The sequence below is a fragment of the Marinobacter algicola DG893 genome (assembly GCF_000170835.1).
GTDB classification, from domain to species: Bacteria; Pseudomonadota; Gammaproteobacteria; order Pseudomonadales; family Oleiphilaceae; genus Marinobacter; species Marinobacter algicola.
Genome location: NZ_ABCP01000008.1, coordinates 57672 through 115342 on the forward strand (window position 1 = coordinate 57672; position 57671 = coordinate 115342).

The 57671-nt window shown below is 58.4% G+C and carries 52 protein-coding genes and 1 pseudogene (2 of these 53 cut by a window edge); 15 read left to right on the top strand and 38 right to left on the bottom strand.

From position 1 onward, the window contains the following. From MDG893_RS08050 to MDG893_RS08090, 9 genes are all read right to left on the bottom strand, one after another. A protein-coding gene (locus MDG893_RS08050; RefSeq protein ID WP_007153256.1) for an ureidoglycolate lyase crosses the window boundary here: on the bottom strand, nucleotides 1-473 show its 5' portion. Its footprint begins 25 nt before the window's first position; the window shows 473 of its 498 coding nt (coding positions 1-473); it begins with the start codon at nucleotides 471-473; the stop codon falls past the left edge of the window. Between the two features lie 20 nt (nucleotides 474-493). Further along, entirely contained in the window at nucleotides 494-1330 is an 837-nt protein-coding gene (locus MDG893_RS08055) for a bifunctional allantoicase/(S)-ureidoglycine aminohydrolase (RefSeq protein ID WP_244264403.1), read from the bottom strand. Between the two features lie 11 nt (nucleotides 1331-1341). Beyond that, a complete protein-coding gene (gene puuE, locus MDG893_RS08060; RefSeq protein ID WP_007153258.1) occupies nucleotides 1342-2292 on the bottom strand; it encodes an allantoinase PuuE in 951 nt (316 codons plus the stop codon). A gap of 110 nt (nucleotides 2293-2402) precedes the next feature. Beyond that, nucleotides 2403-3641: a urate hydroxylase PuuD gene (locus MDG893_RS08065; protein ID WP_007153259.1), complete on the bottom strand. Its 1239-nt coding sequence runs from the start codon at nucleotides 3639-3641 to the stop codon at nucleotides 2403-2405. Nucleotides 3642-3691: 50 nt separating this feature from the next. After that, a complete protein-coding gene (gene uraH, locus MDG893_RS08070; RefSeq protein WP_007153260.1) occupies nucleotides 3692-4045 on the bottom strand; it encodes a hydroxyisourate hydrolase in 354 nt (117 codons plus the stop codon). 74 nt (nucleotides 4046-4119) lie between these two features. Then, nucleotides 4120-4878 (bottom strand): outer membrane protein OmpK, encoded by a 759-nt coding sequence (locus MDG893_RS08075; RefSeq protein ID WP_007153261.1) that lies wholly within the window; start codon nucleotides 4876-4878, stop codon nucleotides 4120-4122. A gap of 70 nt (nucleotides 4879-4948) precedes the next feature. Then, nucleotides 4949-6325, bottom strand: a complete 1377-nt coding sequence (locus tag MDG893_RS08080; RefSeq protein ID WP_007153262.1) for an NCS2 family permease — start codon at nucleotides 6323-6325, stop codon at nucleotides 4949-4951. A 233-nt stretch (nucleotides 6326-6558) separates the two neighbouring features. Beyond that, complete coding sequence (guaD, locus tag MDG893_RS08085; RefSeq protein WP_007153263.1) at nucleotides 6559-7860, bottom strand: guanine deaminase; 1302 nt, start codon at nucleotides 7858-7860, stop codon at nucleotides 6559-6561. A gap of 189 nt (nucleotides 7861-8049) precedes the next feature. Next, a complete protein-coding gene (locus MDG893_RS08090; protein ID WP_007153264.1) occupies nucleotides 8050-8736 on the bottom strand; it encodes a TetR/AcrR family transcriptional regulator in 687 nt (228 codons plus the stop codon). 279 nt (nucleotides 8737-9015) lie between these two features. Here MDG893_RS08090 and MDG893_RS08095 point away from each other — a divergent pair, with 279 nt between their 5' ends. The 9 genes from MDG893_RS08095 (at nucleotide 9016) to MDG893_RS08135 (ending at nucleotide 20124) form a co-directional block, all read left to right on the top strand. Further along, a complete protein-coding gene (locus MDG893_RS08095; protein WP_007153265.1) occupies nucleotides 9016-9615 on the top strand; it encodes a 2Fe-2S iron-sulfur cluster-binding protein in 600 nt (199 codons plus the stop codon). Then, the gene (locus tag MDG893_RS08100) at nucleotides 9554-10573 is read left to right on the top strand and encodes an FAD binding domain-containing protein (RefSeq protein WP_083797678.1); all 1020 of its coding nucleotides are present in this window, start codon (nucleotides 9554-9556) and stop codon (nucleotides 10571-10573) included. Before MDG893_RS08095 ends, MDG893_RS08100 begins: the two co-directional genes overlap by 62 nt. Next, nucleotides 10566-12932 carry a xanthine dehydrogenase molybdopterin binding subunit gene (xdhB, locus tag MDG893_RS08105; protein ID WP_007153267.1) on the top strand — a complete coding sequence of 789 codons (2367 nt, stop codon included), beginning with the start codon at nucleotides 10566-10568 and terminating at the stop codon, nucleotides 12930-12932. Before MDG893_RS08100 ends, xdhB begins: the two co-directional genes overlap by 8 nt. After that, nucleotides 12917-13795: a xanthine dehydrogenase accessory protein XdhC gene (gene xdhC / locus MDG893_RS08110; protein ID WP_007153268.1), complete on the top strand. Its 879-nt coding sequence runs from the start codon at nucleotides 12917-12919 to the stop codon at nucleotides 13793-13795. The genes xdhB and xdhC overlap by 16 nt, the downstream gene beginning before the upstream one ends. Nucleotides 13796-13966: 171 nt before the next feature. Continuing rightward, on the top strand, nucleotides 13967-15322 hold the full coding sequence (locus tag MDG893_RS08115; protein WP_040474424.1) for an 8-oxoguanine deaminase: 1356 nt from the start codon (nucleotides 13967-13969) through the stop codon (nucleotides 15320-15322). Nucleotides 15323-15392: 70 nt separating this feature from the next. Beyond that, nucleotides 15393-16799 carry a uracil-xanthine permease family protein gene (locus tag MDG893_RS08120; RefSeq protein ID WP_007153270.1) on the top strand — a complete coding sequence of 469 codons (1407 nt, stop codon included), beginning with the start codon at nucleotides 15393-15395 and terminating at the stop codon, nucleotides 16797-16799. A 61-nt stretch (nucleotides 16800-16860) separates the two neighbouring features. Continuing rightward, nucleotides 16861-17280, top strand: a complete 420-nt coding sequence (locus MDG893_RS08125) for a GlcG/HbpS family heme-binding protein (RefSeq protein ID WP_007153271.1) — start codon at nucleotides 16861-16863, stop codon at nucleotides 17278-17280. A gap of 48 nt (nucleotides 17281-17328) precedes the next feature. After that, a complete protein-coding gene (locus MDG893_RS08130) occupies nucleotides 17329-19251 on the top strand; it encodes a methyl-accepting chemotaxis protein (RefSeq protein WP_040474425.1) in 1923 nt (640 codons plus the stop codon). 60 nt (nucleotides 19252-19311) lie between these two features. After that, nucleotides 19312-20124 (top strand): substrate-binding periplasmic protein, encoded by an 813-nt coding sequence (locus tag MDG893_RS08135; RefSeq protein WP_007153273.1) that lies wholly within the window; start codon nucleotides 19312-19314, stop codon nucleotides 20122-20124. 41 nt (nucleotides 20125-20165) lie between these two features. Here the strand turns inward: MDG893_RS08135 and MDG893_RS08140 are convergent, their stop codons facing one another. The 9 genes and pseudogenes from MDG893_RS08140 to MDG893_RS08175 form a co-directional block, all read right to left on the bottom strand. Then, a complete protein-coding gene (locus MDG893_RS08140; RefSeq protein WP_007153274.1) occupies nucleotides 20166-20768 on the bottom strand; it encodes a hypothetical protein in 603 nt (200 codons plus the stop codon). A gap of 117 nt (nucleotides 20769-20885) precedes the next feature. Further along, a complete protein-coding gene (locus tag MDG893_RS08145) occupies nucleotides 20886-21704 on the bottom strand; it encodes an alpha/beta fold hydrolase (protein ID WP_007153275.1) in 819 nt (272 codons plus the stop codon). A gap of 36 nt (nucleotides 21705-21740) precedes the next feature. Then, the gene (locus MDG893_RS08150; protein WP_007153276.1) at nucleotides 21741-22817 is read right to left on the bottom strand and encodes an alpha/beta hydrolase family protein; all 1077 of its coding nucleotides are present in this window, start codon (nucleotides 22815-22817) and stop codon (nucleotides 21741-21743) included. Nucleotides 22818-22842: 25 nt separating this feature from the next. Continuing rightward, nucleotides 22843-23841 (bottom strand): oligopeptide/dipeptide ABC transporter ATP-binding protein, encoded by a 999-nt coding sequence (locus tag MDG893_RS21390; protein WP_425268453.1) that lies wholly within the window; start codon nucleotides 23839-23841, stop codon nucleotides 22843-22845. A gap of 51 nt (nucleotides 23842-23892) precedes the next feature. Beyond that, nucleotides 23893-24909: pseudogene (locus MDG893_RS21395) on the bottom strand (ABC transporter ATP-binding protein); the annotation flags it as partial. Beyond that, nucleotides 24869-25810: an ABC transporter permease gene (locus MDG893_RS08160; protein ID WP_007153278.1), complete on the bottom strand. Its 942-nt coding sequence runs from the start codon at nucleotides 25808-25810 to the stop codon at nucleotides 24869-24871. The pseudogene MDG893_RS21395 and the gene MDG893_RS08160, both read right to left, overlap by 41 nt. Next, nucleotides 25811-26728, bottom strand: a complete 918-nt coding sequence (locus tag MDG893_RS08165) for an ABC transporter permease (protein ID WP_007153279.1) — start codon at nucleotides 26726-26728, stop codon at nucleotides 25811-25813. A 2-nt stretch (nucleotides 26729-26730) separates the two neighbouring features. Next, the gene (locus MDG893_RS08170) at nucleotides 26731-28272 is read right to left on the bottom strand and encodes an ABC transporter substrate-binding protein (RefSeq protein ID WP_007153280.1); all 1542 of its coding nucleotides are present in this window, start codon (nucleotides 28270-28272) and stop codon (nucleotides 26731-26733) included. 152 nt (nucleotides 28273-28424) lie between these two features. Beyond that, nucleotides 28425-29345 carry a LysR family transcriptional regulator gene (locus MDG893_RS08175; RefSeq protein WP_007153281.1) on the bottom strand — a complete coding sequence of 307 codons (921 nt, stop codon included), beginning with the start codon at nucleotides 29343-29345 and terminating at the stop codon, nucleotides 28425-28427. A 201-nt stretch (nucleotides 29346-29546) separates the two neighbouring features. Here MDG893_RS08175 and MDG893_RS08180 point away from each other — a divergent pair, with 201 nt between their 5' ends. Next, a complete protein-coding gene (locus MDG893_RS08180) occupies nucleotides 29547-30800 on the top strand; it encodes a porin (RefSeq protein WP_007153282.1) in 1254 nt (417 codons plus the stop codon). 89 nt (nucleotides 30801-30889) lie between these two features. Here MDG893_RS08180 and MDG893_RS21305 read toward each other — a convergent pair whose 3' ends face one another. Together MDG893_RS21305 and MDG893_RS08190 are read right to left on the bottom strand one after the other, a co-directional pair. Beyond that, the gene (locus tag MDG893_RS21305; RefSeq protein WP_007153283.1) at nucleotides 30890-32197 is read right to left on the bottom strand and encodes a methyl-accepting chemotaxis protein; all 1308 of its coding nucleotides are present in this window, start codon (nucleotides 32195-32197) and stop codon (nucleotides 30890-30892) included. A 165-nt stretch (nucleotides 32198-32362) separates the two neighbouring features. Then, nucleotides 32363-33253, bottom strand: coding sequence for a LysR family transcriptional regulator (locus tag MDG893_RS08190; RefSeq protein ID WP_007153284.1), 891 nt, complete (start codon nucleotides 33251-33253; stop codon nucleotides 32363-32365). Between the two features lie 140 nt (nucleotides 33254-33393). Between MDG893_RS08190 and MDG893_RS08195 the strand changes: the two genes are divergently transcribed. After that, nucleotides 33394-33714, top strand: a complete 321-nt coding sequence (locus MDG893_RS08195) for a hypothetical protein (protein ID WP_083797679.1) — start codon at nucleotides 33394-33396, stop codon at nucleotides 33712-33714. Here the strand turns inward: MDG893_RS08195 and MDG893_RS08200 are convergent. From MDG893_RS08200 to MDG893_RS08225, 6 genes are read right to left on the bottom strand one after another with little or no spacing between them, the layout of a single operon-like run. After that, complete coding sequence (locus MDG893_RS08200; protein WP_007153286.1) at nucleotides 33705-35507, bottom strand: AMP-dependent synthetase/ligase; 1803 nt, start codon at nucleotides 35505-35507, stop codon at nucleotides 33705-33707. The two genes, MDG893_RS08195 and MDG893_RS08200, sit on opposite strands and share 10 nt — an antisense overlap. After that, nucleotides 35504-36313, bottom strand: coding sequence for an ABC transporter ATP-binding protein (locus MDG893_RS08205; RefSeq protein ID WP_007153287.1), 810 nt, complete (start codon nucleotides 36311-36313; stop codon nucleotides 35504-35506). The genes MDG893_RS08200 and MDG893_RS08205 overlap by 4 nt, the downstream gene beginning before the upstream one ends. Nucleotides 36314-36321: 8 nt before the next feature. Beyond that, a complete protein-coding gene (locus tag MDG893_RS08210; protein ID WP_007153288.1) occupies nucleotides 36322-37530 on the bottom strand; it encodes an ABC transporter substrate-binding protein in 1209 nt (402 codons plus the stop codon). 59 nt (nucleotides 37531-37589) lie between these two features. Beyond that, nucleotides 37590-38633, bottom strand: a complete 1044-nt coding sequence (locus MDG893_RS08215) for a branched-chain amino acid ABC transporter permease (RefSeq protein WP_007153289.1) — start codon at nucleotides 38631-38633, stop codon at nucleotides 37590-37592. A gap of 1 nt (nucleotide 38634) precedes the next feature. Continuing rightward, a complete protein-coding gene (locus tag MDG893_RS08220; protein ID WP_007153290.1) occupies nucleotides 38635-39513 on the bottom strand; it encodes a branched-chain amino acid ABC transporter permease in 879 nt (292 codons plus the stop codon). Continuing rightward, entirely contained in the window at nucleotides 39513-40328 is an 816-nt protein-coding gene (locus MDG893_RS08225) for an ABC transporter ATP-binding protein (protein ID WP_007153291.1), read from the bottom strand. The genes MDG893_RS08220 and MDG893_RS08225 overlap by 1 nt, the downstream gene beginning before the upstream one ends. A gap of 250 nt (nucleotides 40329-40578) precedes the next feature. On the opposite strand from MDG893_RS08225, the gene MDG893_RS08230 reads away from it, so the two are divergent. After that, nucleotides 40579-41373, top strand: coding sequence for an enoyl-CoA hydratase-related protein (locus tag MDG893_RS08230; RefSeq protein WP_007153292.1), 795 nt, complete (start codon nucleotides 40579-40581; stop codon nucleotides 41371-41373). Nucleotides 41374-41376: 3 nt separating this feature from the next. On the opposite strand, the gene MDG893_RS08235 is transcribed toward MDG893_RS08230, so the two are convergent. Beyond that, nucleotides 41377-42063 carry an NAD-dependent epimerase/dehydratase family protein gene (locus tag MDG893_RS08235; protein WP_007153293.1) on the bottom strand — a complete coding sequence of 229 codons (687 nt, stop codon included), beginning with the start codon at nucleotides 42061-42063 and terminating at the stop codon, nucleotides 41377-41379. Beyond that, nucleotides 42060-42902 carry an Nmad3 family putative nucleotide modification protein gene (locus tag MDG893_RS08240; protein WP_040474436.1) on the bottom strand — a complete coding sequence of 281 codons (843 nt, stop codon included), beginning with the start codon at nucleotides 42900-42902 and terminating at the stop codon, nucleotides 42060-42062. The genes MDG893_RS08235 and MDG893_RS08240 overlap by 4 nt, the downstream gene beginning before the upstream one ends. 112 nt (nucleotides 42903-43014) lie before the next feature. On the opposite strand from MDG893_RS08240, the gene MDG893_RS08245 reads away from it, so the two are divergent. Next, on the top strand, nucleotides 43015-44088 hold the full coding sequence (locus MDG893_RS08245; RefSeq protein ID WP_007153295.1) for a mechanosensitive ion channel family protein: 1074 nt from the start codon (nucleotides 43015-43017) through the stop codon (nucleotides 44086-44088). 3 nt (nucleotides 44089-44091) lie between these two features. Here MDG893_RS08245 and MDG893_RS08250 read toward each other — a convergent pair whose 3' ends face one another. Further along, nucleotides 44092-44979 carry a chemotaxis protein gene (locus MDG893_RS08250; RefSeq protein ID WP_007153296.1) on the bottom strand — a complete coding sequence of 296 codons (888 nt, stop codon included), beginning with the start codon at nucleotides 44977-44979 and terminating at the stop codon, nucleotides 44092-44094. A gap of 175 nt (nucleotides 44980-45154) precedes the next feature. On the opposite strand from MDG893_RS08250, the gene MDG893_RS08255 reads away from it, so the two are divergent. Both MDG893_RS08255 and MDG893_RS08260 read left to right on the top strand, forming a co-directional pair. Next, on the top strand, nucleotides 45155-45574 hold the full coding sequence (locus MDG893_RS08255; protein ID WP_007153297.1) for a DUF4864 domain-containing protein: 420 nt from the start codon (nucleotides 45155-45157) through the stop codon (nucleotides 45572-45574). 103 nt (nucleotides 45575-45677) lie between these two features. After that, nucleotides 45678-46682, top strand: a complete 1005-nt coding sequence (locus MDG893_RS08260) for an AraC family transcriptional regulator (protein WP_007153298.1) — start codon at nucleotides 45678-45680, stop codon at nucleotides 46680-46682. A gap of 13 nt (nucleotides 46683-46695) precedes the next feature. Here the strand turns inward: MDG893_RS08260 and MDG893_RS08265 are convergent, their stop codons facing one another. From MDG893_RS08265 to MDG893_RS08305, 9 genes are all read right to left on the bottom strand, one after another. Further along, a complete protein-coding gene (locus tag MDG893_RS08265) occupies nucleotides 46696-47877 on the bottom strand; it encodes a thiolase family protein (RefSeq protein WP_007153299.1) in 1182 nt (393 codons plus the stop codon). Nucleotides 47878-47893: 16 nt separating this feature from the next. Beyond that, on the bottom strand, nucleotides 47894-49045 hold the full coding sequence (locus MDG893_RS08270; protein WP_007153300.1) for an acyl-CoA dehydrogenase family protein: 1152 nt from the start codon (nucleotides 49043-49045) through the stop codon (nucleotides 47894-47896). 162 nt (nucleotides 49046-49207) lie between these two features. Continuing rightward, entirely contained in the window at nucleotides 49208-50836 is a 1629-nt protein-coding gene (locus MDG893_RS08275) for an acyl-CoA synthetase (protein WP_007153301.1), read from the bottom strand. A 54-nt stretch (nucleotides 50837-50890) separates the two neighbouring features. Beyond that, nucleotides 50891-52276: a phosphohexomutase domain-containing protein gene (locus tag MDG893_RS08280; RefSeq protein ID WP_007153302.1), complete on the bottom strand. Its 1386-nt coding sequence runs from the start codon at nucleotides 52274-52276 to the stop codon at nucleotides 50891-50893. A gap of 85 nt (nucleotides 52277-52361) precedes the next feature. Next, complete coding sequence (locus MDG893_RS08285) at nucleotides 52362-53825, bottom strand: mannose-1-phosphate guanylyltransferase/mannose-6-phosphate isomerase (protein WP_007153303.1); 1464 nt, start codon at nucleotides 53823-53825, stop codon at nucleotides 52362-52364. A gap of 81 nt (nucleotides 53826-53906) precedes the next feature. Beyond that, nucleotides 53907-55091: an alginate lyase family protein gene (locus MDG893_RS08290; RefSeq protein WP_007153304.1), complete on the bottom strand. Its 1185-nt coding sequence runs from the start codon at nucleotides 55089-55091 to the stop codon at nucleotides 53907-53909. A gap of 33 nt (nucleotides 55092-55124) precedes the next feature. Continuing rightward, nucleotides 55125-56549, bottom strand: a complete 1425-nt coding sequence (locus MDG893_RS08295; RefSeq protein ID WP_007153305.1) for an alginate O-acetyltransferase AlgX-related protein — start codon at nucleotides 56547-56549, stop codon at nucleotides 55125-55127. Next, entirely contained in the window at nucleotides 56546-57199 is a 654-nt protein-coding gene (locus MDG893_RS08300; protein ID WP_007153306.1) for an alginate O-acetyltransferase AlgF, read from the bottom strand. Before MDG893_RS08300 ends, MDG893_RS08295 begins: the two co-directional genes overlap by 4 nt. A gap of 11 nt (nucleotides 57200-57210) precedes the next feature. Next, nucleotides 57211-57671, bottom strand: the 3' portion of a protein-coding gene (locus tag MDG893_RS08305; RefSeq protein ID WP_007153307.1) for an alginate O-acetyltransferase. It continues 691 nt past the right edge of the window; the window shows 461 of its 1152 coding nt (coding positions 692-1152); its start codon lies off the right edge, out of view; its stop codon occupies nucleotides 57211-57213.

Consider the following 57671-nt stretch of genomic DNA (forward strand, 5'->3'; position numbering starts at 1 on the left):
CGCACCTCCATTCCGTACTCGTCGCAGTTGTGCCCCGGACCGCCGCGATCGATAACCAGGAATTCGCCTTCCCGATCCAACACCGACTGCACGGCGTGCCAGGTACCCGCGCGGTAATTCACTCCCTGGAAACCATCGGTGACAAAGGCGCGAACTTCATCAGGGCTGATCGTGTCGCCTGGGGGTGCGACAACAACCAGGAATCGCTCCTCGTGCAGGGGCATGAAGGCCTGGCTGCCTTGCGGGTGGCGCTCCAGGAACGACAGCTCCAGCGGTAACGTCACCGGCTGGCTTACAAAAATACTCACCAGAACCCGTGCCTCATAACCGAGCAGCTCCACTTTCGCCAGATCATGGTGGCGCTGGGTGCGCCCCGCGTTGATGGGAAAGGAGTCAGCCGTGCGCCGGTCAATAACATCCCCGAATTCGGCGAATGCCTCCGGGCTCAACGGTTGTGCTTTGAGTTCCAGCATAAAAATGTCCTCGTCTCAGCTCAGCGCGAACCGAATCCGCTGAGTTTCATGTGCCGGTTCACGTCCTTGTAAAGCAGGTAACGGAAAGGTCCCGGTCCACCGGCATAGCAGGCTTGCGGGCAGAAGGCGCGAAGCCACATGTAGTCACCCGCCTCCACTTCAACCCAATCCTGGTTGAGGTGATAAACCGCCTTCCCTTCCAGCACGTAAAGGCCATGTTCCATCACGTGGGTCTCGGCAAATGGAATGACTCCGCCGGGCTGGAAATTGACAATGTTGACGTGCATGTCATGGCGAATGTCCTGCGGATCAACAAAGCGCGTTGTCGTCCAGCGACCCTCAGTTCCCGGCATCTCAGTGGGCGTTATATCCATCTCATTGGTGACAAAGGCCTCAGGCACATCAATGCCGTCGACATGCTCGTAGGCTTTTCGCACCCAGTGAAAACGCAGCGTCGAGTTGCTCTCGTTGAACACCTGCCAGGACGCACCCGGCGGGATAAAGGCATATCCGCCCTCCTGCATCCGGTGTTGTTGGCCGGCGATGGTCAGGGCCATCTCGCCTTCAACCACAAACAGGACCCCTTCCGCGCATGAGTCCAGCTCTGGTCGCGAGCTTCCGCCCCCCGGGGACACCTCCATGATGTACTGGGAGAAGGTTTCGGCGAACCCGGACAGCGGCCGTGAAAGCACCCAAAGCCGGGTCTTTTCCCAATGCGGCAAGGCACTGGCGACGATATCCCGCATCACGCCTCTGGGAATGATGGCGTAGGCTTCGGTAAAAACCGCACGGTCAGACAACAACTGGGTCTGAGGTGGATGCCCGCCAGCGGGAGCGTAGTACGTAGGTTTGTTCACAGATCGATTGCTCATTGCTGCTCCTTGGATGAGAGCGGGTGGTGGTGCTCGGCCCAATGGCGTGCAATATCCACACGTCTCGTAACCCAGACACGATCATGCGCTTCTATGTGATCGAGGAATCGCTGCAGGGCCCGAAAGCGTCCCGGCCGGCCTACCAGCCGACAGTGGAGACCAACGGACAGCATCTTTGGCGCATCCTCACCCTCGGCATAAAGCACGTCGAAGGCGTCTCGCAAATACTGGTAAAAGTCCTCTCCGGTGCCGAAGCCTTGTGCCGAAGCGAAGCGCATGTCATTGGTGTCCAGGGCATAAGGCACCACCAGGTGGTTGTGCATTTCGCCCTGGCTATCGTACTGACGGGTCCAGAACGGCAGATCATCCCCGTAGTAATCGCTGTCGTAGAGAAAGCTGCCTTCGTCCAGTACCAGACGGCGCGTGTTCTCGCTGTCGCGCCCGGTATACCACCCAGCCGGTTTCTCACCGTATAAAGTCTCGAAGATCTCGATGGCCCGACGCATGTGCGCGCGCTCTATACTTTCCGGAATATTCTGGTAATGAATCCAGCGCCAACCGTGACAGGCGACCTCATGACCCAGCTCTTTAAAGGCATGGGCAAGCTCGGGGTGCCGCTCAAGCGCCATCGCTACACCAAACACTGTCAGTGGCATGCCGCGGCGCTGAAACTCGTTCAGTACCCGCCATACCCCTGCCCGGGAGCCATACTCATAGATGGATTCCATGCTCATGTGCCGGCTTGGATACGCCTCGGCCCCGGCGATTTCAGACAGGAACTGCTCCGAATGCGTATCGCCATGCAGAACGCAGTTTTCTGCACCTTCCTCGTAATTGAGAACGAACTGCACGGCAATGCGTGCCCGGCCAGGCCAATTTGCATGGGGAGGCTCAGAACCGTAACCAATCAGGTCTCGGGGGTAATGGTCTGGATTAGCCGGACTCATCAAACAACTTCCTTCTTCCAATCCGTTTGGCAGGCCGCTGTTACCAGCGCGCCCTCAATTAACATTGTATACTTAAATATACTATATTGTATCCAAATAGAACGCAACCGTCATTCACCCCAGTTCTTGATGATTTCGCGCTCTTCTTCGGTCATGTTCGTGGTGTTGCCCAAAGGCATGTAACCGTTCGCCACAACCTCCTGGATCTTGGCCTGATGGCTAAGTATCTGATCAACCGCATCAAACGCAAAGCCCGCTGGCGGAGCCGAAAACGCCGGGTTCTCAGGTTGCTTCGAATGGCATCCCGCACAGTGCTGTTCAATGGTCGCGCCCACTTTGGCAGCAAGGGGGGACTCACTTGTCTCATGCGTCGTTGTATTGGGCTCGGCGTTCGCCTGAGCCGTTGCCACTTGGGACTCTCCCGTAGGCGCGGCCACCCAGAACGTCAGCAGGATCAGCACACCACCGGCCAGAAGGTAGGAAGGTTGGGTTTTGCCCGCATGCATCAGTACGAAAAACTGGCGGATAACGGCGCCGGCAAATATGAGCAGCGACATGACCAACCATGCCTGAGCCTCTGTATAGGCGAAGGCATAGTGATTACTGATCATCAGCAGAACAACGGGAAGCGTGAAGTAGGTATTGTGGACAGAGCGTTGTTTACCGCGCTTGCCATCAATAGGATTGGGCTCCTCGCCCGCCTTCATGGCATCGACCATGCGGCGCTGGCCCGGAATGATCCAGAAAAAAACGTTTGCGGACATGGCTGTCGCCATGACAGCACCGGTCAGAAGGAACGCAGCACGGCCAGCAAACAATTGCGTGCTTACATAGGCAACAACGACAAGCAGCACCCCTACCGCAATACTCAGAATGCCGTCGCGCTCCATGTTGGGGCTTATGCGCTTGCACAACTCATTGTATACAACCCACCCGAATGCCAGGAAAAGCACCGCCGCAACGTTGGCCTGCCATCCACTTAACTCAGCAGCCCACTGCCAACTGCTATTGGTGTTCACCAGGTAGAAGCCCGGGTTGACCATATAGAGAATAACGAACAGCGCGAAACCCGACAGCCAGGTGGTATACGACTTCCAGAACGACCAATGCAGGTCGGCAGGCAAGGTACCCGGGCTGGTGGCGTACTTTTGGTTGTGGTAGAAACCGCCCCCATGCACGGCCCACATCTCACCAAAAACCCCCTTCTTTTTGCAGTTTTCGGCCTGTGGCGGCTTAAGGCTGTTATCCAGCATCACGAAGTAAATTGACTCGCCAATCCACGCAATGGCTGCAATCACATGAAGCCACCGCAACATGAAATTCACAAAATCCAGAATGTAAGCTTCCATTAACCTGTTCTCTTGTTCGCACTGTTGTATTGATGACTGACCATCTCGACTCAGCTACCGCGATAGGTGGAGTAGCTATAGGGAGAAAGCAGGAGGGGCACATGAAAGTGCTGGGAGGCGTCAGCCACGCCGAAACGCAATGGGATAACATCGAGAAAGCGCGGTTCGTTAGCCTCTACGCCCTGGCGCCTGAGGTAGTCACCAGCGTGAAAGACCAGTTCGAACTGGCCTTCGGTAAAGGCCTCTCCCTCAAGAATTGGAGCATCGCAGCGACCATCATCATTGGTGGTGACTTCTTTCAGCAAGGTGCGCGATTCACCCTCCAGCCGGTATACCTCGATACGAATACCCTGTCCGGGGCAACCCAGCGAAGTATCCAGTACGTGTGTGGTAAGGCGTCCCATAAAGTTCTCCTGTCATGTGATGGCAGCTGGACCGCTGAAACCAGCGGCCCAATGGATCCGATGATGAGCGCTGGTCAGAAGTGGAACTTGACCAGGGCGCTAACGGCATTCTCCGTATCGATGTTCGGGCTACCGAATTTATTACGCCAGTACGAGTACTCTATACCGGCATACAACACGCCAGCCTCTCCCGTGAAATGACCAAGGTCGAGTTTGAACTGGGGGTTGATGTGCAAGTCCGCACTCTGACCACCGCTTACCCCTGATGAATAGTCGACAAACCCGTCAAAGAGAAACGCCGCACTGCCCAGTTCGAACGGCACACCCCAGGTTACGGTCAACTGCCAGTCGTCTGGCGTGTCGAACGCGGTATTGTTTTCAACATAGTAGGCATTGGTATTGAAGTACTGAAATCCAGGGATGTCCCAGCCCAATCCAAGCCCATACATGTAGTTGTTCGCCTCTACCCCACCATCGAACTCATACTGGGTTGCCAGGTAGACGTCTTTAACCGGCCCGAAGCCCAGATCCTGGCCGCTCAGCCAACTCAGGCTCAGGCGGGGCGCGAACTCCCCATAGGTGGAGTCAGCATTACCTGAATCCCCCTGGACCTGATAGCGGTCAATGAAGAAGAACGTATCCCCCCAGTTATGGGCGGTCGCGTTTTCAAAGGTAAACACAGTCGCAGACTCTTTTTGAGAGCCAAAGATTTCATAGTCATCGCTATAAAGCAGCGACACACTGGAACTGCCGAAGAATTTTTCAGCGTGAGCAACCGGAGCAAACGTGGTGAAAACGCACGCCGCCAGCAGGATTTTTTGCAACAGTTTCATTATTACTACCTCTCGTGTTGTTGTTTTGGGGTAAAACCTCGGGTTTTGGTCAACCATGCGCCTTCTTCCGTCACAGGAAGGCGAACTTGGCGATAAAGATGACACAGAGAACATACAGGCTGACGGATACCTTTTTCCTCTGCCCGGTAAGCAGCTTCAACGTGGCATAGGTAACGAAGCCCAGTGCAATGCCATTGGCGATGGAGAAGGTCAGCGGCATCATCACCACCGTAATGATGGCCGGAATGGTGTCGGTGATGTCCTTCCAGTCGATGTGGGCCATCCCACTCATCATCAACATAGCGACGTATATCAGCGCACCTGCGGTCGCATAGGCCGGGATCATTCCCGCAAGCGGTGCAAAGAAGGTTGCCAGCAGGAACAGCACGCCGACAGTGACGGCCGTCAGACCAGTGCGACCACCGGCGGCCACGCCTGAAGCGCTTTCAACATAGCTCGTTACCGGCGGGCAACCCACAAAAGAGCCCAAGACACTGGATGTACTGTCCGCTTTAAGGGATTTGGAAAGGTTTTCTATCTTGCCGTTCTCGTCAACCAGGTTTGCACGATGAGCCACCCCCATCAGTGTTCCCGCGGTGTCGAACATGTTCACGAAGAGAAACGCGAGTACAACGCTGATCATGCCCACGTTCAACGCGCCCGCAATATCCATCGCCAGCCAGGTTGGCCCCAGGCTGGGCGGGAGCGACACAACCCCGCCATATTCCACAAGCCCCATGCTCCAGCCGATCCCCGTTACGACGAGCATGCTCAGCAGGATGGCGCCGAAAACGTTGCGGTGGCTGAGTACCGCGATCAGCAAAAAGCAGATGGCAGCCAGCAGTGTCGAAGGCTCACCAAAAGACCCCATCGTCACCAGCGTCGCAGGGCTGTCGACGACAATGCCCGCCGTCTTCAAGCCAATAAGCCCGAGAAACAGACCAACCCCCGCCCCCATGGCAAAACGCAGGCTCATCGGAATGCTGTTAAGCAGCCATTCGCGGATTCGCGAGAGGCTCATAATCATAAACAGGATGCCGGAGAGAAAGACCGCGCCGAGGGCAACCTGCCAGGTATAGCCCATTTCGCCGACGACGGTGTAGGTAAAAAATGCGTTGAGCCCCATGCCCGGTGCCAGTCCCACCGGCCAGTTGGCGTAAAACCCCATAAGCAGGCAGCCAAGTGCCGCCCCCAGACAGGTGGCGACGAACGCAGCACCATGATCTAGGCCGGCCGCAGCCATAACATTGGGGTTAACGAAGATAATGTAGGCCATGGTTACGAAGGTGGTCAGGCCCGCCATCAGCTCAACTTTCACTGAGCTTCCATGCTGACGGAGCTTGAAAATGCGCTCGAGCCAGTCCGTTCTCGCTAACGCTCCGAGCGAGCGCTTCTGCTGATCGATGTTTTCCACAAGGTATTCCTCATCATTGTTGTTTTCTATCACCCAGAGCAGAGCCCTTGAGGCAGGTGATGGCTGGTTTGCCTATATCGGTATTTCCTGACTTATCGGTCAGGAACCACAACTCCGATTATGCTTTTGTATACAACAATTGCAACAAAATTCTTATAACGATTGTGCACAAGAAGAAAGAAGGACCCGAAGAGGTAGGGTAGAAAGGCTCCAAACCAGGGGTGGGCGTGCCCATCATCGGCAACGGGCAGCCCGCCAGTGGCATGCTATCGACGGTGAACGGACGCGCCCGCGCTGAAGGTTTCCTTCACCACGCGGTCATCCCCAAGAATCATGAGGGCAAACAGTGTTTCCTCCAGACTCTTGGAATGCTTCAGGCGGTAGCTGACCAGAGGCGTGGCCTCATAATCCAGCACCACAAAGTCCGCCTCTTTCCCGGCCTGCAGGCTGCCAATCCTGTCATCAAGGTAGAGAGACCGGGCTCCGCCCAGTGTCGCCAGGTAAAAGGCTTTGAAAGGATCCAGCTTCTGCCCCTGCAGTTGCAGCACCTTATACGCCTCATTAAGGCTTTGAAGCTGTGAAAAACTGGTACCCGCCCCTACATCCGTACCCAGGCCAACGCGCACCCCATGCGACTCCAGGTGCGCCAGGTCGAGCAACCCACTGCCAAGGAAAAGGTTCGACGTCGGGCAAAAGGCAACCGCCGAGCCAGTGTCACCCAAACGCCTGCATTCGTCGTCATGCAAGTGAACACCGTGCGCAAACACTGACCGTTCGCCAATCAGGCCATGGTGGTCGTATACATCGAGGTAACCATCCCGTTCCGGAAACAGCTCTTTGACCCACTCAATCTCCTGTCGGTTCTCGGAAATGTGGGTGTGCATGTACAAGCCCTGGAATTCCTTGAAGAGCTTGCCTGCGAGCTCGAGCTGCTCGTTGGAACTCGTCGGTGCAAATCGGGGCGTCACCGCATAGGACAAACGGCCCTTTCCATGCCAACGCTCAATAAGCTCCTTGCTGTCCGCGTAGCCGGATTCCGCTGTATCCACCAGGTAGTCCGGAGCACAACGGTCCATCAGCACCTTGCCCGCAATCATCCGCAGGTTGAGTTTGGACGCGCGCTCGAAAAAGGCATCCACTGACTGCTTATGGACGGTTCCGAAAACCAGAGCCGTCGTCGTTCCGTTTCTCAGCAGTTCGCGGAGAAAGATGTCGGCCTGGGCGTGAGCGTGCCGGGAATCATCAAACTGCCCCTCACAGGGAAAGGTGTAGGTTTCCAGCCAGTCCAGCAACTGAGCGCCATAGGAGCCGATGATTCCTACCTGCGGGTAATGGATATGGGTATCGACGAAGCCCGGTGTTATCAGGGCATTCTCGTAGTGAACGACCTCAACCTCAGGAGACAGCGATGGTAACACGCTTTCCGCCCTGCCCACCTCGACGACCATGCCGTCCTCGACCACCAACAGGCCGTCTTCAAAATACTCATAGGAACGTTCCGCACCCACCACGCCCGGGTCGGCGATGCAGTGGAAAACAGAGGCACGGTAGGCTTTGCACTGGGACATGGTCACTCTCGTCAGTTTTGTTGTCGCATTGGTTTTGTTCGCGACGATTGGATTGCGTGTCTCAGAGAAATTTAAACAGGATTGGTAGCTCGGTCAATAAAAAACTGACCAATAAGTCAGGAAATTTTCATGGCCGAGAGCCGTCGATGGCATACGACGGCGGTATGCCAGGCACTTTGGAGTCAGGAGCTAGGGCGCGAGGCCGCAACCGCGCAGAATGACAGACGTCAGGAAATCCGCGGCGTGCTGAAAGTCACTTTCGGTGTATTCGCTCTTGTCCTCAATCGCGAGAATCTGCACCTGGAAGTCAGCGTAGTGTTGCGTGGATGACCAAATCAGGAGGATGAGTTGCACCGGATCGACGGGCGCCATTCGCCCCGCGTCTATCCACTGCTGAATCACACCCGCTCGCGCCTGCACCCACTCCCGCATGGTCGTGGACAGATGATCCTTGAGGACCGGCGCGCCCTGAATGATCTCCAATGCGAACAGGCGCGATGCCAGGGGGTGAGTCCTGGACAGCTCTACCTTGGCGTGAATAAAACTGGCCAGGGTCGTGGCGGGGTCGTCTTCTGGCTGTATCTTCGAGAACATCTCGTTCCACCGCCCCATGATGTCATCCATCAACGCGTAGTAGATGCGCTTTTTATTGCTGAAATAGTAAAGCACGTTGGATTTCGGCAGGCCCGCCCTATCCGCAATTTTCTGAACGGTGGTTGCTCCGAAGCCGTTCTGGGAAAACTCCTTTTCCGCGGCCATCAGAATACGCTCACGATTGCGCTCACGGATTCGGCCCGGGCGCACTTTCTTGCGCTTGTCGCCTGATGACGTTGTTCGCTTCGTTTCGGGGGAGTCTGGTTCGATTTGACGGGTCATGGTGTCGGATAGCTTCAGGTTGGAACGTCGAGGCTCCGACGATAGCCGATCTCTGTGCGGCAATCAAAGGAATAGTCTCCACATAAAAAACTGGACTATTTGGTCAGGAAATTGTAAAAAGAATAACGGGCCCATGTGACTTTTGGCATCCGTGATGCGGCATCGCCTGTGCAACTACTGAAATCAATCAAGGGCTTACGCCAATGACTCTGATGCTCAGTCTTAACAAAGAGAAAAGCAGAAAGAGCCCGGCGCAAGTGCAGAAGAGCGGGAAAATTTGTGATCAGATTCTACTTGAACGGCCAACTACAAAAACTCAACCAAGTCGACCCGAATCTAAGCATCCTCGACTGGCTGCGCACCAGGAAGCGACTGACGGGCACCAAGGAAGGCTGCGCATCGGGCGACTGCGGGGCTTGCACCGTGGTGATCGGCTCGCCCGACCCTGAGCAATCCGGACAGCTCCGCTACGACAGCGTGAACAGCTGCATCGCGCTCGTCGGAAGCCTGCATGGCAAACACCTGGTGACCGTCGACGCGCTGACCCAGGAGCCAGCTCACCCGGTACAGAAAGAGATGGTGGAGTGTCACGGAGCCCAGTGCGGCTTCTGCACGCCGGGCATCATCATGTCACTGTTTGCCCTACATACAGAAAGCGCGGCGAATGGTTCCATACCCGACGACGAGGCCTTATTGGAGGCGCTGTCGGGCAACCTTTGCCGCTGCACGGGCTACCGCCCAATCATCGAAGCCGGGCGTCGGGCGTGTGTGCAAACCTGGGAGCCCGGCACCGGTAACGCCGTTCTGAGCCGAAGCAGTGCGCTCAGCGGCCCGAACGGCGCGACCCCGAACAACCCCGCACCGGGCCTGGCGGCATAGCCTGGCTGCAGGACCCCGAAATGATCGCCGACTGTTAAGCGCGCAGAATACGGCTGGCGAACTCACCGACGATCACGGCTACCGATACGACGCACCAGTCTCTCTTGAGGCGCTGCGTGGGCTGTGCCATCAGTTTCCCAAGGCAAGGTTGATTGCCGGCGGCACCGACCTGGCTCTTGAAATCACCCAACAGCTCAAAGACCTTGATCACCTGATTGGTCTGGGTGGCGTCGAGGAGTTGCAGGTGATCAACGAGGATGAAGACGGGATCTATATCGGAGCCGGCGTCACCTACCGTGCCATGTTCCATAAGCTCGAGGAGCGTTGGCCGCACTTCGGGCCGATGCTGGAGCGCCTGGGTTCACGCCAGATCCGCAACCGCGGGACGGTCGGGGGCAATATCGGGAACGCGTCACCCATCGGAGACATGCCTCCGGCACTGATCGCACTGGGGGCAGAGCTCGATCTGGACAGCGTTGATGGTACCCGGCGCCTGCCCCTGGAGGATTTCTTCCACGGCTATAAGCAGACCGACCTTCAGCCTCACGAGTTCATTCGGGGCACCTGGATCCCCAACCCGGCACCTGACGAAAACCTGTTCATCTACAAAGTCTCCAAGCGAATTGATGACGACATTTCCGCGGTGCTGGGTGCCTTTTGGTTCAAGCGCGACGGCGAAACCATTAAGGACTGCCGCCTGGCCTTTGGCGGGATGGCAGCCACGCCAAAGCGGGCCAGTGGTGCCGAAGCGGCACTTCGAGGACAGCCCTGGAATGCAGACACGGTTGCAGCCGCTATTGCCGCACTGGAACTCGAATTTGAACCCATGACAGACGTGCGGGGGTCCGCAGCCTATCGCCTGCAGGTAGCCGGCAACCTGCTGCGCCGCGCGTTTTTGGAGAGCACTCAAGACACCACAACAACAAACCAGCCCCTCATGGTGACTGACTATGCGTAAACTACCTCCCAATATTCCGCGGCCCACCACAACGGCGAAAGGGCTGACAGGCACCCAGGCGTTTCACGACAGCGCCTGGAAGCACGTTCGTGGACAGGCACGCTATATAGATGACCTCCCCGAGCCCGCAGAACTCCTGCACGCGGCCGTTGGCCAGAGCGAGCACGCCCACGCTCGCATCACCGCCATGGATCTCAGCGAGGTCTGGGCCTATCCCGGCGTTGTCTCGGTCATGACCGTCGAGGACGTGCCCGGCCATACCGATATCGGGCCGGTCTTTCCTGGCGATCCGGTTCTGGCCGGGGATGTGGTCGAACATGTGGGCCAACCGTTGTTTGCCGTTGCGGCAACGAGTCATCGCGCGGCCCGCCAGGCGGCCCGACTTGCGAAGGTCAGCTATGAGCCCCTTCCTACGGCGTTGACCGCGGAGGCCGCGCTTGATCAGCAGTTGTTCGTGCGTCCCAGCCATACCCAGCTGAGGGGCGACCCGGATAAAGCACTGGCCGAAGCGCCAAATCGCCTGCAGGCCCAGATGCACGTTGGCGGACAGGAGCATTTCTACCTGGAGGGACAAGCGTGCCTGGTAGAGCCTACCGAAGACGCAGGCGTGTTTGTTCATACCTCCAGCCAGCATCCGTCCGAGGTGCAAAAGCTGGTGGCCGAAGTTCTTGACCTCCCCATTCATGAAGTCCAGGTGGAAGTACGGCGCATGGGTGGCGGGTTCGGCGGCAAGGAAACCCAGGCCGCACCGCTAGCCTGTATCTCGGCCCTGCTTGCCCGACGCACCGGGCGGCCCGTTAAATACCGGATGGCGCGCTACGATGACATGGTACAAACGGGCAAGCGACACGATTTTTTCAACACCTACGACATTGGCTTCGATAACGAGGGTGTTCTGCGGGGTGCCGACATCATGGTGGCTGGCCGCTGTGGCTTTTCGCCGGACCTTTCCGATGCCATCGTCGACCGCGCGATGTTTCATTCCGACAATGCCTATAGCCTGGGGCAGGCACGGGTCGTTGGCCACCGCTGCAAAACCCATACGGTTTCCAATACCGCCTTCCGCGGCTTCGGTGGCCCCCAGGGCATGATGATCATTGAGCGGGCGATGGACGATATCGCCCGCCATCTCGGCATGGATCCGCTGGATGTCCGCAAGCGCAACCTGTACGGGCCTGGCCGTGATGTGACCCACTATGGTCAAACCATCGAGCAACACGTATTGCCAGACCTGATCGACACGCTCGAGGCCAGCTCAGACTACCGTCAGCGTCGTACCGAGATTTCCAGGTTCAACAAAGAGAACTCGGTACTGAAACGGGGCTTGGCCCTGACGCCGGTGAAGTTCGGCATTTCGTTCACGGCGAAGCACCTCAATCAGGCTGGCGCACTGGTGCACGTTTACACCGACGGCAGCATTCATCTTAATCACGGCGGCACCGAAATGGGCCAGGGGCTTTACATCAAGGTAGCCCAGGTCGTGGCCGCGGCCTTCCAGGTCGACCTGGACCGGGTAAAAGTCTCCGCGACCCGGACCGACAAGGTACCCAACACCTCACCAACCGCCGCCTCCTCGGGTACCGACCTGAATGGCATGGCTGCCCTGGATGCCTGCGAAAAAATCAAACAGCGTCTGGTTGAGTTTGCTGCCGAAACCTATGGCGTGAGCGCGGACTCGGTCCGGTTCGAAAACAATCAGGTCCTTGTCGGCGAGCAGCAGTTCGGCTGGGCGGAGTTCGTGCAACAGGCCTACATGGCGCGGGTTTCGTTGTCTTCCAACGGGTTCTACAGCACTCCCAAGATTCACTATGACCGTGGAACCGGCCAGGGCCGGCCCTTCCTGTATTACGCCAACGGGGCTGCCTGCGCAGAGGTGGTGGTTGATACCCTCACCGGAGAGTACAAGACCATGCGGGTGGACATCCTCCACGACGTGGGACAGTCGCTGAATCCGGCCGTGGACATTGGCCAGATTGAAGGCGGCTTTGTTCAGGGCATGGGCTGGCTCACCACCGAAGAGTTGGTATACAGCGACGAAGGCCGGCTGTTGTCCAACGGCCCGGCGACCTACAAAATCCCGGCGGTCTCCGACGCGCCACCGGATTTCCGGGTGGCCCTGTTGCCTCATAGCCCCAACCGGGAAGCCACCGTATTCCGTTCAAAGGCCGTGGGCGAGCCGCCCCTCATGCTGGGCATGGCCGTATGGTCTGCCCTGCGTGACGCCGTTTCGAGCGTGGCGGACTATCGCTACAGCCCGCCCCTGGATACGCCTGCGACACCAGAGCGGGTGCTCCAGGCTGTCACAGCAACCGAGCGCTGGGTAGCAGCGCAGGGGGAACCGTCATGCAAGAACGCCTGACCTGGATCCAAGCCGTTGCTGACTGCGAACGTCGCGGTCAGCCCTATGTGTTGGTCACGGTACTGGGCGTAACAGGCTCGGTACCACGGGAGCCGGCCAGTAAGATGGTCGTCACCCGGGAGCACAGCTACGACACCATCGGCGGCGGCCACCTGGAATACCGGGTGATCGCCCGCGCCCGCGAGCGCCTGGCAAACCACGAATACAGCTACGAGCTGGCGCATTTCCCCCTGGGTGCCAGCCTTGGACAATGCTGTGGTGGTAGCGTGGCGGTCCTGCTGGAAGCCCAGCCTGGCGGCGATGCTCGCCTTGTGGTCTTTGGTGCGGGTCACGTCAGCCACGCCCTGATGCGCATCGTGAGTGATTTGCCCTGGCAGATCACCTGGGTCGACTCCCGGCAGGAATGTTTTCCGGACAGGACGCCCGACAACACCACGGTTCATTGCACCGACGACCCGGTTGGAGACGTTCCCGAACTGTGCAGCAACGCCCACGTGCTAATTCTGACCCACAATCACGCACTGGATTATGACCTTTGCCAGGCGCTGCTAAAACGCGACGATGTGCGCTCTATCGGCCTGATCGGTTCACAGACCAAAGCGGAACGCTTTCGCCAACGCCTTGGTCACCGCGGATATGCCGAAACCGATATCGACCGCATTCGGTGCCCCGTCGGACGCAGTGACATTCCGGGCAAGCGGCCCATGGAAGTCGCAGTGTCCATTTCTGCCGAGCTTCTTAACCTGGTCGCTTCCGACACGGCCGACAAACCCGCAAAGCGAGGGCTGTCCTGGGGGGCACTCAAAGCGCTGACGAAGGAAGTCAAACCTGGAGAGGTTGAAGTCGCGGGCCAAAAAACGTGACTCAGCAGGGAACCTGACATCGTAGCCAACCCCAGGCCAGCACCCGCTTGAGCGCTGGCCTGGTATAAAGCCTGTCATCAAAAGTTCAATTTGCTCACAATTTTTCTTGACAACTAATACATAATTGTACGAAGTTATCGGTCATGATGTATACAACAAAGAGCTGTAGAAATGACCGAAACAGACCACAGATTATGGATTCGCAATCCGCTTGCCTGCTCTGACCCAAGCGCCGCCGGCGGTATTGTCGTCGCAGGAACAAGAGTTGTGGAAAAGGTGGCCGGGGGGCAGCAACCTCACCAGCCCGTCAACGAGACCTTTGATGCTTCAGAGCATGTCCTGTTACCCGGCTTGGTGAATACCCACCACCACTTCTACCAAACCCTGACCCGTGCCTATTCCCCAGCGCTCAATAAAGAGCTATTTCCCTGGCTGACCACGCTTTACGATGTCTGGGCCAATCTCAACGACAGCCAGATGGCCCTGGCCAGCGAGTTGGCGATGGTCGAGTTGCTGATGTCGGGATGCACCACCGTAGCGGACCATCATTACGTCTTTTCCGGTGCCTTGGTAAACGCGATTGACTGCCAGGTCGAAACCGCCCAGCGCCTCGGCGTTCGTGCGGCACTGACTCGCGGGTCCATGAGCGTCGGGCGCGACGATGGCGGCCTGCCGCCACAGACCGTGGTGCAGGACGAGCAAACCATTGTCGATGACAGCCAGCGTCTTATCGACCGTTACCACCAGCGTGCGGAAGGGGCCATGACCACCATCGCCCTGGCGCCTTGTTCACCGTTTTCAGTCAGCCGGGAATTGATGCGCGAGAGCGCGCGGCTTGCAGAGAAGAATGACGTTCGCCTCCACACCCATCTTGCCGAAACCGAAGATGAGACCGCTTACTGCCAGAAGCTGTTTGGCATGCGCCCGCTGGATTATCTCGAGGACAGTGGCTGGCTCACCGATCGCACGTGGCTGGCCCATGGCATTCATTTCAATGACGACGAGATTCAGCGCCTTGGCCGTGCAGGCACGGGCATCGCTCACTGTCCCTCTTCAAACATGGTTCTGGGCTCAGGGCTGTGCCGGACCCTGGAACTCGAAGCGGCGGGCTCACCGGTCGGATTGGCGGTCGATGGATCAGCATCGAGCGACCACTCGAACCTTGCCTCAGAAATGCGTCAGGCACTGCTTCTGGGCCGCCTGCGTTACTCGCCGAGCCAGGTCACACACGAAGCCGTCATCCGCTGGGCAACGCAAGGCTCGGCCCGTTGCCTGGGACGAACCGATATCGGTGGACTGGAGCCAGGCCAGCAGGCTGACCTGGCGCTGTTCAAACTTGATGAACCGCGTTTCTCAGGCGCGGAAAATCCACTGGCGGCGTTGCTGCTGTGTGGTGCACAACGCGCTGACCGGGTCATGGTCGCCGGGCGCTGGAGAGTGACCGGCGGTCAGCCCTGCGACGTCGATCTTGACGCGTTGATGGCACGCCATGATGAGGCAGCCCGCCAACTGAGGAGAGCCATTTAGAAGATCTTTGTAGAATCATTAGTAGTCAACAGTCAGGCATTCCTACAAAAACAACCACTAGGAGAGACTCATGACAACAAGTACATCCGAACGGCCAGATACCGGTCCAGGTGACCGCTATAACACCCGCGACGTCAATGCCATGCCACCCCTGAGCCGCGCGATACCTCTGGGTATTCAACATGTTCTGGCGATGTTCGTTAGCAACGTGACCGTGCCGATCATCATCGCAGGGGCGGCGGACCTGCCTCCCGACCAGACCGCTTTTATGGTTCAGGCAGCCATGTTTGTCGCTGGCATCGCCACCCTCCTGCAATCCCTGGGCCTCGGACCCATCGGCGCTCGCCTTCCTATTGTCATGGGTACCAGCTTCGGGTTCGTACCGGTCCTGATTCCCATTGCCATCGGCATGGGGTTGCCAGCTGCCCTTGGGGCGGCGTTGTGTGGAGGCGTCGCAATGGCGCTGATGGGGTTGTTTCTTCCCTGGTTTCGGTTTTTGTTCCCGCCGGTGGTGACTGGAACCTTTGTCGTGATGCTGGGCATTCTGTTGATGCCCGTTGGTCTTGCCTACGCCGGTGGTGGTTTCGGCGTGTCGGATTTCGGCGCCCCCCATCACATCGGACTGGCCTCGCTTGTTCTCGTCGTCACCGTGGGGCTTCACCAGTTCGGCCGAGGTATCTGGAGTGAAGTTGCCCCACTGGCCGGTTTGCTGGTTGGCTTCGTTGCTGCCGCGGCTTTTGGCTATGTCGATTTCTCCAAGGTGGGCGATGCCGACTGGGTGACGTTCCCCACCCCGCTGGGCATTGGTATCGAGTTCCATATGGCCGCCATCATCCCCGTGGTAGTGCTGTCTCTGGTCACCGTGGCCGAATCCATCGGCGATATAGTGGGCACCACCGCAGGCGGGCTGAACCGTGAACCCACCAGGAAGGAACTCTCCGGCGGCGTCATGGCCGATGGCATCGCGAGCGTGTTTGCCGCTGTTTTCAATGCGTTCCCCCAGATCAGTTTCAGCCAGAACGTAGGCATGGTTGCATTGACGGGCGTCGTTAGCCGCTATGTGGTGGCGATTGGCGGCGGATTCCTGGTGTTGGCCGGCCTGTTGCCAAAGCTCGGCGGTCTCGTTTCCAGTATTCCTAACGCGGTGCTCGGCGGTGCGGTACTGCTGATGTTCGGTATGATCGCCAGTGCCGGCATTAAGATGCTCAGCCAGGTGCCGTTCGACAAGCGCAACATGCTGATCATTGGTACCTCTCTGACCATCGCCGTGGGTTTGCCGGCGCAAGAGGGGCTCTATGCCAATCTGTCGGAAAACCTGCAAGCGATGATCGAATCCGGCTTGATCCCCGGGGCCCTGACCGCCATCGCGTTGAACCTTATTCTTCCCAAAATCCCAAACCCGGTGCCCGATCGCGCTGAATGCCCAGAAAGCTCTGAAAGCTCGAAGAGCACAGCATTGAGACCGGACTCACTTTGAACACCTGGGTAATTGACGGCCAAACGGCCCTGTTTCCCAGCGATAACCCAAGGAAAACTCGATGAAAACAAAACCAGTGCTAGGCTTAACAGACGTCAATCTGATTCTCGACGCGGCTCAGAAAGAGGCCGACGCCAACGGCTGGCCGGTGACCATCGCGGTGGCCGACGATGGCGGGCATGTTCTGGGGCTGCGTCGGCTGGACGCAACGGCTCCATTCACCGCTCATGTTGCAATGGAAAAGGCCCGTAGCGCCGCCATCGGCCGAAAAGAAACACAGATTTTCGAAGACATGATCAACAATGGGCGAAATGCTTTTCTTTCCGCACCGCTCCAAGGGCTCCTGGCCGGCGGCGTGCCGGTGATCCTGGACGATCAGGTGGCCGGGAGCGTAGGCGTCTCCGGCGTCAAACCCGAACAGGATGTGCGGATAGCCAAGGCTGGCATTGAGGCGATCACTTCACCCGTGAATCGCCTCTGAAAAATGGATCGCCCTGTCGACCACTGAAGCCATCGCACTGGAGTATCCATGAGTATTCGCCTAAAGCTAATCCTGGGAATGGGGGCAGCACTGCTTGCCAGCACGTTGCTGCTGGTTTCACTCAATATCTTCCAGATGCGCGGGCTTCTTGATCGATACCTGCTCAACTCCGCCCTGCCATCCAGCCTGGAGGCCATAGCAAACTCCGTTGAGCGTGATCTTCAGGCCCCTATTACAGCGTCGCGGCTGATCGCAGGGAACAGTTACCTCAAAGAGTGGATCCGTGACAACGAGCCGCAGCAGGGGCTCGACCCCGCCACCCAATATCTGGAGGGAGTCAGGCGCAGCCAGGACGCCGCTTCCGCCCACTTCGTGTCGGCGAGCACGGGCAACTACTACACGCATCAGGGCATCGACAGGGTAGTGACTCCCCAGGCGGACCGCTGGTTCTATAATTTCCTGGAAAGCGGCGAGACCATGGAGCTGTCGCTGGACGTGGACAAAGCGACGGGTAAACCTACCCTCTTCATCAATGCCCGCATGGAGGATCGTGGCGAAGCGATCGCAGTAACCGGCGTCGGAATCGGGCTTGATCAGATGGCTGAGCGAATCAGGGAGTTCCGCTTTGGTGAAACCGGCATCGTGTACCTGGTGTCTGAAACCGGTCAGGTCAACATTCATCCTGACCTACAGCAAACAGACCAGCCCCTATCGAAGGTTATCTCTCCGACGGCCGCCGCCGAACTGTTCCAGGACTCAACGTACCATCTGACCGAGTTTGAGCGTGATGGCCGTCGCTACGTCGCCGCCAGCCTGCCTCTGTCGATCACGGACTGGCGTGTCGTCGTAGAGGTTCCGTCTGCCGAGATCTACGGCGAAGCCAGCCGGGCCAACCAGACCTCTTTGCTCGTCGGCGTCCTCGTAGCTCTTGTTTTCCTGGGCATCATAGCCCTGGTCGCCACTCGCATGACGAAACCGCTGACGAAAATCACTCGGGCGTTGACCGAAATTGCCAAGGGAGGCGGAGACCTCACCCAGGAATTGACCGTTGAACGCAAAGACGAGCTGGGCCAATTAGCAACCGGGTTTAACCAGTTTGTCGGGGCACAGCGAGAGATGGTTCGGGGGCTTCTGGAGACGGCAATCCGGCTCAAGGGCTTTGTCGAGCAAACCTCCACCGTCATGACGGCCAACACCGACCGGGCCAAGGAGCAAAGCAGCCTGACAGACTCCGTGGCCACGGCGGTATGCGAGATGGAAGCCACGGTTCAGGAAATTGCCAAAAGCGCCACGGAAACGGCAAACCAGCTGGAGCAGGTCGGCAACAGCGCCAGTGACATCCGTGACGGCATGTCGCGCTCCATCGCCCAGGTTGAGGGCATGGCCGAGAATATCCGTGAATCGGCCTCGGCGATCCAACAGTTGGCTACCGAAGCGCGGGATATTGGCCAGGTGATCGAAGTGATCAATGCTATATCCGATCAGACTAATCTACTGGCTTTGAACGCGGCCATCGAAGCGGCCCGGGCTGGCGAGCATGGCCGCGGGTTCTCGGTAGTCGCTGACGAAGTTCGCAGCCTCGCACAGAAGACGCAAACATCAACCCAGCAAATCCGGACCATTATCGAGCGCTTGCAGGAGGGCTCCGAGCGTGCGGTCAAGACCATGGCCGCAAGCGAGGAAGCCACCGAAGAAACCGTCAACACCTCCGCAAGCATGGGCAAAGCCCTGGACGGAATCGGCGAGAACGTGGACCGGATCGTAGAGATGAGCCACCAGGTGGCGGCGGCAACCGAAGAACAAAGTTCCGTCACCGAGGAGATCAGCTCCAACGTTCAGGACATCTCTCATCTCAGCGCGCGTTCGAGCGAGGACATGACGGCAGCCAGCCGTGAGATTGAAGAGCTACGTGCGATGGCTGAAAAGCTCGAAACCCAAATGAAGGCGTTCCGGCTCGACCGTGAAGACTGACTTAATGAAGAAAAGATCCGGACGCTGTACCGCTCATCCAACAACTATAAGGAGCCATCAATGAAGCACATATTCGCCGCCTGCCTGTTGTTTGCCTTAACCGCCCAGGCAACTGCGCAGACATACGTGGTTGGAGTGGAACAGGGAAACTTCCAGCCCCATTACGGGGTTGACGAACAAGGCCAATACAGTGGTTTCGCCCGTGAACTACTGGACCTTTTCGCCGAACATGCCGGCGTTACCTTCATCTATAAGCCCTTGCCGGTCGATGAACTTATGCCGGCCCTGGTTGAAGGTAAGGTGGACTTCAAATACCCGGATCACCCCGACTGGGCCCGTTCGGCAAAAACCGGGGACAGGATCAGCTACAGCCGCCCCATTGTGGAGTACGTTGACGGCGTTCTGGTATCTCCGCGGCGCCTCGGCCTGGATGGAGATCACCTTAAACGCATCGGCCTTGTTGATGGCTGGACGGCCCGGGGATACGAGGAAAAAATCGAGGCCTCCCAGATACTCCCGGTACCCAGCGACAACCTGCCCGAAATGATTCACCAGGCGTTGCTGAAAAACAGCGACGGCGCTTACTACAATGTGGTGGTCGCCCTGCATCACATCAATAATGTTCGGGTAAGGCCGGGCGTTCTCGTGTTCGATCCCAACCTCCCACATACCCGAAGCTCCTACCGGCTTTCAACGATCCGGCATGGGGATGTGCTACTGCGCTTCGACAGCTTTCTTGAGGAACGCCACGAACAGGTCGCGGCGATCAAGGCCAAGCACCGGGTAGAGGCCAACATAGGCACCGAATACTTTGGCATGGAGCAATGGAAAGTGGACTTCCTTAAACGGCAAAAGGCGAAAAACACTCAGTGAAACTGGCCCTTCCGCCGTTGTCCTGCCCGAAATGATCAAGACTACCGAGGGCACAGTTCCGTTTCCAGCCAGCGGTGTACTTCATGCCGGTGACGCCTGCGGTTGAGCTGTTCACTGTGGATATCGCGGGGGAAGATTTCCGATGCGTTTTCATGCCTCAGCCAGAAACGCCGGCGCACACCCACGGCATAGCGGCTGGGGCCGTGAACCACTGCGGCCCGGATTTCAACAGCAGTAACATCCTCGAACAGGTAGTCGCTGTCACTGTCGCTATCGTCACTTCGGCGGCCCAGGATGATGTTGCGGAACGAACCCAGCACCAGGTACCCACCGGGCTGCAACGGCCCCTGCCGCAGAACCTGGTGTACATTACTGTCGTCTGCCCCAACCCGACGGTACTCGGTGACTGTCAGGGTTTTCTCTTCACCGCTACGTGTCTGCAGTACCACCTGCACACACTGAACATGGATGGTTTCCTTGCCCATATTCACAAACAGACACAGGGCATCTGGATTTTCATTCTGGGCATGGTGAATGACCATATAGGGACGGTTGTTGCGCTGGTACTGGATCAGGAACAACTGAAAATAAACGATCCAGATAACCGCCATGACCGCGCTGCTGATGGGGCTGATATATTCCATTCGCTCTCCTGCTTCAGTCGGTGTATCCATCCGGATGTTCTATCGAGACATTGGAATTTCAAGTCCGATCTCTCGATAGGTTAGCCATTACTGAAACAACAACTGGGGGCGAGCGCATTAACCCTCGAGCAGGAATTCCCTCAACACCGCGTTATACCACCGAGCATCCTCCATATAGGGCGCGTGCCCCAAGCCGGCCAATTCCACATGCCGCACATCCGCTATCCGATTCAGCAAGGGCTGAGCCTTGGTCAGAGGCGCCACCTTGTCCTGGTCACAGGTAATCACCAGCGTGGGCGCCTGGATTCTGGGCAACTCGGGTTGCAGGTCTTCGGTCTGTATCGCCCAGGCGGCGTTAGCAACGCCTTCTGAGCGTGACTCCGCAGCGACTTTCGCCACTTTCCGGAAAATGGCCTCGTCAGTGCCCGCCGGGAGCATGCCTTTTGCCCGCCGTTGACCGTATACCTCCGGAGGAAGGTCCCTAAGTTCCTCCAGGCGGCGCCGATAGCGCTCGTTGGCACCACCACCCTGCCCTAGGCCATGGCCAGGGTGGGTGCAGGACAGCACCAGACGCTTGACCCGTTGAGGTTCGAGTACCGCCATCTTCATGGCCACTAACCCGCCCATGGAATGGCCAACCACGTTGATGGGACCTGGCCATACCCGTTTGGCAAACGCAATCGCGACCCGGGCGAGGGCTTCAACGGTATTGCCCGCTGCATCCGACTTGCCATAGCCAGGTGCATCCCAGGCGACCATCTTCATGTCGGGTGCCAGCTCACTGAGCTGATCCTGCCAACTGGACGCATTGCCGTTCAGGCCATGCAGGAAGAGCACCGGTTCACCCTCGCCGCTTTCCAGAAAACTGACCCAACCGTGGTCCAGATTGACCCCGAATCGCGGAGCCGCTCCTTGTGTACTGCGTGCATCGTTCATGTGGGAACTCACTCTGTCTAGCGTGTCCTGGATCAATCAGTCCATGTCCGAAAATGGATCGTCTTCCGCTCCGGAGCCCTGGAGTAACTCATTCTTTTCCCGTGATTCACCGTTTTCTACACGGTCGGATTCGTCATCCAACGGGAACAGCGCCCGCTCCTTTTCACCCGCCAGCAGGTATCGGGCACCGGCTACCGACATTTTCTGGCCGCTGTGGCCGATGCCGTAGACGGTTTCCAGCTCCCAGTTGAATTCCGTACCCAACTCTTCTGCCTTGGCCTTGTTCGCGGCGTAGAAGTTCTTGCCCTTTTCCAGGCGGTGGGCACCTTGGGCAATGGCGATATCCAGCTTGCTGAGCAGTCGGTGGGAGGGGTCGTTGTCGGCAGTCCCCAACATGACGACCAGGTGGTGCGCATAAGAAGGCCTGAGATCGTCTGCCTCCACGCCGGTATTCTTCAGCCCGTATCGCAATGGCAGGGTCCAGTCCGGGAAGGTGTAGGTGCCGGAGTTGGCCGCGACGGCCGTGCCAATCCGGGCCTGCGGGTAGAGCATCACCATGCGGGTGACAAACTGGGCACCGCTGCCGTGGCCCCAGATATCGTATTCGGTGGCCTCCAGCGCGAATGCATCCCGCAACTTGTCGAACGCTCGCTCCAGGGCGGCAAAGGAGGACTGCTCCGGCGGGTTCCTCTGCCCCTTGGTTTCATCCACCGAGGACGAATCCGGCGTTACCCAATTGCCGGTCTGATAGCCCCAGCCGGTCGGGAAGTCCTCTTGCGATATCTCGGGGGCCACAATCAGCACGTCGTATTCGTTGGCGTAGGCGCCCCAGAAATCCCGGTATACATCGGCATCACGACGCCCGCCGTGCATAACCATCACCACCGGCGTGTCGGCGGTCAGTTCGTCCGGCCGTGTGTACCACAGCCGCATGTCCACCGGTTTTTCCGGGGTGCCGGCCTCCACCACAATCGAGCTGTAGCGCTCAAAGGTTTCCGGGTCAAAAATGTCGGATTCGCTGTCTTCCGAATAGGCAACAGGTTCCGTTGTGACTGTCTGACAGCCCGTCAGCAGCGAGAAAAGCGCGGCTAAAAAAATGGCGATCATCTTCATGGCGCAAAATCCTTCATATTGTTGTTTATTGATGCTTTGCCTGATGGCTGAAAGTCCGTGCCTTCCAGCATTTCACAAAGGTGGTATCGATGATTTCCGGCTTGGGAACCTCTTCCCGGCACTGCTGTTCCGCGACAGGACAGCGGGGATGGAACGGGCAGCCGGATGGCCGGTTCATCGGGTTCGGAAACTCGCCGGACAAACCGGGAGCCGGCACGCTGAGGTCCGGTGAGATGCTGAGCGCAGAGTCCAGCAACGCGCTGGTGTAGGGATGCTTTGGGTTGGACAACACCTGGCTACGATCCCCGCACTCTACGATTTCCCCGAGGTACATCACCGCCACCCGGTCCGCCATGTGCTGAACAACGGACAGGTCGTGGGTGACGAACAGGTACGTCAGGTCCAGTTCATCCCGCAAATCGAGCAGCAGGTTCAGGATCTGCGCCTGCACCGATACATCCAGTGCGGACGTGGGCTCGTCACAGATGACAATCTCCGGATCCATAATCAGGGCACGGCCAATCGCTGCCCGCTGGCGTTGCCCACCGGAAAGCTGGTCCGGGTAGCTGTTGAACACACGCCGGGGCAGGCCCACGTGCTCCATCATTTTGTGAACCTTGGCGAGCTGTTCGGATTTGCTGCCGATGCGATTTACCACCAGCGGCCTTCCGATAATGTCGCCAATAGTCTTGCGGGGGTTCAGTGACGAGTACGGGTCCTGAAAGATCGGCTGGATCATGCGGGCACGCTGCCCGGCTGGCAGGGTACTGATCTCGTGCTGGCCCAGGCTGACGGAACCGGTATCCGGTTGCTGCAGCCCCATGATGGTCCGCGACAAGGTGGTCTTGCCGCACCCGGACTCGCCTACCAGTGCCAGCACCTCGCCCTTGCGGATATCCAGGTTCACGGTGTCGAGTGCCTTTAGCGATTTGCGCTTGCCAAACAGCCCGCGACGTACCGAGAAGGTGCAGCTCACGCTGTCGACCGTCAGCACCGTGTCACCCGGCGTTTTCGGAAGCTCCACCGCGACTTCGTTGGCGGCCTCTTCCGCCCCAAACGTGGCCTGGTTTCGCGTTGCATCCGGATCGTGGCAGACGTAGGTGCGCCCTGGCCCCAGTTGTTTTCTCGGTGGCAGGTCAGTCTTGCAGGCGTCCACGGCTCTCGGGCAGCGTGAGGCAAAAGCGCAGCCCCGAATGGTGCCGGTCATGGAGGGAACAATGCCCGGAATCGAGCCCAACCGATGCGCATCGTTGCCGCGATAACCCGGCACACACTCCAGCAAGCCCTGGGTGTAAGGATGCTGCGGATTCCTGAGCACTTCTTCAGCGGTGCCAGTTTCCACAATGTCACCGGCGTACATCACCGCGATCTTGTCGGCTGAACGGGAGACCACACCCAGGTCATGGGTGATCAGGATCATCGACATACCCAGTTCCTTCTGCAGATCCTGCAACAGGTACAGAATCTGGGCCTGGATAGTCACATCCAGCGCCGTGGTGGGCTCATCGGCAATCAGCAGTTCCGGCTCGTTCATCAGCGCCATGGCGATCATCACCCGCTGACGCTGACCACCTGAGAGTTCGTGGGGGTACTGCTTCAACCGACTGGCCGGGTCGGGCAGACCCACTTTCTCCAATAGCTGGATAGCCCGCTGCTCGGCCTCGGCCCCGGACACGTTGCGGTGCAGGGTCATGGTCTCGGTCAACTGACGCCCGATGGAATACACCGGGTTCAGGCTGGTCATGGGTTCCTGGAAGATCATGCCAATGCGCTGGCCGCGTACTTTGGTGGCCAGTTCCCGTTCGCCGGAATGGGTCAGGTCACTGCCATCAAAGTTGATGCAGGCGGCGGCGCGCCTGGCGGAAGGCGGCAGCAAATTCATGATCGCCAGTGCGGTCATCGACTTGCCGGAGCCGGATTCGCCAACGATACCCAGGGTCTCTCCGCGCTTGAGGTCCAGGCTGATGCCCCTCACCGCTTTAAGGGTGGCGGAGTCCGTGGGGATCTCGACGGACAGGTCCTGGATATCCAGGATGGAAGCCGTGGTCATATCAGTTCCTCCGGTTAGTAACGGTGACATCGCGGACCCCATCCCCCAGCAGGTTGATGGCAATCACGAGGATAAACAGGGCAATACCGGGCAGGATCACCAGCCAGGGCTGGAAGAACATAGCCGTCTTACCTTCGGCGATCATAAGACCCCAGGAGGGAAGCGGCGACGGAATACCCAGCCCGAGGAACGACAGGGTGGCCTCGTTGAGGATGGCCACAGCCACTTCCAGGGTGAAAATCACCATGATCTGGTTCACCAGGTTCGGTAGCACTTCACGCACCGCAATCTGGAACTTGCTGCAGCCCATGGCGTTGGCGGCGGCGACGAAATCCAGTTCCCGCAGCCGCAGCGTGGCGGAGCGCGTGACCACCAGGTAGAACACCCAGTGGGTGGCCCCGATAACAAAGATCACCACGGTGACGGACTGGCCAATGACGAACACCAGCGCCATGATCAGCAGCAAGCTGGGCACTGCCAGTTGGCAGGTCACCAGGAAGTTGACGGCCTGATCAATCCAGCCACCGAAATAGCCGGCTATCAGTCCCAGGGTGACGCCAATCACCGCACCGATGGACGCAGCGCCCAGACCAATGGTCATGGAAATGCGGGCGCCATGGATCAGTCGGCTCAGGTAATCCCGCCCCAGGTGATCGGTACCCAGCAGGTACTCCCAGTTTCCACCCTCGGTCCATACCGGTGGCAACATGCGCAGGGACAGGTTCTGCAGGTACGGATCGTGCGGTGCCAGCCAGGGCGCGAACAGTGCGAACACAGCCATCACTAGCAAAATCCCAAAGCCGATCTTCAGGCCGTGATGTTTGCGGGCCCGCTTCAGGGCGGCCATGGTGGGGCTCAGCCCCAGGCCGCCCTCCTCAAGCTCGGACGGTGTGTCAACGGAGGCGATGCTGGCATCGCCGAGTGCTTGTCTTGTGGTCATCATTCACCCCATCCGGATCCGAGGGTCAAGCCAGGCGTTGATCAGGTCAGCCGCCAGCGTGAGCAATACAAAGGTCAGCACGAATATCAGGATCAGCGATTGCACCGTGGGGATATCCGAGTTGAAGATGGACTCCACCGCCAGCCGGCCCAGGCCATTCATGCTGAACACCGATTCGGTCACCACCGAACCGCCTAACTTGTGGCCAAGCTGCACCGCCAACACGCTGACAATAGGCAGCAAGGCGTTGCGCATGGCCTGTTGAAGGATCAGTCGATAGCCCATGAAGCCCTTGGCGCGAGCGGTGCGGATGTAATCCGACGACAGCACATCCAACAGGCCGGTCCGCGTCAGCCGCATCACGGCGGGCACCGAGCTGGCACCCAGTACCAGTGACGGCAGCACATAGTGTTTCCAGGTGGCATCACCGGACACCGGGAAGATCGGAAAGGTGACGGCAAACAGGATGATGAACATCAGCCCGAGCCAGAAGTTGGGTATAGCCTGTGCCGACACCGCTGTTGACAACGCCAGGCGGTCTACCCAGCTATTGGGCTTGAGGGCCGCACTGATGCCCAGCGGCAGCGCAATCGCTACCGTCACCATCAGGGCCGACAGCGCCAGCAGGATGGTGACCTTGGCGTGTTCCTGGATCAGCTCAACTACCTGCTGTTTCCAGAAATAGCTCTTGCCGAAATCCCCCTGCAGCACGCCGCCAAGCCAGTCGCCGTATTGCACCAGCACCGGGCGGTCGAAACCATATTGTTCGCGGATCTCATCCACCATTTCCTGGGGCGCATCCTCGCCGGCGATGGTCTGGGCCGGGTCGGTGGCGAAATGGAACAACGCAAAGGTTCCAAAGGACACCGTCAGGGCCACCAGCAGTGCCATGAACCCTCTGCGCAGCACGTAGTTCAACATAATCACTGTCTCCAACTGGCTTGCCAGAACCGGGGAACACCGTCTTTGGGTACGGAGAATTCCAGCTCGGGTGTTAACAGGAAGTTCTGGCTGTAGGAAAACATCGGCACCCAGTAGGCCTGTTCCGCAATGCGGTTCAGGGCCTGGCGATACAGGCGCTTGCGTTCCTCGGCATCAATGGTTTGCTCTGCCGCGATCACGGTGTCCGCAAGCGCGTCGTCACCGCTGTAATTGCGGGCGGAATTGGCCGCGAAATGAACCCCGGTGGAGGCGGACGCATCTGCTGTGCCGCCACTGCCGTAGGAGGCGAAGAACGCCTGCATATCCTTGCTATTGCGAACCTTGGAAAACACGTTCAACTTGACGAACCGCAGGTCCACATCCAGGTCAATGGCCTTCAGGTCGCTGACCACAGCCTCCGCAATGATCTTTTCCCGGTAGGCCCACAGCTTGAAGGAAAACCCATCCGGGTAGCCGGCTTCGGTCAACAGCTGCTTTGCCTTTTCAGGGTTGTAGGGATAACGCGGACCATCCGCATTGCACCCGAACTGGCGGGGGTGGCAGGCGAAATGAACCACCTCGGCACTGCCACGCATCAGGTATTTGGTGATTTCCTCACGGTTGATGGCATGATTGATGGCCTGACGCACCTTGAGGTTGGTAAACGGTGAGTCCGGGTCGACATAGCCAGCGGCATCCAGGGTGATATAACCAATGCGGATGTCATTGCCTTCCAGGCGTTTTACCCCCGGCAGATGGCTCACGTTGTCGGCCACATCCGGCGGCACGTCCATCATGATATCGATGCCGCCACTGAGCAGTTCCGCCTGTTGCGTACCCTGGTCGGGGATGACCCGAAACACCATGTTCTCGATGGCCGGATTCGCCTTTGGACTGGCCTGGTAATAGCCCTCGAAACGATCAAGGACAATCTCGCGGCCAGCACTGAATTCCGTCACCCTGTATGGACCAATCCCGTTCAACGGCTGCTCGTCCGTCTCGCTGCCGGCTTTATCGTAGGTACCCTGCTTGCGCAAGGGTATGCTGATGGCCATATCGCGCAACGCCATGGGATAAGGCAGTTTCAGATTAAAACGGACTTTCCCGGGGGCCAGCTTTTCGACACTTTCAAGCCAGCTGCGGATCACCGGGCCGCGGCTGGTGTCCGACTCTTCGTTTATCACCCATTCGAAGGTGTAGACAACATCTTCCACCGTCAACGGGCTGCCATCGTGAAACATCACGTCGTTGCGAATCGTGACGTCCAGTTCGGTGTCTGACACCCATTCATAAGAGGACGCCGCGAGAGGGACGAACTCGAGGGTTTCCGGGTCCACGAAAAACAGGCCGTCGTCGGTCAGTCGGGAAAGGATCAACCCTTCGCGCTGGATGGAATACAGCCTGTCGACCGTTGTCAGCGGCTTGGAAAGCGCCACCACCATGGTGTCGTCTTCCGCGCCAGCGCTGGCATGAAAAGGCAGTGCGCAGAGGGCAAGCAAGCCAATAAGGCAGTAACCGATAGGCACCGGGGGCCGGATCCTCATGTCTCCTCCTGTTGTAATTATTGGAGCACCTGATGGTTGTTTGGTTCGCGTCCAGATCAGGGAATGGAAATCAGTCTAGGCAGGCCGAATTGATTTTAAAATTGAATATAAGTCATATTTCTATGCAATTAATGCATCTATAAACGCCCGAGTTATGCTGTGCCCGTCATCGTGGCGTGCTCACCCAACGCAGAAGCCACCTCTTCCTGAAGACACCGCACCAGACTGGTGGTGGCCGGCGTTTCTTCGAATCCCGGCGGAAACAGCAACACAAACTGCAATCGGTAGTTCGGGCTCAACGGGCGCAGACAGAACCGCGACTGGTCCACTGCCAGGGCGGCCAGCCGATCAATGATCGTGACCCCCAACCCTTCCACCACCATCTGGCATGCCAGCACACTGGACGTGGTTTCGATCTTACAGTCGAGAGCAACACCGGCCGCATGAAAGATTTCCTCCATCTGGAAACGTGGGCGTAACCCGGGCGCCAGGGCAATGATGTCATGCTCCGCCATCTGGGCCGGCGAAACGGTTTCCAGAGCTTCCAGGGGATGCCCGCGTGGAATCATCACCATCGCGTCGGTGTCGAAAAAGGGACGTTGAATAACGGAGGGGTGATTGCAAGGCTTGGTCAGCGCAACGGCAATGTCATAATGGCGGCCGGCCACCCATTGCTCGATGTCCCGATGCCCCCGCACATCCACGCTAAAACGCTGATCGGGATGCTCCTTTACGAATCGCGCCAGTGCCGGCGATACCAGACTGTTGGCAAGTCTCGCCAGTGCTACGATACGCAGGGTGCGAGTACCGCCGGCCTTGATTTCCTGCACGATACGGGGCAGGTCGTCCAGGTTCGAAAGGATCTTTTCGGTTTCCCGATAGAACTCCTTGCCCTCCGGCGTCAGCACCAGGCGACGCTTCTCCCGCTTGAACAGTTTCAACTTCAATTCGTCTTCCAGAGTGGAGATCAATCGGCTGGTCGCCGGCTGGCTCAGGTTCATCACATCGGCGGCCGCTACCAGGGAGCCGTGTATCACCACGGCGCGAAAGCATTTCAACTTTTTGATATTCAATGACTTCTCCCATTTACATGCAGAAAACGCATATACCTATCTAATGTTTTCAATTTACATAGGTATCAATAGTAGCCGATAAAGTAAGCGTGCAAAGCGCCATGAGACCAGACTGACAACAAAGACACGTCTCGGATTGGCCGAATACAAACAGGTGAACTCCTCGGACGAAACCTTACAAAACAAGAAACCGGAGGCAATATGAGGTTTTTCAAATCAATGCTGGCGGCTGGCGTAGTTGGCCTGACGGCATTCCCCGCATCTGCGCTGGAAGTTGAAGTCGGAGGGCAGGTAAACCGCGCTGTCATGTACGCAAAGGATGGTTACAGCGCCAACAACCTGGGCGTGGGATCAGACACCGAGTTCTATCATGTGGACAACCGCAACAGCCCGACGCGCTTCAACATCGGCGGCACTCAACGACTGTTTGGCGGTTGGACAGCCGGCGCGCTTATTGAAGTGGGCGTGTTTTCCAACGCCTCGAACGATGTGGACCCGACTGCCAAGAACACCGATCCAGAGGTGGACGAGCGCATCACCGATGCGTTTGTGGATACGCCTTACGGTAAAGTGACCCTCGGCCTGGGTGAAGGCGCCGCTTACAATACGGGGCGTAGGGATTACTCTGGCACGGGTGTGATCAGTTTCCGTAACCCAAACCTGATCGGCGGCAGCCTCCGATACAAACTCAAATCGTCCTCTTTCAAACGAACCTTTGACGGCAGCGGCAACTTCACGGGTAATGAGCCGTTCGACCTGGCGAATCCCGCGCAGAACGAGTCGTCCATTTCCGGCAGTATTCGTGACTACAACTTCGAGGGGCGGCACAACCGGATCCGCTACGACAGCCCCCGCATCGGCCCTGCCACGGTGTCTGCCAGTGCCGGCCATGACGGCGACGGTGGAGCCAGTTCCGTCCTGCAGGTGGGCGTCAAATCCGGCCTTCGCGTTCCGGGCGGCCGCATGCTGGTGGGCGTGGGTTATTCCCGTGCGACCCAGAACAACGAGGATCCGGGTGGTTCAGACGGAGAAGACGTTAATATCTACGGTGGCTCCGTCTCGTATTTTCACAGCAGCACTGGTCTGAACCTGTCGCTGGCGGCGGTTAACCGGGCCCAGAAATTGACAGAAGAAGAGTCGACAGACACGTTTGATGCAACGAACTCGGAATTGGGGCAGTTTCGCTACGTCAAACTGGGCTATCGTCCGAATCGCCAACACGCATTCGACATTCATTATGGCGAAACCCGCGACCGCAACAAGGAAGATGAAAAAGGCTCTGTCATCGGGGTTGGCTACGTCTGGAGCCCCACGGACATGTTCGATGTTTACGGTGGCGCCAAGATACACAGCTTCGAACGCGCCGAATGGTGCACCACGTCCGGAAGAACCTGCTACAACCCGAAGTACGAAGACATCACCATCGTAACCACCGGTCTGCGCGTGAAGTTCTGACCGGACAGCAGGGCCAGGACCCGGCCCTGCAACGCACCACACGGCGTTATCGTTGTGACCTTCAGCCCCTCTTGTAGGGGCTTTTTTGATTATTCCTCATTGCTCAACCGCGCCACCACCGCCGCCAGATCCGTCATACCCTTTTCCACCTGCTGAATGCCGGTGGCAATGCCCGAGATTTCATCCGAACTGCGACGTGACAGCGTCGATACCCCGTCCATGTTCGCGCGCAACGACTCAATCAAATGACTGTTCTTGCCCACCACCGTGGAGATTTCTTCCAGGGAGTGAGCGGTCTTGGCAGCCAGTTTACGTACCTCGTCGGCTACCACTGCGAACCCCCGCCCCATTTCGCCGGCGCGGGCGGCTTCGATGGCAGCGTTCAGGGCCAGCAGGTTGGTCTGCTCTGCCACAGTGCGAATGGTGCTGACAATGCTGCCAATCTGCTCGGCCTGGATTTCCAGATCCCGGCTGACCTCCGTGGCGCTGGCCACCTCAGCCAGTGCCGACGCCGAGGTCTCTACCGCAAGGTTAAGGGCACGGGTGGCTTCAGCCGCAATCTGTGAGGTTTCCTCAGAGGTGGCCGCAGCCACGTCGGCCGCCTCGCGGGCATTGTTCACCCGCGCGGTGATGTCCGAGGCAAACTTGATCACCTTGTATACCTGACCGCCAGCATCCAGCACAGGGCTGTAGGTCGCTTCAAGCCAGATACTCTTGCCGTTCTTGTCCCTGCGCTCAAACTGCCCTGAAAAACTCTCACCACGGGCCAACCGTTTCCAGAAGTCCGGATTATTGCGATAGAAATCATCAAAACAGAACATCCTGTGGTGCTGGTGGAGGATCTCGTCCTTGGCGTAACCGGTGGTAGCCAGGAAATTCTCGTTGGCCTCCAGTATCTCGCCGTCGGGCGTGAACTTGATGACGGCCATATAGCGGTCGATGGCATCAAGCATGGCAGTATCATCCGCTACTTTGTCCTGGGATGCGGTCGCGTCTGTCGCTAGCTTGATGACCTTGAAGACGTTGCCGTCCTCATTGGTGACGGGGAAGTAGGTGGCCTCCAGCCAGACACGTCGGCCATCCTTGGCAAAGCGGGGGAAGGTGCCCTGTTTCTTGATGCCGCGCCCGAGATCCTCCCAGAAGCGCTGATATTCCGGCGATGCCGTATAGTTTGAGTCACACAGAGACCGATGATGCTTACCAACAACCTCCTGACGCTCGTATCCGATAATGGAGAGCAACAAGTCATTGGCAGACTCTACAATTCCTGAAGGGCTGAACTCGATATACCCGATTTGGGAGGCAATGGCATTCAGGGTTTGCTGAATCCTCTCCTGTTCGGCCCTGGAGACCGTTAACTGATCCGTTAATTCCGCAATACGATGGCGCCCAAACATGGTGCTCCCTCCCTGGATGAGGCATATGGAATATTGTTCAATATATGCTCAACGAACCGGAGTTTACGTATCTTAAGGTACAGAGATGGCAACGAACTGTAAGAAATAATTACAGTACATGTTTGTGCGATATCGGGTTCGAGTTACCCATTGACACTCGGGAGATCACCTTAGATCTATAAACGCGTCCTTCACATGCCCGGCCAGCGCGTCGTTGACCGGGTTGCTGCCACCGCGCACCAGTGCGATCTGATACTCTACCAGCGCCGGCAGCCCTTCCCGGTCGAGCTTTCGTAGCGGCGGGCGCACCAGGCTAACGGGGAACGGTGCAACCGCCAGGTCCGACAACATCGCCGCTTCCTGACCAAAGCAGTTGTCGCAGGTGTAGGCAACCCGATAGGAAATATGGGCGTCATCCAGGGCCGTCAGCGCTGCCCGGCGCCATACGCAACCATGGCTGGCAAGGGCCACCGGCAGGGGTGACCGGTTGGCAGCGACACCCCCTTCGCGGCCGGCCCACACCAATGGCTCGGTGTGTACCACTTCACCGCGCCGCTCCTGCCCCTCATTGCCAATGGTGACCAGCACCATATCCAGCTCTCCTGCGTCGAGCCTGTCCAGGTTCTGTTGGCTGGAACCAACCACGACATCCACCTGAACCGCTGGATACGAGCGCGCGAACTGCGCCAGTACGCCCGGCAGGATACGGCTGCCCACATCGTCTGAAGTCCCCAGACTGACCCGGCCTTCCAAAACGGGAGAGAGGAACTGCCGGATAGCCTCCTCGTTCAATCGCAGCAGTCGCCGGCCATACCCCAGTAGCACTTCTCCCTCGGGCGTCAGCCGGACGCGACGGGCTTCGCGCACAAAGAGGACGTGACCGAGAATTTCCTCAAGCCGTTTGATCTGCATGCTCAGGGCCGAAGGGGTGCGAAAAACCTGCTTCGCGGCGCGGGTAAAGCTTCCACTCTCGGCAATGGCCACGAAGGTTCTCAATACGTCGGTATCCAGTAGCGGGCCAGCCTCGCGGTTGGGCGCAAGTTCGGTACTGTCCATAAGTCACCTTTCAATTTTTCTTAACTCAGATATTAAATCTTTTCGTTTGTTTGATCAAAGGTGACATTGCATGCTGATAACCATGCCCCAGCGAACACGCGAGGGCACTCATACTGATGACTGAACAGGAGATTGAAACGATGAGCCATTATCAGGATTTCCGCCGCCCGCACCTTCGTCCAGACTCCCCCGCCAAACCGCCGGAGCTGGAGCTTTACATGCCCGCCACTCCACCGCTGGCGTTCATGGCAACGTTTGAGTTCTGGGTCAGAATCTTCCGGCGCAGGCACCATTTTCGTCGCCTGTTCCTGCCTTTACTGAAGGAGGATGACGAAATACTGGAGGACATCGGCTTTGAGAGAACGGATATTCAGTGGGCGCTCAATCTCCCACTGAAGGTCGATGCCCTCAAGGCGCTGGAGGCCTGTCGCAGGGCGCGAGGTAACCAACTTCAACCATAAAGCGACTCGATCACGTCGGTATACTTCTCGTAGATGTTGCTTCTGCGCACCTTCATGGTGGCCGTCACTTCATCATCGTCGTGGTCTAGCTCCTTGGTGAGCAGGTGGAAGCGCTTGATCTGGGCCACCTGCGGCAGTTGTTCGTTGCCCTTGGTCACCTCGGCCTGAATCAGTTCGTTCACCTGCTCCTGCTCGGTGAGGCTTCGGAAAGTGGTGTAGGCAATCCGCTCCTGTTCTGCCCATTTGGCCACCGTATCAAAGTCGATCTGTATCAGAGCGGAAACATATTTCCGGGCCTCCCCGATCACAATGCATTCCTTGATATAGGGGCTGGCCTTGATGGTGTTTTCAATCTCCGTTGGCGACAGGTTCTTGCCACCAGCGGTGATCATGATGTCTTTCAGGCGGTCGACAATCTTGAGCTGGCCATCCCGCCATTCACCGACGTCGCCGGTATGCAGCCAGCCGTCTTTCAGGGTTGAGGCGGTCGCCTCGTCGCTTTTGTAGTAACCCTTGAACATGCTGCCGCCACGCATGATGATCTCGTTGTGCTCACCGAGTTTGACCTCAACGCCGGCAATCGCGACGCCCACGGTTCCCAGATGCACGTCATCCACCGGCTGTGCGGTTGCCACGCCGGTACTTTCCGTCTGGCCATAAACTTCCAGCAGGGGTATGCCAATGGTCCGGAAGAATTCCAGAATTCCGGTGGAAATGGGGGCCGCTCCGGTCATTGCGATAGTGCATCGGCGCAGGCCAATGAAGTTCTGCAGTGCCCGGAACACCAACCAGTAACAGAGGCTGTAAAGCCCTTTTTCTTTCAAGCTCCACTGCGCCCGGGATTTGGTGGCCATGGGCGAACAGGCCCGGATTGCCCAATTGAACAATGCCCGCCGGACACGTCCTGTCTCCTGAATTTTGATATAGATCGAGGAATGCAGCTTTTCCCAGATACGGGGCACGCCCAGGAAAAAGGTCGGCGCAATTTCCCGCAGATCTTCCTGAACGGTGCGCAGGCTCTCGCCGAAGCTGACGGAGCTGCCTGCATAGACCGGCGCAATGTTGGTTACCGCCTGCTCCGCCACATGGCACAGCGGCAGGTAGGAAAGACTGGAACCGCGTTCGTCCGCCTGCAGCAACTCAATAAGGCCGGGCGCGGCAGCAAGAAGATTACCCCAGCTGATCATCGCGCCCTTCGGCCGTCCAGTGGAGCCAGAGGTGTAAATCATCAGGGCGGTGTCATCCATTCGCTGGCCATCGAGCAGTTCGTCCACCAGTCCGGGATGGTCTTTTTCAAACGCACGGCCTCTGGCCTCAATATCCTCGAACGCCGCCGGGGGTTCGGGATAGTAACGAAGGCCTTTCATATCGATGGCAATGGCGTGCTTCAGCTGTGGCAGTTGCGGCCAGGCTTCCAGGACTTTATCGGTCTGTTCCTGATCCTCACACACCACAATGCTCGCATCGCTGTGTTCGAGAACGTAGGCCACCTCCTTCCAGGGGCTGGTCGGATACACACCCACACAGATACCCCGCACCATGCCAATACCCATCTGGGCAATCACCCACTCCACCCGGTTTTCCGAGATAATGGCTACATGACCACCCTTCTCCAACCCCATGGCGCGAAGCCCAAGGCCGAAATGGCGAGCGCGCTCGTAGTAGGCCCGCCAGGAATAGGCCTGCCAGATGCCAAAGTCTTTCTGGCGCAGCGCCAGTGCGTCCGGCCGCTCCTGGGCGTGGGCCCGAAGCATCTGGGTCAGTGTCAGGTCAGGTAGGGCAATTGTTGTCATGACAGCCACCGTTTACGGCGTTTGTAGTGCTTGATATCGCGGTAACTGCGGGCTTCACCTTCCTTGCCGCCCACGCCCAGGTAGAACTCCTGAACGTCCTCATTCGCCGTGAGCTTATCCGCCGGCCCGTCGATCACGATCTTGCCGTTCTCCATGATGTAACCGTATGAGGCAATCGCCAGAGACACCGCCGCATTCTGCTCCACCAGAAGAATCGCAGTGCCCTGTTCACGGTTGATCCGCGCCACAATGGTAAAGATCTCCTCCACCAGCAGCGGCGCCAGGCCCAGCGACGGCTCATCCAGCATGATCAGTGCGGGCTGGGCAATCAACGCACGACCCAAAGCCAGCATCTGCTGTTCGCCGCCGGAGAGGTAACCCGCCAATTGCTTACGGCGTTCCTTCAGGCGAGGAAAATAATCGTAGACCAGTTCGTAGCTGTCGCTCAGGGAGGGCTTGCCGCCGCTGAGCGCGTAGGTAGCAGCGATCAGGTTCTCCTCCACCGTGAGGTCTTCAAACACACGGCGGCCTTCCATGACATGGAAGAGTCCGTTACGCACCAGTTTTTCGGGAGGCGTACCCTTTACATCCTGGCCCCGGAAACGCACCTCCCCGGCGGTCACTTCCCCGTCTTCCAGGGTCAGCAGGCGGGAGACACTTTTCAGAGTGGTGGATTTGCCAGCACCATTGGAACCGAGGAGTGCCACAATGGCGCCCTCCGGCACCCGCAGCGACAGGCCCCGAAGAACCTGCACCGACTTGTTGTAGACCACCTCGATATTATCGATTTCCAGCAAGGCTTCCATACAGCCCCTCAGTCAAGGTGAATCCAGTCCGATACCGGCTCATAACGGCCTTCTTCAGCATTTACCCGCCAGATCCGGCCGACCGGGAAGGACATGTTCCGCACGGTGACCGGAATGCCGATAATGCCGCCAGTATCCCAGTCCTCAATAGAGGCAAGAGACTCCGCCATGTTGTCTCCGGTCAGTTCTTTCCCCGCATCGAGCGTGCGCTTGACCACTTCGGTCCAGACCATGGCATTGAACCACCCCTGCATGTAGCCGGTAGGACGGTAGCCCGCTTCCGGGTCGCTCTTCTCCGCCTGGGCGCGGAGGGCATCAAGCATGGGACCGCTTTCCTCGCTGTCGTAGTAGTTGTAGGGCATTACGCCCATGTAGCCGTCAGCGTCTGCACCCATCTTGTCGATGATCAACTTGTCCGAGGACCAGAAGGTGCCCATGAACTGGGTATCAAGGCCCATCTGGCGCATCTGCACCATGAACTCGTTGATCGGCGACAATACGTAGCCATGAAACACAACATAGTCCGGTCGTACCCTGCGGAGTTTCAGGACCTCAGCAGACACATCCACACTGCCGGGCTTGGTCACGATCTCCTCGACGACGTCGATGCCCAGTTCACCCGCGCGGGCTTTGCCGTTTTCGATGGGGTCCTTACCGAACTCGGTATCACTGTATACAAACGCCACGGTGGGCATATCACCACCTTCACCCTGAGTGGCAATGTACTCCAGAATGATGCCAAACATCTGGCTGTAGTTCGGGCCGGGAATGAACTGGTAGGGGTATTGCTCGTTATCCGTCAACGCGGTCGCGAACGAGGCCCCGCTCATAAGCGTGTTGCCCTGGCTGTTGAGCTCAGAGGCGATGGCTTTCATGAAACCAGTGCTGTCGCCGTAGTAGGTAGCCGGGGAACTGCTACCGGAAATCTTCTTGAAGGCCGCCACCGAGCGGTCCACCTCGTAGGCGGTGTCTTCCATCACATACTCTACCGGGTGACCATTGATGCCCCCCTGACTGTTGATCCAGTTGGTGTAGTCGGTCAGACCGGCGTGGATGTGAATACCGGCAAACGCAAACACACCGGAGAGGGGTATGGAGCCGCCAAACACGACGGGCTCCTTGTCCTGTGCCATCACCGGCGCGGCCATTGTCAACGCAGCGACCAAACTGCCAAGGCCGGCAAGCCGGCGACCTTTTTTGAGGATGTTTCTGAACATGTTCTTTCTCCTTGCAGCTTCTTGTTGTTGGTGTTGCACGGGCTCCCGTGAGGGAACCGTTAATTCCGGAACGGCCAGAGGCGGAAAAAACGGCGGATTCGGTGCCAGATTTCCGCGAGGCCATGAGGTTCGAAAATCAGGAAGCCCACGATAAGGCCGCCAAAAATGATCTCCAGCATCGGCGACATGAACACCGGGGCGTTGGGGTAAAACGGTGTCAGTGCCGCCGTTAGCAGTTTCAGCGCTTCCGGCACCAGAGTCATGAAAGCGGCACCCAAAATGCCGCCCAGCAAATTCCCCATACCGCCGACGATCACCGCCGCCAGATAGAAAATGGACATGGAAAGCGGAAAACTCTCCGGGGTAACCACGCGGTAGAAATAGGCGAACAGGCCACCGGCCACCCCGGCATAGAAAGAGCTGAGCGCGAACGACATCAGCTTGTAGCGCAAAAGGTTAATACCGAGGATCTCGGCGGAAATATCGCGGTCACGGATGGCGATAAAGGCCCGACCAATCCGGGTGCGGAACACATTGCGAGCGGCCAGCACCATCAGCACGGCCAGCGGCACGATGATGAAATACATCATGAAATCACTTTGGAACGTCAGCCCGAACAGGTGCGCTGGCTCCAGGCTCAGGCCACCCATGCCACCGGTGACGGGTTCCCACTCGGCAAAAATGAAGTGCAGGAACACGCTCGCAGCCAGGGTGGCGATGGCCAGATACAGACCTTTGACCCGTAGTGATGGCAGTCCCACCAGAATCCCGACAGCGGCAGCCATAAGCCCGGCCAGCACCAGAGTGATCGGGAACGGCAGGCCGGTATTAATGGACAGCCATGCCACCGTGTAGGCGCCAACGCCCATGAACCCGGCCTGCCCCAGGGAAATCAGGCCGGTAAAACCGGTCAGGATGTTCAGGCCGGTGGTGCTGATCACGGCAATGCCAACCAGGCAACCCAGGTACAACAGGTAAGAGTCGACGGCAAACGGGAACACCATGAGAATCAGCAGGAAAAAACCCAGCCACAGCTTCTGGGTCGAACTGGTCCAGATTGCCTCATCAGCCTCGTAACTCTGTTTTGCGTCACCGATGCGCATCTTAAACTCGCTCTATTTCGTGGGTGCCGAACAGGCCGTAGGGGCGGATCACCAGGATCACCGCCAGCACCAGGAACGTTGCCGGCATCCGGTACTCGCCTCCGAGGTAGGCACCGGCAACCGTCTCCAGCCAGCCAATAAACACGCCGGCGACCAGGGCACCGAGAATGCTGTCCAGGCCGCCGACGATCACCACCACCAGCACACTCAGACCAATAATCCCGAATTGCGGGCTGAGTCCGCCGGTGGCGGCCACCAACACACCAGCCAACGATGCCGCGAGTGATCCAAACACCCAGGCCATGTTGAACACCCGGCGCACGTTAATACCCATGGAATACGCCGCCGCCTGATCCGAGGCCGTTGCCCTCAGGGCCACGCCACCCCGCGAGAAGCGGAAATAAAGCAGGTAAATAATGAGCAGAGCAGAACCAATCAGAAAACCATAGGCGATTTTCGGGGCCAGGTAGAGTGGGCCGATAAACACCGGCTCCCGAGGCAGAAAACTGGGCAACAACTGCGGGTCGGCGGTCCAGATAAACTCCACCAGGCCCACCAGGATACTGCCAATGCCGATGGTTACCATCACCACCGAGATGGGAGACTCGCCCAGCATGGGCCGGATCATGGTCTTCTCGATCACACCGCCAAGAATACTGCCGCCGATCACCGCCAGCGGCAGGGCAATCCATGGTGATAACTCCATGCCGCCAGCAAATGCCAGGAACAGGTAGGCGGCAAACATCATGATCTCGCCAATGGCGAAATTGATCACCCGGGTGGCCTTGTAAATGATCACAAACCCCAACGCGATAAGGGCGTAGAGCCCACCCATGGCCAGGCCGGCCAGGCTGATTTCACCAAAGAACAACCAATCCATCAGGCAACCTCCCCTTCCGGATTGAGCTTCCTTCGCAAACTGTCGATGTCGCTGTTGCCCAGATAGGCCTTGATCACCTCGGGGTTGTTTTGAACATCCGCAGGCACACCTTCGGTGATGACCTGACCAAAATTCAGGACCGCGATATGGTCTGATATGTCCATCACCATGCCCATGTCGTGTTCCACCATCAGCACGGTAATGCCCCACTCTTCCCGGATATCCAGAATAAACCGGGCCATATCCTCCTTTTCTTCCCGGTTCATGCCGGCTACCGGCTCATCCAGCATCAATACCTGAGGTTTCATGGCCAGGGCACGGGCAAGCTCAACCCGTTTCTGAAGGCCGTAGGGGAGGCTGGCCACCGGCTGGCGTCGTATATGGTCGATTTCCAGGAAGTCGATAATCCGCTCTTCCACCTCTTGGCGGACAGCCGTTTCCTCACGGCGGGCGGGCCCGAAATAGGCCAGCGCACTGAGCAGGCCGCTCTTCATGTGCACATGGGCGCCAAGCTTGATGTTGTCGAGCACTGTCATCCCCCGGAACAGGGCAATATTCTGGAAGGTTCGGGCAAGGCCAAGTGCGGCCCGTCTCGGCGGCTTGATACTGCCCGGCAGCGGCTGGCCCTGGTAGCGAATGTTGCCTTGTTGTGGTTTGTAGAAACCGGAGATGCAGTTAAAAAGCGAGGTCTTGCCAGCACCATTCGGGCCGATAATGGTCGTGATGGTGTTTTCAGGCACACGGAAACTGACATCCTGCAGCGCCTTGACACCACCAAATGAGAGAGACAGGTTACTGATCTCAAGGATGCTCACATTACCTCCCGGCACCCCTGGCGCCGGGCAGACAGGCTCACGAATACGCCCTGCTGATACCCATCTCACGCCCGAAGATGATTGTCGTTGTTGTTTTTTCTTGTCACCGGGCTGATCCCCGGTCCAGATTAAAAGTAGTCCATTCAGGCAACATTGGGCAAACCCTTCTATCCTGTTATCTGTCAGACAACAAAGGCGGCTTTAAAAACAAGAGAACCACAGTCCCGCCACGACACGAGAGCCTTCCACAATGACTGATTCCCTGGTAACCACTGATTTCGACGCCGACACCGGCATCGCAACGTTGACCTTCAACCGGCCAGAAGCCCTGAACGCCATCAGCGTGCCCCTGGCAGAAGCCTTCCTTGCCGCGGCTCAGGCACTGAAAGACCAGTCAGGCCTTCGATGCATCGTTCTGACCGGCGCTGGGCGCGCTTTTATGGCAGGCGGGGATATCGCCAGCATGGCTGGCTCCCCCGAACAGGCGGGAGAGGCCGTCAGCGCCATTCTGGATGCGGTCAACCCGGCCATCCTCCTGCTACGCAGCATGGACGCTCCGGTGATTGCGGTGGTCAAGGGGGTTGCCGCCGGTGCCGGGCTGAGCCTGGCTTTGATGGCAGACCTTGTTATTGCTCAGGGCGACACCAGGTTTTTGATGGCTTATAACGGCATCGGCGCTGTGCCTGACTGTGGTGGCAGCTGGTTTCTGACGCACAAGATTGGCACCGGGCGGGCAGCCGAGTTAATGCTATTGGGCCGGACCCTGAGCGCGGCGGAGGCCAAAGACTGGGGCATGATCACCGAGTGCGTTCCGGAAGCCGACTTTGAAAAACGGGTGGCCGAGATAACGGAAAAAGTCGCGAATGGCCCCACCCGAGCCTTCGGTGCTTTCCGACGGCTTACCGACGGAGCCTGTGGCGATCAGTTGGCTGCTCAGTTAGAAGCGGAAAAGCAGGCATTCCTGGAAATGACGCGAACCGGAGATTTCGCAAAAGGCGTCTCGGCGTTCCTGGCCAAGCGCCCTGCTGAATTCCACGGGTCCTGACCGTCAGGGTGCTACATCCTGCGAAGCCAACGTCACGATATCCGGATATTCGTGTACCCGGATGTTCGATTCGGCGGGCGTTTGCTGAGCAAGCGCCAACACCTCATTCACCATCGCCCTGGCCACAGTGGCCGCCTCAATACCGCGAAACTTTTCCAACGGGCCGATCAATGCGCGGTTGATGAAGGGCATGGCTTTTATGCCCAGTGCTTCGGCGGTGCGCTGCTCGTTGCGGTCGCCCAACAGCAGACTGGGTTGGTAGATGGACAGGCAGGGATAGCCAAGTGACTTTATGCCGTCTTCCAGCTCTCCCTTCACTCGATTGTAGAAAACGGTGGAAGACGATGACGAGGCAATGGCAGACATCAGCACGAACACCTGTGCACCGTTTGCCCGGCCAAGTTCGGCCGCTGCCATCGGGTAACCATAATCCACTTTTCGGAACTGCTCGCGGGAGCCGGCCTTCTTGATGGTGGTGCCCAGGCAACAGACGATGGCATCGACCGCGAACAAATCGCGGTGCTCTTCCAGGTGATCAAAATCCACTTCCTGCTGACGCAGTTTTTCATGGTTCAGCGGCAGCGCTCGCCGCACCGGCGCGACAACCGACGACACCTCTTCCCGCGCCAGCAGGCCTTCGAGTACCTGACGTCCGGTCAAGCCGGTGGCACCCAACAACATCACGTTCATAAAATCTCTCTCAGCCACGAAACAACGCCCGGATATTCGATAGTATCCAACACAAACTCCTGCCCCCGCGAGGCACTTCTCAGAGTGCAGTCGTCCCCGTCCCGGGACCAGCGGGCGAGGTTACCGTGAAAACTCATCGCCGTGTCCGCCGAATCCGGATAGAAACACCCCGGTAGTCGCCATTGGGTGGTCGAAGCGGCATCCGGCGCCGTCAGGCGGAACCGATCCTCCAGACGTTCACACACCCCGGCCCCGGGCAGGCCGGTTGGTCGCCCCTCAAATTGCAGTGTATCGGAGGCCACATAAAGGGTATTTCCACCATCCGGCTGGCCATGGAAGTGCGGATGGTAACGGGCCCACTGCAGGTCACTCTCCGACAACTCATCAATGTGGTACACCTCACCTATCTGGAGCCAGCCCCACACCCCGTGAAACGGTCGGGCCTGTTTTACAAACTGCCAGCGTCGGCCCTGTTTTTCCACGTCCCGAAACAGACCGAAAAACAGGAACAGATCCCCCACGCCCACCTGCTGCTTACGAAGGTGTCCCTGTGCTGCGCCGGTTTGCCCCAGGCAAGGCCGCCAGCCGGTTTCCCGGGGATAAGCGCAAGCGATCAGATCCGGATCAAGGTGAGCCTTTCGGGCACCACCACGACGATCGCCGGTCAGGTCCGCCACCAACTTGCCAACATTCAACCCTTCATGATGGATATCACTGTAGGTGATCCGGGAACGTGAATCCGGGATCGGCAGGGTATAGAAAGACCGGTCAGGGAACACCGGGCTGGGACAGCCGCCTGCGGAGGAATCAAAGCCTTTACGGCTGAGGATCAGTTTCATAAACACATTTTTGAGCAAGGAACGGACGGCAACCATATCACGCCGTTGAAAAGCAGTTTAAACTGACGACAACAACGTTCTGGCCCACCCGCTGATTCAATACCAATCGCCCATGACTGATTTTGAAACCCTGAACACGCTGAAGGCAGGCCTGGAAGCCTGGTGGCATCCGGGCATTACCGTCGTGCTCTCAATGGCTATCACCTTTCTTGTGTACAAGGGTGTGCTGGCAACGGTTCAACGCTTAACCCGCAGCAAAACCGTTCCCCGCCTGTTCCTGGATGCGTCATCAACCGCTCTGGGTGTTGCCATTACCCTTGTGGTGCTCAATGCCATACTCGAAACCGCGTCCCAGGACCTGCCACTGATCAATCACTTGCGTCACGCCGCCACGCTGCTGCTGATTGTGGCGGTCACCTGGGCGCTGGTGCGCTGCACGTCGGCCATCGGCGACGTCATCGTCTCTCTGAATCCGGTCCTGGAAGGCCAGTGGAAACGGGCCCGCAAGGTGGAAACGCAAACGCGCTTCCTGGTGAGGGTGCTGAACATTCTCATCGTCATTGTGGGCCTGGGCGCAGCGCTGGTGACGTTCGAACCGGTTCGCCACCTTGGCAGCAGCCTGCTGGCCTCGGCGGGCATCGGCGGCATTATTCTCGGTTTCGCGGCCAAACCGGTGCTGGGCAACCTGTTGGCGGGCATGCAGATTGCCCTCACCCAGCCGTTCCGCATCGATGATGTGCTGCATGTACAGGGCGAATGGTGCTGGGTGGAGGAAGTCACCGCCACCTACGTAGTGCTGAGGGTCTGGGACCTGCGGCGGCTGGTGGTGCCGCTGCAATGGTTTATCGAAAACCCGTTCCAGAACTGGTCGAGACACGACACCGAAATGATGGGAACGGTGTTCATCACCGTCGATTATTCCATGCCCATCGAACCACTACGAACTGAGTTTGAGAGACTGCTGGAGCAGGCGCCTGACTGGGATGGGAAGACCAGGATCGTGCAGGTGACGGAAGCCGGCGAGGCCAATATCGAAGTGCGCTTTCTGCTCAGCGCCAGGGACTCAAGCTCGCTCTGGAATCTCCGCTGTGCCATCCGCGAGGGGTTGATCACCTTTATACAGGCTCAGTTTCCGGCGCATCTTCCACGGGTCCGTGCCAGGCTGGTGGAAACGCCCGACCAGTAACCCTCACACCTGCTCGGCCCCGCGCAGTATGGCGTGCAGCAACTCTTCCGCATCGAATTTGGTCAATGCCTCGTCTGCCCCCACCTGTTTGGCGTAACTCACGCTCATTTCACTGTTGAGGGAGGTATGCAAGATGATATACGGCTGCTTCAGGGCGTTGCCGCTGTCCCTCACATTGAAAGTCAGCTCGTAGCCGTCCAGGCCGGGCATTTCGATGTCACTCACCAAAATATTGATGGGTTTTCCATCGCGGTCGGCGTTCAGCATCAGGTCCAGCGCATCCCGCCCGTTGGTGGTCACGAAATAGCTCACATCCTTGCTATCCAGGGCATCCGACAGTTGTTTCCGTGCCACCTGAGAATCGTCTACCAGCAGTATATTCAGGCCTTTCAGGATTTCCCTCTGGACGTCCGTCAGCACCACTTCACGGGGATTGATGGACTCCGGATACACTCTGGCCAGCAGCAACTCCACATCCAGCAATTGGACAATCTGGTCCTCAAAATTCACCAGTCCGGTAATGAAGGCTTTGTCGCCCAGACTACGAGGTGGCGGCAGGACCTCTTTCCATTCGGTTTCGATAATTTTTCGAACGCTTCGTACCAGAAAGCCGATTTCCTGGCGCTGGATATCCGTCACAATGATGGAAGCGGTCTTGCGTTCATCCTCGGTGAGTGGCGGATAGCCAACCGCTGCCGCCATGTCGATCACCGGCACGGCCGAGCCACGAAAACTCATGGTGCCGATCACCGCCGAATGACTGTGCGGCAGTCTGGTCAGCGGTACAAATGGCATGATTTCCCGAATCTTCAGGGTGCCCAGGCCGAACGGCCTCTGATTGGTCAGATAAAATAACAGCAGTTTCTGGGGGTGTTTGGTACCCTCGGCCATAACCTTACAACCTGTCAGGAGCTTTGGAAAAAGTATAACAGGCGAAAGATAACACGCCGCCCAAACCGACACTGTAAGAATTTGCAGCCGTTCTGAGGTCGCTTGAGGCTGCCATTGAATCCAGCCCCGCCTCTCCCGCGTATCACCTATACTGTTGTCATCGGGAGGCTATTCGATGAAACGCGCTATTGCACTGATATCGGTATTCCTGTTCTTCGCCGTCATGACCGCGGGTGGCCATGCCGACAACGACACTATCGATGACGCCATCCAGAACACGATCCTGTCGCAGATTGAAGCCTTTGCCAATGACGACAGGGAAGCCGCCTGGGACTATGCCTCGGAGGGCATCAAGCAGCAATCCGGCTCGATAGATACGTTCTACGATATGGTCAAGCTGTCCTATGCGCCCGTCCACCGGGCATCGTCCATTGAGTTCATGGAGCGCATTCCCCACCCCGGTTTCCAGATTCAGGTGGTACGGCTATTGGGGCCGGAGGGAAAGCACTGGATCGCCCACTACCAAATGGTCAAGAATGGCGACGACTGGAAAATTGGCGGCGTCGGGCTCAAAGAAGGACCAAGCTCAATATAGCAGGTTACCGATAATAGGTTTCTGACACCTATGTCTTTCAGCTTTGTCCGTCCGTAAGATACATTCCATGAACCTGATTGCCGGCAGAGCCTGAACACCGTCCATGAAGAACCTGACCTTCTCCTCCCATTACGCCAGGGCCGTTCTCTATGGCCTGGAAAAGAGCGGTGGCTACTCCGATGAACTGCTTCGCAATAATGGCATCGACCCGGAGTTCATCCACTCGCCACGGGCACGGGTGCCCACGGAACAGTTTATCCGTCTGTTCCGGCTGGTGTGGGGCAAGCTGGACGATGAGTTCATGGGCCGTACCACTCACCCCTGTCGCGTGGGGCACTTTCACCTGATGGGATCACTGGTGGTTCACAGCAGCAACCTGGAGGAGGTCATCCGCCAGAGCATTCGCTGTTACCGGCTGTTCTCCGATGACATTGTGATCGAACTGGACACCCGCGGCGACGGCGTGGAGCTGAGCATCACCCATCGTCATCCGGAGCTCGACCCGGACAACTTCCTGGTGGAATGGCTGCTGATGGTGTGGCATCGGCTGATCGGCTGGCTGATCGGGCGCAAGATCGTGCTCAGCCACGCCATCTTCCAACATGATTTACCCGGACATTTTGACGAGTACCGGTTTGTCTTTCCCTGCCAGTGTTTCTTTAATCGCGACCGCAACAGTCTGTTTTTCAGCCACAACTATCTGGACATGCCAGTAACGAGAACGCCGGGGGAACTGGACAGGTTTATCGAGAAGTCGCCGCGCAACCTGTTGATCTGGACCGATGAGGACGACAGTCTGACCACCCGGGTTCGGCAGATTCTGGAAAACGTGGACGATGAACGCCTGCCCACTCTGGAGCAAATCGCCGGGCAACTGCATATGACCGCCTACACCCTGTCGCGCAAACTGAAGGCAGAAGGCAGTTCCTACCAGAAGATCAAGGACAACCTCAGGCGGGACCAGGCGGTCATCATGCTCACGCGGCAGAACCTGACGGTGTCGGAGATTTCGTCACAGCTGGGATTTACCGAGCCCGGTGCCTTTTCCCGTGCCTTCAAGCACTGGACCGGGCTCAGCCCACTGGCCTACCGCAAGCAGGACCAGTAGCTCTTTTTTCCGCTTACAGCAGTTCGATCGCGACAGCGGTACCTTCCCCGCCCCCGATGCACAGGGACGCCACGCCGCGCTTCAGGCCACGCTGTTTCAGGGCGTTGATCAGGGTGACCATGATCCGCGACCCTGAAGAGCCGATGGGGTGACCCAGGGCACAGGCGCCACCATGGACGTTCACCTTGTCAGCATCGAGCCCCAGCTCATTGATGGCAGCGAGGGTAACCACGGCAAAGGCTTCGTTGATTTCAAACAGGTCAACGTCATCGCGGCTCCAGCCGGCTTTCTTCAATACCTTCTCGATGGCACCGATGGGCGCGAGGGTGAACTCGGCCGGCAGGCGGGCGTGGGTAGCGTGAGCGACGATGCGGGCCTGAGGCGTGAGGCCGCGCTTTTCGGCTTCTTCGCGGGTGGCCAGTACCATGGCAGAGGCGCCATCGCTGATGGAGCTGGCGTTGGCAGCGGTGACAGAACCGTCTTTGGCGAAGGCCGGTTTGAGCTGGGGAATTTTCTCGGGTTTGGCTTTGCCGGGCTGTTCATCGGTGTCCACCACGGTGTCGCCGCCACGGCCGGAGACGGTCACGGGGGTGATTTCGTCGGAGAACCCGCCGTTCTTGATGGCCGACAGAGAGCGCTCGAGGGAGGCGATGGCGAAGTTGTCCATGGCCTCACGGCTGATGTCGTATTTATCAGCGGTGCGCTGGGCGAAGACGCCCATGAGGCCGCCTTCGTAGGCGTCTTCAAGGCCATCGAGGAACATGGAGTCCATGAGCTGGCCATGCCCCATACGATAGCCGGCGCGGGCTTTGGGCAGCAGGTAAGGAGCCTGGCTCATGTTTTCCATGCCGCCGGCGATCATGATGTTGTTGGTGCCGGCTTTGATCTGGTCGTGGGCAATGATGACGGCCTGCATGCCGGAGCCGCACATTTTGTTGACGGTGGTGCAACCGCTGGAATCGGGGATGCCGGAGGCGCGGGAGGCCTGGCGTGCGGGTGCCTGGCCGAGGCCACCGGGCAATACGCAGCCCATGATGACTTCCTGGATGTCGGCGGGCTGCAGGCCGCTTCTTTCGATGGCCGCCTTGATGGAAATAGCGCCGAGATCCGGGGAGCGCACGGAGCTGAGATCGCCCATCATGCCGCCCATGGGGGTTCTTGCGGAGCCTGCGATTACTACGTCGTTGCTGCTCATATCTTCAATCCTCCAATTAAGCCTTACCTAATACCGACCTGGCGATGATTTCTTTCATGACTTCAGACGTGCCGCCGTAAATTCTCTGCACCCTGGCATCGATAAATGCTCGCGAAATCGGGTACTCGCTGGTGTAACCGTAACCGCCAAACAGCTGCAAACACCCGTCGGCCACCCGGCACTGCATTTCCGTGGCGCTGTACTTGGCCATGGAAGCTGTGGGCGCGTCGAGTTCGCCTTTTTCATACAGCGCGATGCATTCGTCGACGAAGGCGCGGTTGACCCGGCAGTCGGTTTCCATGCGAGCGATTTCAAAACGGGTGTTTTGGAGTTGGGCCAGTTTCTGGCCGAACAGTTCCCGTTCCTGGGCGTAGTTGATGGTCAGGTCCAGGGCGCCGCGTGCGGCGGCAACGCCCAATGCGCCGATGACGAGGCGCTCACGGGGGAGTTCTCGCATCAGGTACATGAAGCCCTGGCCTTCCTCACCCAGCAGTGCCGAAGCGGGAATGCGCATGTCGGAGAAGAAGAGTTCCGAGGTGTCGCCGGAGTGCTGGCCGATTTTGTCGAGGTTGCGGCCTTTGCTGTAGCCGGGCAACGAAGTGTCGACCAGGAACAGGCTGATGCCACGGGCGCCGGCCTTGGGGTCGGTTTTGGCGGCGACGATGACCATGTCGGCGTGCTGGCCGTTGGTGATGAAGGTCTTCGAGCCGTTGAGAATGTAGTCATCGCCGTCTTTGACGGCACTGGTGCGGATGGCCTGGAGGTCGCTGCCAGCGCCGGGTTCGGTCATGGCGATGGCGCCGACGGCTTCGCCGGAGACCATTTTGGGCAGCCAGTATTGGCGCTGTTCTTCGTTGCCGATGTGGCTGAGGTACGGGGCGACGATGTCGGAGTGCACCATGACATTGGTGGACAGGGCGCCAAAGCCCATGCGGGCCATTTCTTCGCCCACGACAACAGAGTACTGGAAGGGGGCGCCGCAGCCGCCCCAGTCTTCGGGTACGTCGACGCACAGCATGCCGGCGTTGCCCAGGGTGTCCCAGAGTTCCCGGGGCACGATGCCGGAGTGTTCCCACGCTTCGTAGTGGGGTGTTACTTCGGTTTCCAGGGCCTTGATGACGGACTCCCGGAACATGTCGAGTTCTTCTTGATCAACAGCGCTGGTCATGGGTATCTCCCGTCGGTGAATCGTGTGGCCTTGTTTGGGTAATCATCAGTCTGTCGCAGTCGCGGTCTTAGCGCCATGACATAACCGGGCAGGAAATTTGATAAAAAATGACACCCCGGGACGGCATTGTGGGCTGCCCCGAGGTTTATATATCACTCGCGGTCAGAGCTTTTTGGCGTCGTCCCGCAGCACGAACTTCTGGATCTTGCCGGTGGACGTTTTCGGCAGTTCGCTGAACACGATCGTCTTGGGTACTTTGAATTTCGCCATCCGCTCCCGGCAGAAGGCGATGATATCGTCCTCGCTGACCTCCCCTGCTTCCGGCTTGAGCGTTACGAAGGCGCAGGGTGTTTCGCCCCACTTTTCGTCCGGCCTTGCCACCACAGCGGCTTCGAGGATATCGGGATGGCGGTAGAGCACATCCTCCACTTCGATGGTCGAGATGTTCTCGCCACCGGAAATGATGATGTCTTTCAGGCGATCCTTGATCTCCGCATACCCATCGGCGTGCCAGACGGCCAGGTCGCCGGTGTGGAACCAGCCGCCGCGGAAAGCTTCCTCGGTGGCTTTGGGGTTTTTCAGGTAACCCTTCATCACCGTGTTGCCGCGCAGGAAAATCTCGCCGATGGTGTTGCCGTCTTTCGGCACCGCTTCCATGGTTTCCGGATCACCTACCATCATGCCAGCCAGGGTATGGTAGCGAACGCCCTGCCGTGCCTTGATGCGGGCCCGGTCTTCCACCGGCAGGTCATCCCATTCGGATTTCCACGCACACACCGTGACCGGCCCGTACACCTCGGTAAGTCCGTAAACGTGGGTCACGCGAAAGCCCATGTTTTCGATGGCTTCGATGACTTTTGCCGGGGGTGCCGCACCTGCGGTCATTGCCTGAACGGTGTGGCTGAAGCTGGACTTTGCCGCTTCTGAAGCGCCCAGCAAGGTGTTCAATACGATGGGCGCCCCGCACATGTGGCTGACTTTGTGTTCGCTGATCAGCTGCAGGATCTTCTCTGGCTCCACCTTACGCAGGCACACGTGGGTGCCGGCAAAGGCGGTGATGGTCCAGGGGAAACACCAGCCGTTGCAGTGGAACATCGGCAGCGTCCACAGGTACACCGGATGCATGCCCATGGACCACACCGCCTGGTTGCCCATGGCGTTTTCGTAGGCACCGCGATGATGGTACACCACGCCTTTCGGGTTACCGGTGGTGCCGGAGGTATAGCACAGCGAAATCGCATCCCATTCGTCCGCCGGCATTTGCCAGTCGAAGGCCGGGTCGCCGCTGGCTACGAAAGCGTCGTAATCCAGATCGCTCACCTGGGTTCCGGCACCGCTGAATTCGGGGTCGTTGACATCAATCACCTGCGGCGGGTTGTCGAGCATGCCAACGGCTTCGTTGATGACGTCGCCAAACTCCCGGTCGGCAATCAGAACTTTCGCCTCGCCGTGCTCCAGCATGAAGGCAATGGCCTTGGCATCCAGGCGGGTATTCAGGGCGTTGAGTACTGCCCCCAACATGGGGATGCCGAAATGACATTCCAGCATGGGCGGAATGTTTGGCAGCATCGCCGCCACGGTGTCGCCCTTGCCGACACCTCTGTCAGCCAGCGCGGACGCCAGGCGGCGACAACGCTCGTAGGTCTGCTGCCAGTTGCGGCGTGTAGCACCGTGAATCACCGCCGGGTATTCCGGGTACACGCTGGCCGTGCGGGCCAGGAAATCCAGCGGTGTCAGTGTCGCGTTATTGGCGTCGGTCGGCTCTAATCCCTTGTCGAAGATGGAGTTCATACGGGTCTCCTGGTGTTGTTATTCAACACCTGACTATAGGGCACGGCCGACGTTTCAGCTAACCCCCGTAGCCGTTCGACGGGTATCCGGCTGATCCAGCCGCGCCATTTCCTCCAGCAGCTCCGAGGTCTTTTGCTTCATCAGCGCAATGTCCCCCCGGGACTCTACATTCAGCCGCACCAGCGGCTCGGTGTTCGACATTCGGAGATTGAAACGCCAGCGTTCAAATTCCACGCTCAGACCATCAACGTGCCGGACGGATACCGCATCGGCACCATAGATTTCCTCGATCACCGCAAGCAACCGGGCCGGATCGTCCACCGTACGGTTGATCTCTCCGCTTGCGGGGAATGCCTCAATGCGGGCATCGATCAGCGACGATAGCGGCTGCCCTATCTGGCACAGACGTTCGGCCACCAGAAGCCAGGGAATCATGCCGCTGTCGCAGTAGGCGAAGTCGCGGAAATAGTGGTGGGCGCTCATTTCACCCCCATACAGGGCATCTTCCTCGCGCATCCGTTGTTTGATAAACGCGTGTCCGGTTTTGCTTTCGATGGGCGTTCCGCCAGCCTCTCGGACCAGCTCCTGGGTATTCCAGGTCAGCCGCGGGTCGTGAATGATCTTGCCGCCATCCACCTTCTGCAGAAACTGGTCCGCCAACAGGCCCACGATGTAATAGCCTTCGATAAACCGGCCGTTTTCGTCGAAGAAGAAACAACGGTCGTAGTCGCCGTCCCAGGCGATACCCATATCAGCCCCCTCGCGCAGAACCGCCTCAGCGGTGACCGCCCGGTTTTCCTCGAGCAGAGGATTGGGAACCCCGTTCGGGAAATGCCCATCTGGGTCGTGATGCAGCCTTACGAAATCAAAGGGCAGCCACCGTGATAACGCGTCGATAACCGGCCCCGCACCGCCGTTGCCCGCATTAACCACCACTTTCAATGGGTTGATTTTAGTGCCGTCGATGTACCCCAACAAATGATGGATATAGTCGGCCTCCACTGACAGGCTTTCCAGGCGCCCCGGAACGGCGGCATCCATAAACGGCTGGGATACCCTGTCGCGGATGGCATTCAGGCCGTTATCCGAGCTGATGGGGCGCGATTCGCGGCCGACCAGCTTCATGCCATTGTGATCCTTGGGGTTGTGGCTGGCCGTCACCATGATGCCGCCATCCATGCTGTAATGGCTGGTGGCAAAATAGACCTGCTCGGTACCGCAAAGACCGATGTCATAGACATCCGCCCCTGCTGCTTTGAGCCCGATGGTCAATGCTGCTGCAATCTCCGGGCTCGATAGCCGGATGTCATACCCCACCACAACCCTGCGGGCACTCGTCAGCTCCACATACGCACGCCCGATACGCTCTGCCAGTTCGGGATTCAACTGGTCGGGAACCCGACCGCGCAGGTCATAAGCCTTAAAACAGGACACGTCCATAGCTGTTTCTCCGTCAAACCTTCGATCAATGGCGCGGCCCGCTCTTTACAGCTCCGGCGGTTATGCAGAGCGGGCCGCGTTGGCCCTACACTTTTTCCGACATCACCGGAATCTGCTCTTCCTCCACGTCCGGGGTGGGCGCGGCGCGACCGTAGCGGTCGTCCAGGCGTTCAATGTCATCCTCCCCCAGGTAAGCGCCTGACTGGACTTCAATCAGTTCGAGAGGAATGCACCCGGGGTTGAACAACCGGTGCACCGCGCCAATGGGGATGTAGGTCGATTCGTTTTCCGAGAGCAGGAACGTTTCCTCGTTACGGGTCACTTCGGCCGTACCCTTTACGATGATCCAGTGCTCAGCCCGGTGATGGTGCTTCTGCAGCGACAGCTTCTCGCCCGGCTTGACGCTTATGCGTTTCACCTGAAAACGGTTGCCCATATCGATGCTGTCGTAGCTGCCCCAGGGGCGATACACCTGCCGATGCGTGCGGGTTTCCGAGCGTTGGTCCGCGTTCAGCCGCTTCACCAGTTTCTTGACGTCCTGCACCTTGTCCTTGTGGGCAACCATCAACGCATCCTTGGTGTCGACCACCACCAGGTCTTTCACGCCCAACATGGCCACCAGCTTGTCCGAGGTGTGCACCAGGCAGTTATCGCTGTCTTCCAGGCAGGCGTCGCCCAGGATGGCATTGGCGTTCTCATCCTTGTCGGTCACATCCCAGATCGTGGACCAGGAGCCAACGTCGCTCCAGCCGGCATCCATGGGCACCAACAGGGCTTTGGACGTTTTCTCCATCACCGCGTAGTCAATGGAATCGTCCGGGCAGTGCTCGAATATCTCCGAGGGAATACGGGTAAAGTCCATGTCGCGTTCGAGGCTTCGGGCAGCCAGAAGACAGGTGTCGTAAATGTCCGGGCTGTGTTTTTTCAGTTCCGCCAGATAGCTGTCGGCGCGGAACATGAACATCCCGCTGTTCCAGTAGTAGCCACCGGCAGACAACAGCGCGGCGGCTTTTTCCGCGTCCGGTTTCTCGATAAAGCGGGACACCGGCCTGGCAGCGCCGGGCGCTTCTCCGGACTGGCCGGCCGCGATATAGCCGTAGCCGGTTTCCGGCCGGGTTGGTGTAATACCAAACAGCACCAATCCTCCGGATCTGGCGGCTTCCTGCCCTTGGGCAACGGCTCGCTGGAATGCCTCGACATTTTCTATGGCATGATCCGCGGGCAACACCAGCATGATGGCTTTGGGATCTTTCCTGGCGACTTCGATCGCGGCCATCGCGACCGCCGGGGCGGTGTTGCGGCCAAACGGCTCCAGCAGGATCGACAACGGTTGGCGGCCTATGGCCTCCAACTGCTCTTTGACAATAAAACGGTGCTCATCGTTGGCCACCACAACCGGCGACTCGGTGTCGTCAACCGGTAACCGGCACAGAGTTTCCTGCAGCATACTTTGCTCTCCCACCAATGGGAGGAACTGCTTGGGATAGGCCTGGCGCGAGAGCGGCCAAAGCCGTGAACCGTTACCACCTGAGAGTATGACTGGAATCATCGTTCTGCTCCTTTGCTCTACAAAGACGTACCACAGGGACGTCCGTTGGCGTGTTGATCAGGACCCTTGAACCAGGGCCCGTTAGAACCGTTTACTTAGGGTGATGTTGCTGGGTGGATCCGGCTGCGCGCCCTCGGGCCACAGCGGGTTAATGCCGTACAGATAGGAAATATCGCCACCCAGACGGGTGGATTTCATCGGCCGAAGTTCGTCCAGAAAGGCGGGCATTCCCTCAACCGGGCCCCAGGCCGCCTGCCAGGGTTCCATCCAGGCCAGGGACCAGGCTTTATAAAGCCCGTCGACAATCTGCTCGTCTCCGGTGATGTCTTCAATTCGTTCCGGATCATCCAGCCCCGCGACGACATTTCCGGCCATCTTCGTAAATTGGTCCTGGTAACGCTCGTAAACAGAGTTGCCATTGACCTCGGCAAACAGCGCGATCATGGTCAGGGGCTGCATGGCGTAGTTCATATATTCCAAGGCCCGAGTTTCCCGGCTGAGTTCCTTGGGCAGGTAACCGTCCTCATTGATCTGCCCCATGGCTTCATCGAACTTGGCCAGCGACCAGTTCCAGTCGTCGCAGTCCTGGGTTGCCACCGATGCCGACATCACGGCCCAGGCCGCCCAGTAGTCATGGTTGTTGACCTTCTTGGCTTTTCGATCCGTGTAGTAATCGCGGACCCCATCGCTCAAGCGCAGAAACCAGTCCTCAATTCGGCGCGCCCGCTCCAGGTCCATGGCGGCCTCCGGCGCCGACGTCCACATCCTGAGATAGGCGTTCGCAGCGGCTGCCAGTGCCCATTTGCGTACCGCCTGACCGACGTGGTTGACGTCCTCCGTCAACAGGGCCTCCGATGACGCCCATGCGTCGAGGTTGTCCAGCACGCAATCCAGCGCTGCAGGACCATCGCCATCAACCTGGTAGTCATCGGCGGCAGCGATAACAGCCTTCTCGAAATCACGCACGTTGCTGGTGGCCTTTTTGTACTCCTCATAGGCCTGCTTGTTCAGATTGTTGCGAGCGCTGTCACTGCCCTTGTACTTGCTGGTCAGCGACAGCGAGCCGACGTGCGGCTCAACCCGCTCGCAGTCGTAGTCGCCGCCATCCTGTTCTTGCGGCGTCTGGTAATAACCCACCGGGGCTCGCAGTTCTCCGTTCAGGCACTGCCCGGCGTGCACGCTGCTTACACCAAAGACGGCAGTGATCGCCGCAGACAGCAGCACCCGGCCCCATTGCCGATGTTCAGAGCGTTGTTGGATTCGCATAACCATCCTCTCTATGCGTTGGATGAATGTGCGTCAGATGTCCTGACGGCGACAGATTTTCGTGGTTACCGTTAAGCCTTCCGAGACCTGCTCCGGTTTCAGCGCGAGGTCCAGCGACATGAACATCTCATCGTTCCAGTTCGGCCCTTCGGGGAGCTCGAAGACAAACCGGCCAGGTGTTTCAACCCGGTCGCCGTACTCCATATCCACGCGGTCCTTGCGCCCGAACACGTACCAGATGAAGGCATCGACCTCTTTCACCCCCGGGTCACTGAACTGCAGGTCAACAACGTATTCGTTGCTGGGCATTTCGATGAACTGCCCACCGCCGTTGTAGAGCACTTCGGTGGTGCCGGCCTTGACCGGCGTGGTTTTCTGAAGCACCGGCTCCTGGCTCTCACAGGCACCACTGATCATCGGCGTGACCTGCCGATAGAACTCGGCACTGTCGAGATTGTGATAACCCGGCACTTCCCAGATCATGATCTTGGGTGGCGACTCCCGGAAGTTGTCGGAAAGCAGGTACTCGTACATGGAGCCGTCATAGCTGCCGCCAGCAACCGCCACGTTGAGCACCTCGACACCCAGAAACTCCTGCAGCGCCCCGACGAAGTTGTAGTCCTGGGCGCCCTTACTGTTACTGGTGCCCACCAGGGTAATGGGCGGCAATTCCTGGTCGCCAAACAGGGCGCTGGCTTCAGCGGATTGGCCGGTACCGGACGATTCGGTGCGGAACTCGTCGACGTACTGCGAGCCGTATTCGAAGCCGCAGATCCGTTTAACCGCGTCCTGAAGCGACCCGTCTTTTCGGATCAACCCGGACCGACGAGTCACGAATTCCTGCTGCGCCAGCGACTGATAGGCCGGCATATCCTTGATTCGCTCCGCCACGATTTTCGCGGTCCGCCGGGCACCATAGGGTGTCCAGTGGTGATCCCGCTTGAAGAAGAAGGCGTCTTCACGGGATTCTTCGTCCAGAAGGGGCGTCAAGTCCGGAACCACCAGCCCTGCCTGACGAAAACGCATCAACGCGTCAGAGTAGTTTTTACGGGCCACGTTCCAACTGAACGGCACCGGTGATGTCGCCGGCAGGTGGTTGGGATGCACCAGGCCTTTCGTCGGCTGGAACACCATGACCAACTCGGTACCGGTGGTTTGCTTCAGGTGCCTGGCAAAGCGCTTCAGGTGTTTCAGGCCTTCCAGGTTCGGCCCGAACTGTTCAACCAGCTCCGCTTCCGAACGGAACAGCCAGCCGTCTTTGCCCTGTACCAGCATCTTGAAATTCTTCAGATAACCGGTGTCGTAGCTGGATGGGTACGCCGTGAGTGGGCACAGGTCGCAACAGCGTTCAATGTTGTATTCAGGCAGCTCGGCGGCGCTGGCCTTTACACCCGCGACACTGAGCAGCCCGAGCGCAACCAGCGCCCATAACCCACGGCCTCTGAACACCTGCTTCATACCGATGTATCCACCCGGCTTTCCGCAACCACCAGCCGTGGTTCACCGCCGACATCAATGGCAAACACGCTGAATACCTTGCCGCGTTGCAGATTGACCTCGCCGGTTTTGGCCAGCGCCTGGCCACTCTGGAACGCACCCAGCGCGATCTGAACGGCGTTGATCTCGCGATTGGCCACCGCCAGTGAACCCACCGAGTCAATAACATCGACCTTGCCATCAGACGTCTTCAGCGTGACGCCACCGGTGTTGGTCAGGTTGTAGAAAGACAGCAGTGCCTTGCGGGGATTGTCGAAGGTGACATCCTTCAGCACCTTCAACTTGCCGGAGGCAAGCACGACCACGGTGTAGAACTCGTTTTTCTTCATGGTGACGGAGGCTTGCTGCCCGGCAACGTCCACCTGGTAGGAACCCTCCGCAAGGTAAATGTAGGGGCTCGCCTCCAACGGCGATACTTCCTTGATCACCTTGTCGCCCACAGAGGCGCGAGCGATGGCGCCGCTGGCATCTGCGTTCACCACGCGAATGAAGGCCGCCCCGTCCGGCGCCTCTGCGGCATAAAGCGCGTCCTCGCCGGCCTGGGCCATGTTCATGGAGACCAGCAAACTGCTGATCAGGGCAAAAAAAGCGGTGTGCATCAGTGCTCTCATTTTCATCATCCTCAGGGGTTGGTTTCAGAACGGCTATCCGCTTGCGCGGTCAGCGTTTTGTCAGCCCGGCGAAACCAGGCCTGGGCCTGCTCAGACTCCAGCGGTTGCGCCAGGTAACGCTCAGGGAATTCCCAGATCACCAGTTGCGGCGGTTGATCCCGGAAATCGGAAGAGTTCAGATAATCGATCATCGGTACGATAGGGCCGTCGCCTTCTTCGGCCACGTTGATCAGGTCCTGGCCAAGGTGCTTTCGCAAGGCGCCGGGGAAATCCCACTGTTCATTGGCGCTATAACTCGTACCGACCAGAACGGTGTTGGTAGCGTCATTGCCAAACAGGGCGCTGGCATTCGCCTGGCCGTCGTTCTGGGCGCGTGTTGTTCTTGGTTCCAGTTGGTCAGGTGCAGGACCGAAGTCGGTAAACGCCGGGTCCACCGGGATGTAATTGAGCAAGTCACCGCGGTGCTGGACCG

Coding starts and splice junctions, on each gene's coding strand:
- MDG893_RS08230 (WP_007153292.1), top strand. CDS start 40,579: ATGACTGATTCCCTGGTAACCACTGATTTCGACGCCGACACCGGCATC.
- MDG893_RS08145 (WP_007153275.1), bottom strand. CDS start 21,704: ATGAACGATGCACGCAGTACACAAGGAGCGGCTCCGCGATTCGGGGTC.
- MDG893_RS08240 (WP_040474436.1), bottom strand. CDS start 42,902: ATGAAACTGATCCTCAGCCGTAAAGGCTTTGATTCCTCCGCAGGCGGC.
- MDG893_RS08275 (WP_007153301.1), bottom strand. CDS start 50,836: ATGAACTCCATCTTCGACAAGGGATTAGAGCCGACCGACGCCAATAAC.
- MDG893_RS21305 (WP_007153283.1), bottom strand. CDS start 32,197: ATGTTTGGGCGCCATCGTATTGCGGAATTAACGGATCAGTTAACGGTC.
- MDG893_RS08120 (WP_007153270.1), top strand. CDS start 15,393: ATGACAACAAGTACATCCGAACGGCCAGATACCGGTCCAGGTGACCGC.
- MDG893_RS08265 (WP_007153299.1), bottom strand. CDS start 47,877: ATGAGCAGCAACGACGTAGTAATCGCAGGCTCCGCAAGAACCCCCATG.
- MDG893_RS08300 (WP_007153306.1), bottom strand. CDS start 57,199: ATGAGAGCACTGATGCACACCGCTTTTTTTGCCCTGATCAGCAGTTTG.
- MDG893_RS08170 (WP_007153280.1), bottom strand. CDS start 28,272: ATGAGGATCCGGCCCCCGGTGCCTATCGGTTACTGCCTTATTGGCTTG.
- MDG893_RS08065 (WP_007153259.1), bottom strand. CDS start 3,641: ATGGAAGCTTACATTCTGGATTTTGTGAATTTCATGTTGCGGTGGCTT.
- MDG893_RS08165 (WP_007153279.1), bottom strand. CDS start 26,728: ATGTTGAACTACGTGCTGCGCAGAGGGTTCATGGCACTGCTGGTGGCC.
- xdhC (WP_007153268.1), top strand. CDS start 12,917: ATGCAAGAACGCCTGACCTGGATCCAAGCCGTTGCTGACTGCGAACGT.
- MDG893_RS08280 (WP_007153302.1), bottom strand. CDS start 52,276: ATGGACGTGTCCTGTTTTAAGGCTTATGACCTGCGCGGTCGGGTTCCC.
- xdhB (WP_007153267.1), top strand. CDS start 10,566: ATGCGTAAACTACCTCCCAATATTCCGCGGCCCACCACAACGGCGAAA.
- MDG893_RS08285 (WP_007153303.1), bottom strand. CDS start 53,825: ATGATTCCAGTCATACTCTCAGGTGGTAACGGTTCACGGCTTTGGCCG.
- MDG893_RS08205 (WP_007153287.1), bottom strand. CDS start 36,313: ATGGAAGCCTTGCTGGAAATCGATAATATCGAGGTGGTCTACAACAAG.
- MDG893_RS08115 (WP_040474424.1), top strand. CDS start 13,967: ATGACCGAAACAGACCACAGATTATGGATTCGCAATCCGCTTGCCTGC.
- MDG893_RS08235 (WP_007153293.1), bottom strand. CDS start 42,063: ATGAACGTGATGTTGTTGGGTGCCACCGGCTTGACCGGACGTCAGGTA.
- MDG893_RS08220 (WP_007153290.1), bottom strand. CDS start 39,513: ATGGATTGGTTGTTCTTTGGTGAAATCAGCCTGGCCGGCCTGGCCATG.
- uraH (WP_007153260.1), bottom strand. CDS start 4,045: ATGGGACGCCTTACCACACACGTACTGGATACTTCGCTGGGTTGCCCC.
- MDG893_RS08295 (WP_007153305.1), bottom strand. CDS start 56,549: ATGAAGCAGGTGTTCAGAGGCCGTGGGTTATGGGCGCTGGTTGCGCTC.
- guaD (WP_007153263.1), bottom strand. CDS start 7,860: ATGTCCCAGTGCAAAGCCTACCGTGCCTCTGTTTTCCACTGCATCGCC.
- MDG893_RS08075 (WP_007153261.1), bottom strand. CDS start 4,878: ATGAAACTGTTGCAAAAAATCCTGCTGGCGGCGTGCGTTTTCACCACG.
- MDG893_RS08160 (WP_007153278.1), bottom strand. CDS start 25,810: ATGATGACCACAAGACAAGCACTCGGCGATGCCAGCATCGCCTCCGTT.
- MDG893_RS08215 (WP_007153289.1), bottom strand. CDS start 38,633: ATGCGCATCGGTGACGCAAAACAGAGTTACGAGGCTGATGAGGCAATC.
- MDG893_RS08150 (WP_007153276.1), bottom strand. CDS start 22,817: ATGAAGATGATCGCCATTTTTTTAGCCGCGCTTTTCTCGCTGCTGACG.
- MDG893_RS08135 (WP_007153273.1), top strand. CDS start 19,312: ATGAAGCACATATTCGCCGCCTGCCTGTTGTTTGCCTTAACCGCCCAG.
- MDG893_RS08260 (WP_007153298.1), top strand. CDS start 45,678: ATGAAGAACCTGACCTTCTCCTCCCATTACGCCAGGGCCGTTCTCTAT.
- MDG893_RS08255 (WP_007153297.1), top strand. CDS start 45,155: ATGAAACGCGCTATTGCACTGATATCGGTATTCCTGTTCTTCGCCGTC.
- MDG893_RS08140 (WP_007153274.1), bottom strand. CDS start 20,768: ATGGAATATATCAGCCCCATCAGCAGCGCGGTCATGGCGGTTATCTGG.
- MDG893_RS08270 (WP_007153300.1), bottom strand. CDS start 49,045: ATGACCAGCGCTGTTGATCAAGAAGAACTCGACATGTTCCGGGAGTCC.
- MDG893_RS08245 (WP_007153295.1), top strand. CDS start 43,015: ATGACTGATTTTGAAACCCTGAACACGCTGAAGGCAGGCCTGGAAGCC.
- MDG893_RS08130 (WP_040474425.1), top strand. CDS start 17,329: ATGAGTATTCGCCTAAAGCTAATCCTGGGAATGGGGGCAGCACTGCTT.
- puuE (WP_007153258.1), bottom strand. CDS start 2,292: ATGAGTCCGGCTAATCCAGACCATTACCCCCGAGACCTGATTGGTTAC.
- MDG893_RS08090 (WP_007153264.1), bottom strand. CDS start 8,736: ATGACCCGTCAAATCGAACCAGACTCCCCCGAAACGAAGCGAACAACG.
- MDG893_RS08250 (WP_007153296.1), bottom strand. CDS start 44,979: ATGGCCGAGGGTACCAAACACCCCCAGAAACTGCTGTTATTTTATCTG.
- MDG893_RS08195 (WP_083797679.1), top strand. CDS start 33,394: ATGAGCCATTATCAGGATTTCCGCCGCCCGCACCTTCGTCCAGACTCC.
- MDG893_RS08125 (WP_007153271.1), top strand. CDS start 16,861: ATGAAAACAAAACCAGTGCTAGGCTTAACAGACGTCAATCTGATTCTC.
- MDG893_RS08210 (WP_007153288.1), bottom strand. CDS start 37,530: ATGTTCAGAAACATCCTCAAAAAAGGTCGCCGGCTTGCCGGCCTTGGC.
- MDG893_RS08200 (WP_007153286.1), bottom strand. CDS start 35,507: ATGACAACAATTGCCCTACCTGACCTGACACTGACCCAGATGCTTCGG.
- MDG893_RS08180 (WP_007153282.1), top strand. CDS start 29,547: ATGAGGTTTTTCAAATCAATGCTGGCGGCTGGCGTAGTTGGCCTGACG.
- MDG893_RS08190 (WP_007153284.1), bottom strand. CDS start 33,253: ATGGACAGTACCGAACTTGCGCCCAACCGCGAGGCTGGCCCGCTACTG.
- MDG893_RS08290 (WP_007153304.1), bottom strand. CDS start 55,091: ATGCGAATCCAACAACGCTCTGAACATCGGCAATGGGGCCGGGTGCTG.